The following is a 57,671-nucleotide window of genomic DNA, read 5'->3' on the forward strand; positions in this document are numbered from 1 at the left end:
AGCGGCCCCAGCGGCAGCAATCAGGGCCTGGCATTTGCCGAAGCGGTTGAAGCGTTTGAGCGCAATCTGCTCAACGATGCCTTGCAGCGCAGTGGCGGCAACCTGACTCAGGCGAGTCAGGAACTGGGCATGGCCAAGACCACGCTGTTCGATAAAGTGAAAAAATACGGGCTCAGCCACTGATGGACCTGATGTTCAAAGCACTCCTGGGCGCAGGGGTGGTGTTAATCCTCGCTGCACTGGCCAAGACCAGGAACTATTACATCGCCGGGCTGGTGCCACTGTTTCCGACTTTTGCCTTGATTGCTCACTACATCGTCGGCAAGGGGCGCTCGCTGGAGGACCTGAAGGCCACCATTGTGTTTGGCATGTGGTCGATCATTCCGTACTTCATTTATCTGGCGACGTTGTACGTCATGATTGACCGGCTGCGCCTGGAGACTTCGCTCGCGGTAGCGGCCGTCGCATGGCTGATTGCAGCGACGGCGCTGGTTTCGGTCTGGGTCCGAATCCACGGCTGAGCAAAAATCACCCGTGGATTGTGCGCTTACAGAAGGTTGTGGCCTGGCGCGGGATCAATCTGCGCCCAATGCGAAGTGTCTTCACGATGCGCCTGCAAATATGGCAACACCGCCGCGAGCAGCGGCACTTTGAACGCCTCCTGAAAGCGATGGGCCAGCCCCGGAATCAACTTCAACTGACTGCCGCGAATGTGCGCCGCCAGATGCACGCCGTGCATCACCGGTAGCAAGGGGTCTGCCGTGCCGTGCACTACAAGGGTCGGCACCCGTAACTGATTGAGCAGCGCCACCCTGCTGCGCTCCGCTAGAATCGCCATGATCTGGCGTTTCACACCCTCGGGGTTGAAAGCCCGGTCATACGATTGCGCCGCTTGCTCGAGCAACGCCTGCCGATCATCGCTGATCGTCGGGCTGCCCAATGCCGCGAGCAAATCCGCCTGTTGTTCCAGGGCCACCTCGCGATTCGGCGCACTGCGGCGCGAGAGCAACTGCACCAATGCCGCCGTCGGAGCCGGCAGCCCTTCGGCGCCGGAGGTGGTCATGATCAGCGTCAGGCTCTCGACCCGTTCTGGCGCCATGGCCGCCATGTGCTGGGCGATCATGCCGCCCATGCTCGCGCCCAGCACATGGAATTGCTCGACGTGCAAAGCATCCATCAAACCGAAAGCGTCACCCGCCATGTCAGTCAGCGTGTAAGGCGCGGCCACCGATAAACCCAGTTTGTAACGCAACACTTCGAAGGTCAGATTGGCGTCGACCGGCGTTGTACGCCACGTCGACAGACCGACATCGCGATTGTCGTAACGGATCACCCGGAAGCCTTGCTGACACAGCGCCACCACCACCTCGTCCGGCCAGTGAATCAACTGTCCGCCCAAGCCCATCACCAGCAACAGCGCCGGGTCCGATGCACGGCCTATGCTCTGGTACGCCAGGCTCACCTGCGCAAGGTCGACCCGTTCGGTGGGAACATCGACATCACATCGCGAAGCCGCAAAAGACGGCAAGCCGAATAACAACGCGGCCACAAATATGGCCCGTGATAAAAACAAAGCACGCATGAAAAAACACCGAAACGCAGAACCCCAATAGAGCGCGAGTCTGATGAAATTTGTTCAAGTGCGCTGCCACAGTTCCGTGACAGTTTGATGAAGAGCGCTGAACGGTCGGTGCGGTAATTATGTAGTGACTACGCCCCGCTGGACTTCCATTAAATGGCCCGCACCGGGGGTGGATCTGCCGCTCCCTCTGAACGAGCCACATCGTCATGCCCGACAGACTCATTTTCGACCTCCCCTCCCCGGTGCAAATCGCCGCCCCCTTCTTGTCGGCGTTGCCGCCCCAATTCGACGAAAGTCTGTTTCTGAGCGCTAGCGCACGCTGGCGAGAGAGCAGCGACGGCCTGCACGGGCTGATGGGTGCTTGCCCGGGAATTCGCGAAACACTCGAGCAACTGCTCAAACAGGAACTGAACCTGGATGGACAACAAGCCGGGTTGCTCTTCACCCGCACGGCGGAACACCCCGAACGCTTCGTCAGCCTCACCGCCGCCTGTGCCTACGTTATGCAGCATCCGACCCTGGAGACGACACTTGATCAGCAATGTCGAGTGACGGGGCTGAATCACGCCCATGCGTTGTCGCAACTCACGCCGTTGCAATGGCTCGAACGGCTCAAGGAGCTTGACCCGGAACGCTCGCACGGCGAGCGCTGGCGAACCTTCTGGGAGGCGCGTGCCCCGGGTACTCCGGTATCGCGACAGACTTACGTCATCCAGCAATACCGCAGCCATTTTGAAGCAGCCGCTCAAATCGCATTCGCGCAGAGAACCCTCACGGCAGAACAGCTCAAACGCTTGCAGTTGATCATCGATGCGCCCAGCGGGGGGCTGGCGGCGAGTGACGAGCGCATTCATACCGAGCAACTGACCCTGGTGCTGAGCAACAAAAGCAGAATCAAACCTACAGGCGCCTGGGTCATCACCACGGCCGGCCTGTCCAGCGACGGCCATTTGCTTTATTTGCCCAGCCGATCGGTCGCCATCCAGCGATTCGATCAGCGCAGCGATATGCAAGCCTGGCTGTCGCGGCAGGCACTTGTCCCGAGCGGTTTACCCGACAGCCCCCTTCAATTTGAATATACCGCCAGAACCGATCCCTTGACCGTGGGGGCAAGCGATCTGTTTGCGGCTTACCAGCAAGCGCAGATAACGGCGTTAAGGCATGGTTCCCATGGCAAAGCAGGCATGGCAAACCATGGCGCACATTCGCTCGCACAGGCCGACCAAGTGGATCTGCAACTGCGCAAGGCGACCGTAATCGCCTCGCCGCCCAGGCTGCAAGCTGCGCATGAAGAGTCCCTGCCGGACGAACCCTCACTCTTCGGCAGCCTGTACGCCGACATCCCGTGGGACCTGCGCCAGGCCGCGCTGAAAAAACAGCGCGATGCACTCCAGGCACTGATTGAAGAAGTGGGCAGCGGCGATGGCCTGCAGCCTTTCAAGGATTCTTTGAAAACATTGGGGACCGCCGAAGACAACGCTGACAACGCGGCGTCCGCCCTGCTTAACCGGTCACGCACGCTCGACGTTGTCACGTTCCAGCGCGAGTTTGCTCATCTGCACAGCGCTCATAAATCAGCATTGCTGGCAGAGGCTCAGCTGCAATTGAGGCTCAAACAACTCAGTGTCGATGAGCACAAGCTGATCACGACGTTGCTGGACACTTCAGACGAGTCGAAACCGGATGCGGTAGCTGCCAGCCTTACCTTGTCGATGAGCGAACAAAACGGCGACAAAACCACGGTCCATGCCCAGGAAATCAAAGGGGCATTCGTAGTGACACAAGCGCACGTGCTGACCGACGCCGACTCGCCGCACAGCGTGATTCTATACTGGCCCGGCAGCGGCGGCGGCCTGCAGCGATTCAGCAACCGTCGTGAGCTTGAGCGGCAGGTCTTCAAAGTCGACGGGCAAGAAAACGGCGCAGCGCTGGCGTTGAAAAAAATCAGCGGCGACGCGCTGCAATACAGTCTGAACGGGCTTAATACCGACTTCGAAGAACAGGCCGGCAGCTTCCGCCAGCGCCACGCTGATGCCGCCGAAGCCGGGCAACTTGCCGAACAACTGGAAATGTTGCGCCAAAAAGCGCGTTCCGCTTTCCAGGTTCCGGTACACGCTGCCAGAACTCTGTCCTTTGCGCATGTGTTGGAGCAGAACGACAGTGGCGTCCTCTCCGCCAATCTCGCGGGCTGGCTCACCCGTCTGACCGAGGTCGAGCGTATCGGGCTTAAAAATCTGATTGAGGCGTACATTCTCGCGATGCGCAAAAGCCACGCGCTCATGACCATTGCCCTGGAGCCCCGTGATGATTTCACTCGCAAGCACCTACACGCCCGGCTGACAAAAGACTTTTCAATCGAAGGGCATTTCGCTGTGCAAGTGGAACTGCCCGACTCGACCACCACCCAGACAGTGCCGCAATCCGGCCCAGGCGGAATCCGCAAGACGACAGTCATTGTTCCCGGCAACCGGCGCAGCAAAATGTCACTTGAGGACCTTGCGCAGCTCAATGTCGATAACGTTCATTCGGTGCTGGAGGACGCGGTGTCAAAGCGTCTGATCTTCATGCGGCTGGAAGTCACCGCAGCCCGGCAACAGGATCGCTTTCGCTTGTTGAACGGCATCAACCTGCCCTACCTGCGCAAAGTCTTGCCGGAACTGGACCTGCCCAAGGCCTATGAACAAAAGATTCTCGACACGTTCCTGGGAGGAGCCGACGAGCCCGTCTTCGTCAGACAGCATCGTCGGGAAAGTCTTGTCGAGCCCTGGCGCCTGATGCTGAAAATCCAGGGTGAATGCGCACGGCTGCAACATCACATCAACAGTGATGAACTGCAGGTGTTGAACATTGCCATCGACGCCAACACACCCCAGGCGTGGCTCGCCAAAGGCAAGCGAGTGGTCTTGCTGCCAGTGTCGCTTGGCGTGGGCGGCAAGGACACCCGCGACGAGGGCCCTGTCACCCTGTCGGGCGTTAATTTCATCGAAGAACAGCTCAGCGCCATCACCCTGCTGTACCTGCCGGACAGCCCCGACGGGCAATTCCTGCGCCGCTACGACAACCTTGAAGCAGCGCGCAAAGGCCTTTACACCCTGTGCGGGGATGACAAATGGGTCAGTTATCTGGCTGGCAAAACCTTGCACGGTAATGTCAGGGCGCATGTAAACCGGATCAATCAGGCCGTGGACAAACACTTTGATGCCGTGATCGCCGTCGGGGTTCGCTGGCCGCAGACCACCTCGCTGGCCGCTCACCTGCTGGATGCCCACATGGGGCGCCTGATCGAAGCCCATCGCGGCTCCTCCCGTTCCAACGATGACCTGTTCTTGGAGCGCTACGCGTTGACCGGCCCGCGCGCCTTCAATTACATGAAAATGGCCATGGGGATGGTGCCCTTTGTTGGCAGTGCGCTGGCTCTCTACGATGCCTGGACCGCTGCGAACCAGGCTGTGGCGGCGTTTTTACGCGGGGAAGTGGGTGACGGCGTGGCGCAAATCGAGTCGATGCTGTTGTCGTTGATCGACGCGTTCATGGACCTGCTGCCGGGCGAAGCGCTGACCGCGGCAGCTTCACGCACGGCACGCTCGCTTACGCAGAGTCGCCAGCTTCATCGGCTGGCCAGGAACGTCGCTGCGGTCCATGGAGCCTCCCGGCGTCAGGCCCGGCATGTGGCGAAACGCTTCAACGGCTACGATTATGAACAACCCATTTCCCTTGCCGATTTGCAGCCCGGCAAGCACGGTCTCTACCGAGGCATTTACCGGCATGCGGACGGTAACTTCATCGAACGCCAAGGACGCCTTTTCCAGGTCGAACTTGACAGGGATTCGCAGAGCTGGCGTTTGCTCGGCAACTCGCAAAAAACCTACAAGCAACCCATTGCAATGAATGAAGCCGGTGATTGGGACACCTGGTATGGCGTCTACGGCAGCACGCAGAAAGGAGGCGGACTGGGCGGCGGACAAGCGCTCGGACACCTGGCCGATGCGATTGACCCGCTATGGCCGCTGGCGATTCGCCACCGGTTGCCGCGTTGGTGGGCAGACAGGACGTTTCGCCGTCATCACCAGTTGACCGAGACGATCGACGACCTTGCACCCCAGCTGAATACCCGCGTCAAGAAAACCAGTGAAACGCTCAACCGATACCACGATGCAACGCCGGAAAATCGCCCGGCATTGATGCCGGCCGCCGATGCCGAGTGTGTCGGAGATATCGAATTCGCCACCAGGCAATACAATATGCTGGCTGAACTGAAACCCCTGACCAGCGGGCGAAAACAGCGCTCCGTGATCGAAATGCAAAGCAGCGCCGCCTGGCTGCTGACTGATCGTTACCGCCAACGCGCGATTTTCCTCTCACAAAGCAGTCGTCCGCTGACGGATCAGATCCTGAAAATGTCCAGGGACCTCGATAATTTGCCAGCCAACGCCCTCAGCGCGCGCCTGATCCTGCTGGAGGACATCCGCAAGCTGCGCGTCGAGTTCGTGAACAAGCTGGATGAGTTGGAGACGTTAAAGGGCGACGTCAATCGCTGGTTTGATCGCATCGGGCTGAAAAAGGACAAGGACCAGATCAAACATCAGGTCGACGCCTTGAACACGACGCTCAGCGACGCCAATCTGACCTACCTGAGGGCCGCGCACCGGCTGGAAATCGTCAAGCATTACGGCACCGTCGACGAAGTTTCCTGGTTGTACCTGCAAGGACAGGCCCAGAAGCTTCGCGCCAGGGTCGATCGCGCTTTGTATATGCAAGACAGCCTCCCTGAAGTCAGCGTAACAAGGGAGCAACGTAATCAAATCCTCCAGAACTGCATCACGCTGTACACGCAGTTCCGACGCGAAATGAAAGTCTGGACCACTAGCTACCCGCAGCATTTCCACATGGATGCCGTTGAACCGCTGCTGAACGGGATCGACAAGATGAGCGAGCGGGCGCGCAAGGCAATTGATCATCCTGCCCTGTCGGCACCGGCCGGAGAGATCCGCAAGAAAGTCTTTTCCAGCGAAGACGGCGAGTGGCTGATAGGAGTCGAGAAGTGGGATCCGAAAAAGAAGACGCGGCACTATCAGATAAATGACGGAGAAGTCTGGGCGCAGACCAGTGACGGCAAGTTTCGTCTCCAGGCCCCGTCGACAGTCGCACCGGCACCGGCACCGGCTCAAACGATCACGGCGCTGGTCGAAGAAGCCGGCAAACGCCTGGATTTCCAGCCGACTTACCTGGCCAAGGTAAAAACCTATGCCGACCAGGACATGCTCCCTGTCGACCTGGAACACATGATGGTCAGCGAAGCCGCCGAACTGACCCGCCGCGCTGATCGCATCCAGAAGCTGGATGCGCAGAACCCGCTGATTCAAAAACTGCGCGACGAGGCCGGAGCACTCAAGATCACCGGCCGGGAAATGCGTACGCGCCAGGCGCTGACGACTAAAAAGCCCACGGGCGGAATGCTCGCAGATCTGCTCGAGCAGGACGCAGTGGAAATTCGCAAAACCAGCCCGCTGAAAAACCTGGGAAAACGCAAAGAAGGACGAATCGATTACTTGCAGGAATACGAAATCTGGGACAAGACGCTCACACCTTCCGAGTTGCTGTGGTACGCCCACTTCCACTACGCCAGTGCAAAACCGGTGATGCGACAATTCGAAAAAGCCCACTTGAAGCTGCCTGAACACCGATTCCTGACACACGCTGACGACGCCAACCTGCCCTATGCGGACATTGGTAAGCGATCAACGGTCGTTGATCACTTCGAACGCTTTTGAATGCGAAATGCAAGCGGGTCGCCCCTCGTGAGGGGCGACCCCAAGGCCAGCTGACCAGGCGGCGATTTCGCCATACTTGTGCGCGGCAAAGGCCATCCAGCTTTTCAGGTGCGGGTCGAGCTTGTCTTCGCATGCGCGGTCCACCGGGCTGTGCAACAGCGAACAGACACTGCTGACCCACAGGTTGTCGCCGAAACGTTCCTGCGCCGGTTGCAGTTGCGCTAGTGCTTGCTCCAGTTCGCAGCGCCAAATGTCATGACCGTTGTCCAGGCCCACCGACAGAATTTTGTAAGTGGGCAGCCGGTCCAGCACTTGGCCGAGCTGATCCGGTGCGCGCACCGCGTCGATGTGCAAGCCATGCACCGGCAGGCTGACCGCCAGACCGAGGTTGTCTGTCAGCCCGCTGAAGCCGGTGGCCACGAGTTTTTTCAGCGGCGAATATTGAAGGATGTGGTAAGCGCGCTCGAAGGCGTTTTTCCAGGCCTGCGGCAAGTCGAGTGTCAAAATCGGTTCGTCGATCTGCACCCATTCCACCCCTTGGTCAGCGAGGCGCACGAGTATGTCGTTGTAGACCGGCAGCAATCGCTCCAGCAGATCGAGATAGTCGAAATCCCTGCCTTTGGCCTTACCCAGCCAGAGGTACGTCAGCGGGCCGATGATCACCGGTTTGACGGTGTGACCGAGAGCACGAGTTTCGACTTCCTCGAACAGCCAGTCGAAGTTGCCGACGGGCAGCCAATCGATGCCGATGCGCGGGAAACCAAGTGTGTGTGCCAGGACCATGATCAAATTGCTCTCTATAAAAGGTGCGGTAAACCATGGCGCCATTGTCGACAGCCCGAGCAGCATGAGACAAACTCAACCTTTTCGTGTTGATCACAAGTTTTCCTCATGGAGCCGCCGGTGCTTGAAATCCGTCACCTGAAAACCCTGCACGCGTTGCGCGAAGCCGACAGCCTGGTCGATGCAGCCGATCGGCTGCACTTGACCCAGTCGGCGCTGTCGCACCAGTTCAAGGAACTTGAAGAGCGCATGGGCATGGCGCTGTTCGTACGCAAAACCAAACCCGTGCGATTTACCAGCGCCGGTTTGCGCTTGCTGCAGTTGGCCGATGCGACCCTGCCATTGCTGCGTGGCGCCGAGCGCGACATTGCGCGCCTGGCTGGCGGGACCGCAGGGCGATTGCACATGGCGATCGAGTGCCACAGCTGTTTTCAGTGGCTGATGCCGACCATCGACCAGTTCCGCGATGCCTGGCCGGAAGTCGAACTGGACCTGGCTTCGGGTTTTTCTTTCGCACCGCTGCCGGCCCTGGCCCGAGGCGATCTGGATTTAGTGGTGACGTCCGATCCCCTGGAACTGGCCGGCATCACCTACGTGCCGCTGTTCACTTATGAAGCGATGCTTGCGGTGGCTAATCAGCACCGCTTGGCCAGCAAGGCCTGCATCGTCCCGGAAGACCTGCTCAGCGAAACCCTCATCACCTACCCGGTGGAACGTGATCGGCTGGACATCTTCACCCGTTTCCTCGAACCCGCCGACATCGAACCGGCGCAGGTACGCACCTCGGAACTGACGGTGATGATGATGCAACTGGTCGCCAGCGGACGCGGCGTGTGCGGCATGCCGCACTGGGCGTTGCACGAGTACAGCTCACGGGGCTACGTGAAAGCCAAGCGGCTGGGTGAGAAAGGTCTGTTTGCGACGCTGTATGCCGGGATTCGCGCGGACATGCTGGATGCGCCGTACATGCGTGACTTCCTGCTGACGGCGAAGGACACCTCGTTCTCGACGCTCGACGGGGTCAGCGCGGTTAAATAAAACGACACACATTCTGTGGCAGCGCATGGGTCTCAGAGCTCGCGCCTTGCTGCTCAACGCATGGCTGACATCCAGTCGCTCGATCCACATCTTCAAGCCGTCCTGCGTTGCTCGAGCATCAGCCGTACCGCGAGCGCCGCCAGCACAAACCCCATGAAGTAGCGCTGCACTGCCAGCCAGGTAGGGTTACTGACGAACCATGAGGCAATCCCTGCCGCAAACAGCGCGATCAACAGGTTGACGCTGAAACTGACGCTAATCTGGGTCAGGCCCAGCACGATGCTCTGAGCGAACACCGAACCGTGCTCCGGTGAGATGAATTGCGGAAACACCGAGAGGTAGAACACCGCGATCTTCGGGTTCAACGCACTGGTGAGGAACCCCATGGTGATCAGTTTTCGCGAAGAGTCAGGCGGCAACTGTTGAGCTTCAAACGGTGAGCGGGCGCCCGGCTTGACTGCCTGCCAGGCCAGCCACAACAAGTACAGTGCGCCAGCCCACTTGAGCACTTCGTAGGCCATCGGCACCGCCACAAACACTGCGGTCAAACCGGCGGCTGCCGCAAACAGATGCACAAGAAAACCAGCGACCACGCCCAGCAGCGACGTCACCCCGGCCTTGCGTCCCTGACAGATCGAACGCGAGATCAGGTAAATCATGTTCGGCCCCGGCGTGAGCACCATGATCAGCGCGGCGGCAGCAAAAATCAGCACATCGTGTAGCGGAATCATGGCGAGTCCCTTTGGCATGAATGGGCAATTGATCGTGCCCGGCGAACCACGATCAAACGGCAGGATGAAGTTCGTGTCAATGGCGCCAGCATGACATCACCGCGGCAAACGCCAGGCGATTCCCGCGTCCAGGAAATGATTCGTCTCAGTCAGTTGCGCGAAGTTGAAGCCGGGCGTCTATGCTCCATTGACCCGGATCCATAATCTCCGCTTCGGTCAGGTAATCAGGGAAAGGATGCCCCGCATGAACGCTTCATACCCAATCGCTGCCGGTGCAGGCAGATGCCGATGAGCAGACTGCTCGCCCGGACCAATCGGCGCATCCTGATCGTCGACGACGCGCCCTCCATCCACCAGGATTTTCGCAAAATCCTCGATCCTGTAGCCGACGGCGAGCAATCGCTGGCGGACACCGAAGCAGCACTGTTCGGTACACTGTCGCCAGAGCGGCCGTCGTTTGAGCTCGACTCGGCCTATCAGGGTCAGGAAGCCCTGCAACTGGTGCAACGGGCGCTGGCCGAAGGACGCCCGTATTCGCTGGTGTTTACCGACATGCGCATGCCTCCGGGCTGGGACGGTCTGGAGACAATCGAGCAGTTGTGGAAAGTCGATCCACAGCTACAAATCGCCCTGTGCACAGCGTATTCCGACTACAGCTGGGAGGCCATTGCCGACAGACTGGAGTTCGGCGACCAGTTGCTGGTGTTGAAAAAACCTTTCGACAGCCTGGAAATCCGCCAGATGGCCAGCGCCCTCACCTGGAAATGGCAGATGGCCCAGGACGCGGCGATGAAGATGCTCAGCCTGGAGCAAACCATTGAAGCCAGGGTTCACGAGCTGCTCAAGGTTTCCCATCTGCTGCAATACGACGTTCTCACCGGGTTGCCCAACAGCACTTTGCTCGGCGACCGCCTCAATCAATCGCTGGCCCTTTCGCGCCGGCATGACAAGCAACTGGCCGTGATGTTCCTCGGCCTCGACCGCTTCAAACGCATCAACAATGCCCTCGGCCATCCGGCCGGTGATGAAATGCTTAAACGCGTCGGGCAAAACCTGGTAGCCACCGTGCGCGAGTCCGACTCGGTGTTTCGTTACGGCTCGGACGAATTCGTATTGATCTTCGCCGATATCCACCATCCGCAACAAACCAAAGGCATTGCCGAAAAACTGTTGAAATCCATCCGCCGTCCACAACACATCGCCGGCCACGATTTAAGCGTCACCGCTTGCCTGGGCATCAGCATTTACCCGGACGATGGTCTGGACGCCATCGATCTGATCAAGAAAGCCGAAACCGCGATGCGCAACGTCAAGGAAAGCGGTCCGAACGATTTCAGCTTCTTCATTGAAGAGATGAACCAGCGTGCCCGGGACCAGCAGAGCATCGAGACCGGCATTCGACTGGCGCTGGAGCGCAACGAATTTGTCCTGCATTACCAACCGAAACTGGACCTGGGCAGCGGCCTGGTGGTGGGTGCCGAGGCCTTGATCCGCTGGCAGAAACCTGGACAGGGTCATGTATACCCTTCGGATTTCATCGGGGTTGCCGAAGACAGCGGGCTGATCGTTCCGCTCAGCCGTTGGGTGCTGGCCCAGGCGTGTCGGCAAACCTGTGCCTGGCTTGCGGCCGGGCTGCCGAAGATCTGCGTGTCGGTGAACGTCTCCGCGATCGACTTCCGCCAGCGCGATTTCGTTGAAGGTATCGAACAGATCCTCCGGCAAACCGGTATGAATCCGACCTGTCTGGAGCTTGAAATCACTGAAGGCGTACTGATGCAAAACGTCGAAGCCACGGTCAATTCATTGAACCGGATCAAAGCACTGGGCGTTCGCCTGGCCATCGACGATTTCGGCACCGGCTACTCGAGTCTCAGCTACCTGCGACGCTTCCCGGTCGATGTGTTGAAAATCGATCAGTCATTCATCCGTGGCTTGAGCAGCGACAGCAATGACGCCGCGCTCGTCAGCGCGATCATCAGTCTGGGTCGCAGCCTCAACCTGACCATCATTGCCGAAGGGGTGGAAACCCTCGAACAACTGGAATTCCTCAAGGCCCGCCAATGTGATGAAGTACAGGGTTACTACTTCAGCAAACCGGTGGCGCCGGACGTCTTCGTGCAGTATCTGCAGTCGGTGAAGGCCGCCTCTGCCCCACTGTGAACGATGCACAACGGCATGCGTACGTTCAACAGGGGATCACATGATGTCGCCGTCACTGCTGTGCCTGATTCTGATGCTCCTGTGCGGGATCAGCCTGAACGCCCGGGCGGTGCTCGACGAACCCATCAAACCGTTGCCTGCCGTGCCGCAACTCAATCCATTGCAGGTCGAACTGGGGCGTCAGCTGTTCAATGAAACGCGGTTATCAGCCAACAACACGCTCTCTTGCGCCCATTGTCATCAATTGCACAAAGGAGGGGCTGATTCGGTCGCATTTTCCGTGGGTGTTCTGGGCCTTCCGGTGTCGGTGAACACCCCCAGTATTTTCAACGCAGCGCTGAACTTCAGCCACTTCTGGGACGGGCGCAGCATGACCCTGCAAGCCCAGGTGCACGAAGCGGTGCAAAGCCCCGGCGAGATGGGCGGCGACTGGAGGGACGCGGTACAAATGTTGGCCGCCGATGCCGCCTACCGGGCGTCATTCGAGAAGGCGTACCCGGACGGCGTAACCGAAACCAACGTAAAAAATGCCCTCGCCACCTACGAGCGCACGCTAATCAGCAGCAACTCGCGTTTCGATCAATACCTGCAAGGCGATACCGGGATCCTCAGCCAGGAAGAAAAATATGGCTACCAGCGTTTCAAAAGCAGCGGCTGCATTGCCTGCCATCAGGGCGTAAACATCGGCGGCAACATGCTGCAGAAATTCGGCGTGATGGGCGATTATTTCAAGGCCCGCGGCAATCCCACGCCGATTGACCTGGGACGTTTTCGAATCACGCGGGACGACATGGACCGCAACGTATTCAAGGTGCCTAGCCTGCGCAACGTCGCCGTGACCGCACCGTACTTTCATGACGGCTCGGCCCAATCCCTCGAAGAAGCGGTAGAGGTCATGTTCAAGTATCAGCTGGGGCGCATTCCGTCTGCCGAGGACAAAACGCTGATCATCAAGTTTCTCAAGACCCTGACCGGTGAATGGGAGGGCAAACCGTTATGAACATGTCCCGCGGGCGCAGCCTGATACTGCTCAGCGTCGTCGCTGTTCTACTGGCCTCCACCCTGCTGTTTTTGTACCTCAAATCGAACTCGAAACAGACATCGACCTACGCCGAGTCCCGAGACGTGATCGGCCGCATCAAACAGCTGAATGCGCAATGGGAGTTACAGATCCTCAAAGCCAGGATCGCTACCGATCCCAATTACGATCGTCTGGTGATGCCATTGGCCGAGATGACCGAGTTGTGGGAGCGCTTCGACGCCATGGAATCGAATCACGGCCGCAACGTCGCGCCGGTCTGGCGCGCCAGTCACGCAGCCTACAGCGATGCACTCGCGGAAAAAATCCGTCTGGTAGAGCAGTTCAAATCCCACAACGCCCTGCTGCGCAACTCACTGGCTTTTCTGCCGGCCGCCGAAGACGACATCCAGGGGCAACTCGCTCAACTCGTCGATGGCGACAAACTGCAACTGCAAAACATCGCCACCGACACTTACGATTTGCTACTGAGCAGCCTCGAGTTCGCGCAGGTCACTTCCGACGAAAAAGCCGCCGACATTTTGCTGGGTTTGAACAAACTGGCAGTAAACAAACTGCGCTTGCCCGGGCAGTTTCATAGCCCGATCGACATTCTCAGCAACCACATCGCGCTGATCCTGCGCGAGCAACCGGTGGTCAACGATCTGCTCGAACGCATCGAAGCGATCCCTGTTGCCGAACGTCTGGACGAAATCATCCGCTTGCTGAATTCGGATCAGCAGCAGGCTGACGCGATCGACCAGCGCTACCACTTCCTCATGCTGTTGTTTTCGGTACTGCTGGTGTTGTTGCTGGTGTACCTGGCGATTCACCTGATGCGCAGTTTCACAGTCATTCACCGGGTCAACAAAGACCTGCAAACCGCCAATGACGAGCTGGAATTGCGGGTCGAAGAACGCACGCGCGAACTCAAGGACACCCAAAGCGAACTGCTCGCCACCGCGCGCCTGGCCGGCATGGCAGAGATCGCCACCAATGTGTTGCATAACGTTGGCAACGTGCTCAATAGCATCAACATTTCGGCTGATCTGGTCAGTCGCAAACTGCGCGGCAGCAAAGCATTGGGCCTGGGTAAAGCCATGCAACTGATCAATGAACACCCCGATGACCTCGGGGCTTTTCTAAGCCGCGACGAGAAAGGCCAGTTAGTGATCAGTTACCTCAACCAACTGGTGGACGCCATTGCCGTTGAGCAACGCGACATGGCTCAAGAGCTTGCCCAGTTGAGCAAAAGCGTCGATCACATCAAGGACATCGTCTCCACTCAGCAATCCTACGCCGGCGCCAACAGCCTCATGGAACCGCTGAACATCAGCGAATTACTGGAGGACGCCCTGCGCATGAATGCCGGCGCGCTGACCCGGCATCAGGTCGTCGTGGTCAAGGATTACAACGAAGTGCCGCCGGTAATGGGCGACAAACACCGTTTGCTGCTGATTTTGATCAATCTGATCAGCAACGCCAAATACGCCATGTCGGACCTCAGCAAACGTCCCCGACACATGACGCTGGGTGTCAGGATCGTCGACGGTACGACCCTGCAGATCAGCGTCAAGGACGACGGCGAAGGCATCGCTGCGCAGAACATGACGCGCATCTTTGCTCATGGGTTCACCACCCGCAAGGAAGGCCATGGTTTCGGTTTACACAGCTGCGCCCTGGCCGCGATCGAAATGAACGGGCACCTCAGCGCCCATAGTGACGGCCCGGGCAAGGGTGCCTGCTTCACCCTGCAGATTCCTCTGACCCCAGTGCCGGTGGAGGCGTGACGGGAGCGGATACCAAGTGACTACCTGAAAATCCTGCTTCGCCTGAGCCCAACTCGCAGGTCGTGGTCGAGACATTCAGTAATAGCGGTGTTTTGCAATTCTCCGCAATTCGCGCCACCCTGCGCGCCGCCGATGTGTGGCGCACTACCTTTGGCGCCGGCAACGGCTCATTACTCAATACCCGTTCACGAGCCCGCCGCCATGACATCTGACCGCGATCACCGCATCGACTTTTTTCGAGGCCTTGCGCTGATCTTCATCTTCTGGGATCACGTGCCGCACAATCCGCTGGGGCAAATCACCCCGCGTAATTTCGGCTTCAGCGATGCAGCCGAGATCTTTGTCTTTCTCGCCGGTTATGCGGCCGTTCTGGCGTACGGAAAAATCCTCCAGCGCGACGGTTATCTGATCGCCTGCGTGAAAATCCTGCGCCGCGCCTGGGTGCTCTATGTCGTGCACATTTTCCTGTTGGCGATGTTGATGGGCATTGTGTTTTTCGCCAACAGCCACGTGGAAACCCGCGACCTGGTCGAGGAAATGGGCCTGCAACATTTCATCACCAACCCTCAACAGGCTCTGACGGACGAGTTGCTGCTGCGATTCAAACCGAACCTGATGGACCCGCTGCCGCTGTATATCGTGCTGCTGGCGGGCCTGTCGCTGGTCTTGCCGCTGATGATGCGCAATGCCTGGGCAGTCGTCGCGGCATCCCTGACGGTGTATTTGCTCGCGCCTGGGTTTGGCTGGAACCTTGCGGCGATCAAGGACGGCGTCTGGTACTTCAATCCTGTGACGTGGCAGTTGCTGTTTGTGCTGGGCGGATTCGCCGCGATTCAGGGTCAGCGGTCGCGCTTGGCGCAGACTCGCCCGGTGTGGTGTCAGCCGATGTTCGTGGCGGCGGCGTTGTACGCGTTGATGGCCGGGATCATTACGCTGCTATGGCGCTGGCCGGACGTTCATGATGTGTTGATGCCGGCGAGTTTGAGTCATTGGTTGTACCCGATCAGCAAGACCGATCTGTCGCCGGTGCGGTTGCTGCACTTTCTGGCGATCGCTTATGTCACTGCGAAGCTTTTGCCGGGCAGTGGCTGGACGCAGAACTGGATGGCGCAGCAGAGTTGTCGCATGGGGCGTTATTCGCTGGAAATTTTTTGCCTGGGCGTGCTGCTGGCGCCGTTGGCGGACATGGTCAATGCGATGGCCAATGATGCGGTCCTCATGCGGGTGCTCACGGCGTTGGTGGGTGTCGGATTAATGGCGTTGCTGGGAGCCTGGCTGGATTTCAACAAGCGCTTGAATCGCTCGCTTGGCGCGGTGGCGGCGTGAGTGAGCGCGGTGATGAAGGCTCGCGGTCATCCATCCCTATAGGAGCGAAGCTTGCTCGCGAAGGCTTTCCGTCAGGCGACTTTGGATTTGTGGGTGTATATCCGTTGTTGGGGATGAGCATGGGGTCCATCTGAGAAACCGCACAGGCTGGTTTACGCCTGCCACGCCCGATCGCAACCCGAGTCTGACGCAGGCTGCGCCAGCTGCTATAAGGGTTTTGTGTTGCTGCGCAGATTTGGCGCAACTCCCACGAGCCAGGTCGGCTATCAGGCCGCCTCGGCGCGCCACCGGAGGTCAGGGGCAAGAGCACCTGGTTACTTGGTGCTTCTCCAAGTGACTCGCTGTAAAAGCGAAACCAATATCAGTAGCAACCTCAGCAACGGATATGTACACCAGCAAAAACCACTCAGACCGAGGCCCCTCGCAGAAACACCTCAACTCAATCCCGCAAATCCGACTCATGAATCGGCTGATCCCGATGCGTTGCTCGCTGATACTGCGCCGGCCAAATCGCATTGCGCCCGCCCAAATCATCATCTGCGTGTAACGCCCAGTAGGGATCGCGCAGCAACTCACGCGCCAGGAAAATAATGTCCGCCTGACAGGTGCGCAAAATATGCTCAGCCTGCGCGGGCTCGGTAATCATTCCCACCGTGCCGGTTGCAATGCCCGACTCTTTGCGCACGCGCTCGGCAAAACGCGTCTGATAGCCAGGCCCGGTCGGAATCTCCGCGTTGGCCGCGGTCCCCCCCGAAGACACATCAATCAAATCCACGCCCAAGTCCTTCAGCCGCCGCGCCAGCTCAACGGTTTCATCCGGATTCCAGCCATCCTCGACCCAATCGGTAGCCGACACCCGCACGAACAGCGGCAACTCTTCGGGCCACACCGCACGTACCGCTTCAGTCACCCGCAGCACCAGACGAATACGGTTTTCAAACGAACCGCCATATTGATCGCGTCGCTGATTGCTCAGCGGTGAAAGAAATTGATGCAGCAGATAACCATGCGCCGCATGAATTTCCACCACCTTGAAACCTGCCGTCAGTGCCCGCTTCGCCGAGTAGACAAAAGCCTGGATAACCTCGGCAATCGCCCCGTCGTCGAGTTGCCGGGGCTGAGTATGCTGCGGGTCAAACGCGATCGGTGAAGGGCCGACCGGGGTCCAGCCACCGTCATCCGGTTTGACGCTGCCATGCTTGCCCAGCCACGGCCGAAAAGTGCTGGCCTTGCGCCCGGCGTGCGCCAATTGAATGCCGGCTACCGCCCCTTGAGCGCAGATGAAACGGGTAATGCGTTGCAGGGGTTCGATCTGTTCGTCATTCCACAGACCCAGGTCTTCGGCCGTGATGCGACCGTCGGCAGTGACCGCTGTGGCCTCGGTGAAAACCAGACCGGCACCGCCGACAGCGCGACTGCCGAGGTGGACAAGGTGCCAGTCATTGGCCAGGCCATCGACGCTGGAATACTGGCACATCGGCGACACCGCGATGCGGTTGAGCAGCGTCAATTGGCGAAGTGTGTAAGGTTCAAGCAGCAGACTCATGGGGCACCTCTCGAATCAGTGGGCAGGCTCCAGGGTTCTGTTTGAAAAGTCGCCGAGTGACAGGAAAGAAGGCACAGCACCCGCCCCCGCGGGCAAAAAATCGACAAGACGTCACAAGGATTTCAAGCAGTGCCTAGAGCCTAGTCGACATCGGGGGATGAGCGAGGTTTCATAGAGCTTCGGTGTGAGGGAAATTGCTTTCGCGGGCAAGCCCAGGGCAAGCCCGCTCCCACAATGGATATGCGTCGAGCACAAAACCAATGTGTGGAGCGGGCTTGGTCGAGAAGGCCTTAACGCGGTTCGATGTGGGCAATCATCAACTGCACAGTTTCATTCCCGCGAAATTCGTTGAGGTCCAGCTTGTACGCCAACTCCACCCATTTGATGGTCGGATTCGGCCACACCTCGCGGTCGATGCCGAAAGCGATGCCGTCCAGTTTCACCGCACCGCACTCGCTTTTGAGCACCACTTTCAGGTGCCGCTCGCCAACCACCCGCTGCTCAACCAATTGAAACACCCCATGAAACAGAGGCTCGGGAAAATGCTGGCCCCAAGGCCCGGCCTGCCGCAGGGCACGGGCCAATTCCAAGTGGAATTCTTCGACCGCCAGTGTACCGTCCGACAGCATTCTCCCGGTCAGGTCTTCTTCGCGCAGTTGCCGACGCACTTCTGCATCAAACGCTTCGGCGAACAGCGAAAAATTGGCTTGCGGCAAGGTCAGACCGGCCGCCATGGCGTGACCGCCATATTTGCTGATCAGGTTGGGATGCTGCGCCGCCACCACGCTCAGAGCGTCGCGAATGTGAAAGCCTTGAACCGAACGCCCTGACCCTTTGAGCAAGCCGTCTCCCGCATCGGCGAAAGCAAAAGTCGGACGGAAATAGCGCTCTTTCATACGCGACGCGAGGATTCCGATGACACCCTGGTGCCACTCCGGATCGAACAGACACAAACCGAACGGCATGGAATCGACCGGCAAATCCTTGAGCTGTGCCAGCGCTTCACGCTGCATGCCCTGTTCGATGGATTTGCGATCCTGATTCATGCCATCGAGTTGCACCGCCATTTCCCGCGCGAGCGCTGCGCTGTCGGTCAGCAAACATTCGATGCCCAGACTCATGTCATCCAGCCTGCCTGCGGCATTCAGACGCGGGCCAAGGATAAAGCCCAGGTCGGTGGACGTGATGCGCGCGTGATCCCGCTTGGCCACTTCGAGGATTGCCTTGATGCCCGGCCGAGCACGCCCGGCGCGGATCCGTTCCAGCCCCTGATGCACCAGAATGCGGTTATTGGCGTCCAGTGGCACCACGTCGGCAACACTTCCCAATGCCACCAGATCAAGCAGTTCACCGATGTTCGGCTGCGGCTTGTTGTCGTACCAGCCGAGACTGCGCAATCGCGCACGCAAGGCCATCAGCACATAGAAAATCACCCCGACGCCGGCCAGCGCTTTGCTCGGGAATTCGCACCCTGGCTGATTCGGATTGACGATGGCATCGGCCAACGGCAACTCATCGCCGGGCAAATGGTGGTCAGTGACCAGCACTTGAAGGCCAGCCAGTTTCGCCGCGGCCACACCTTCGACACTGGAGATGCCATTGTCCACCGTGATCAGCAACTGCGGCGTACGCGTGAGCGCCACTTCGACGATTTCCGGGGTCAGACCGTAGCCATACTCGAAGCGGTTCGGCACCAGATAATCGACATGAGCCGCGCCCAGCAATCGCAAGCCAAGTACGCCCACGGTGCTGGCTGTGGCGCCATCGGCATCAAAGTCGCCGACGATCAGAATCCGCTGCCGCTGCTCCAGTGCGGTCACCAGCAAATCCACTGCGGCATCGATACCTTTGAGGCGCTGGAACGGGATCAACCGTGCCAGGCTCTTGTCCAGCTCGGCTTCGGACTGCACGCCCCGCGCCGCGTACAGACGGGTCAGCAGCGGCGGCAAATCACCGAGGAATGGCAGGGTGTCGGGCAACAGGCGAGGTTCGATGCGCATGGGGTGACAGGAGCTTCTCTTCAATACGTAGGATAAAACCGGATGAGGTGGCGAAAATTCAGCCGCGTTCGCCGCTCAGCCACTGCAACTGGACTTCGTGTTGGCCGCGATCGTCGGTGACGAAAATCGTCCCTTCGCTGATCATGACGTCCCACTTGATAACGCGGGGCATGTCTTTGGCCAGGGTTTCCAGGACTTCCTGGGGCACGGCCGCGATGTGCACGTTCTTCAGGTTCTTGATCGCCGGGATCACCTTGGTTTCCCAGACGCGCAGGCTGCCGTACGCCAGCAGACTGGTGCGCTCGGTGCGGCGCGAGCACCAGGTCAGACGATCGGCGTCAGGCTGGCCGACTTCGATCCAGTGCAGAACGCGATCATCCAGGCTCTTTTCCCACAGCGCGGGTTCGTCCACGTCTGACAGACCGCGGCCAAACGACAGTTGTTCGTTGTACCAATAGGCGTAGGCCAGCAGCCGCACGGTCATGCGTTCTTCGGTTTCCGAAGGGTGACGGGCGATGGTCTGCTTCACGCTCTCGTAGACGCTGCGGTCGAGGTCGGTGAGGTTCAGTTCGAACTTGTAGGTGGTGGACGGCTGGGCCATGAACGGGCTTCTTGATACGTGGAAAGGCGGCAAGTCTAACCGATGCAGCCGGTAATCATCGAATAGAAGGCGATCAACCCCAAGCGACTGACGACGGGCTGTGCTAAAACGCTCTACCCGCCAACCAAAGTCTTACAGGATCCAGCATGCCGTTCGCCGCCAAACCGCTCACAGGCCTGAAAGTCATCGAATTGGGCACCTTGATCGCCGGACCGTTTGCCTCGCGCATTTGCGGCGAGTTCGGTGCCGACGTGATCAAGGTCGAGTCGCCCGACGGCGGTGATCCCTTGCGTAAATGGCGCAAGTTGTATGAAGGCACGTCCTTGTGGTGGTTCGTTCAGGCGCGCAACAAGAAGTCCCTGACGCTGAACCTGAAGCACCCGCAAGGTTTGGCGATCCTCAAGAAGTTGCTCAGCGAAGCCGACATTCTGATCGAGAATTTTCGCCCCGGCGTGCTGGAGAAACTCGGTCTGGGCTGGGACGTTCTGCACGCTCTCAACCCCAAACTGGTGATGGTGCGGCTCTCGGGCTTTGGCCAGACCGGGCCGATGAAAGACCAGCCAGGCTTCGGTGCGGTCGGCGAATCCATGGGCGGCCTGCGCTACATCACCGGTTTCGAAGACCGACCGCCAGTCCGCACCGGCATTTCCATCGGCGATTCGATTGCCGCGCTGTGGGGTGTGATTGGCGCGCTGATGGCGCTGCGTCATCGCGAAGTTAACGGCGGTCTCGGCCAAGTGGTCGACGTGGCGCTGTATGAAGCGATTTTCGCCATGATGGAAAGCATGGTCCCGGAGTTCGACGTGTTTGGCTTCATCCGCGAACGCACTGGCAACATCATGCCCGGCATCACGCCCTCTTCGATCCACACCAGCGCCGATGGCAAACATGTGCAGATCGGCGCCAATGGCGATGCGATTTTCAAGCGCTTCATGCTGCTCATCGGCCGCGAAGACCTCGCCAACGATCCGCTGCTGGCCAGTAATGACGGACGCGATAGCCGGCGCGACGAGCTCTACGGCGTGATTGATCGCTGGGTCAATTCGTTGCCGCTGGACAGCATTATCGAGCAACTGAATCAGGCCGACGTGCCGGCCAGCCGTATCTTCAGCGCTGAAGACATGTTCAGCGATCCGCAATACCTGGCGCGCGAGATGTTCCTCAAAGCGAAGCTGCCGGATGGCAAAGATTTCAAGATGCCGGGCATTGTGCCGAAACTGTCCGAGACACCCGGCAGTTCGCAATGGGTCGGACCGCAGTTGGGCGAGCATAATGCGCAGGTACTCAACGACCTTGGCTACGACTTGCAGCAGATCGCGAAGCTTCGCGCAGACGGAGCCATTTAAGCTGAAACGCCTGCTTGCCTGCGCGGCACTCAGCCATCGCACGCTGGCAGTTTTGATGCTGCTCGCCACGCCAGCCTCGTCAACGATCGCGCAACCCAAGGAGACGCTCGTCTGGTTGCTGCGCGATCTGCCGCCGCTGATGATTTTCGAAGGGCCGCAGAAGGGTCGGGGCGTCATCGATCGATTACTGCCGCTGTTGATTGCGCGGATGCCGCAATACCAACACACCCTGATGCGGGTGAATCGCGCGCGTGGTTTGCAAATGCTTCGGGAGCCCACACTCACCTGCGATGCGGCGCTGAACCGAAGCAAGGAACGCGAGCAGTGGATCGCGTTCACGGCGCCGGTTTTTCGAGCGATGAGTAACGGCCTGGTGGTGCGGCGCAACGATCAGGCATTTCTCAAACCCTTCATCAAGGAGGGCGAAGTCGACGTGGCGGCAGTGCTGGCCAAAGGTAGCGAGACTCTCGGCATCATTGCCGGGCGCAATTATGGCGAACACCTCGACGCGCTGATCGAACAGGCCCCGCCCACCTCGCTGACGCTGCACTACGGCAACGATGCCCTCGGCAGTCTGTTGCAGATGCAGCGTCTGGGGCGTTTGCGAATGCTCTTGGGTTACCGTCCCGAGATTCGCTACCAGGCCCGACAACAGGGAATTGCCGAAGATGAATTGCAGTTTTTTCCGATTCGCGGCACGGGCAAATACCTCTCCGGCTACATCGGCTGCAGCGCCACAGCGCAGGGTCGCCAGGCAGTCCGGGAGATCGATCAACTGCTGCGCACCTTGCCTCGCGCTCCAGTGAGCGAGGCCTACGCCGCTTGGCTGGACCCGGAAAGTCGCCAAGATTATCTGGAAGACAGCCGGTTGTTTTTTATCGAGCGGGACGGGCGGTGACAAATCGCAGGCAAAAGAAACCCCGAGAAGTGGGGAGACGACTCGGGGTTAAACGTGGCCTACAAAAGACCAGTAACAACAGGCTCCAGGCACCGGAGCACAATGCTTGATCCCGTTGTTACATGCTCTGACTAACGCGAGCGCGGGAAGTTTCCTACAAAAAACAAATCAATTACGGCCAGCCAGCACCTTGTCCTGGGCGGCATTTCGCAACGCTGCAATCACGCAGGGTTCCAGGCGTCCTTCAGCGATCATCAGATCACGACGCAAACCGTCGACCACGTCCGTGAGCAGGCGTTTGTCGCTCAGTTGTACCTGGTTGAATTCGCGTTCGACCACGATTGCGCCTGTTGCGCTCTTGAGAGTCACAAGGCATTCGCCCTGTGCGCCCGACGGCGTCAACGAAACCTGATACGGGCTCAGAGCCTCACCGAGCAATAGACTGATACTTTCCATCTCGATCACCACTCAATAGTCCGAAAACAATGTGCCAGGGGCGTGTCCACAGTAAATGACCACCGGCCCGGGAGGAAAGTTCTGGATTCCCGCTGCGAGCGCTTCGGCGTCTCTGCTTGGTTGAGCATGCACGGTGAAGATGACAGGGAAAAAACAGCGACAGCGCGGTTTGGCATACACGTGTGTGGAGCGAGCCTGCTCGCGATGGCTTTGTGGGCGACGTGGATTTTTGAGGGTGTACAGATCCGTTGCTACGGTTGGGGCCTGCGTACGCAAAACCTGTAAGAGCCGAGCTTGCTCGCGATGGCGGTGTGTCGGGCGACGTTTGTTTTGAAGGTGGGCAGATCCGATATTTTGGTGATGGCTGGTATTGGTTTCGCCCTGACGGCGAGTCACTTTGGAAAAGCCTACGCGGCCCGGCGCAAAGTAACCAAAACGCTTCGCCTGCCGCGCAGGACTCCAACTCGACACATCACCTGCAGCTGGCGCAGCCTGCGTCGGGAGGCTGAGTGGAGGTTCTGCGCAGTGAGAAACTCGGCATGGATGCCGGGTTAGCTGCCCCCGGCCATGGATGGCCGATGGCAGCGGGCCCACGGAGCAGGACCGGAGCGAAGGCATGGCGAGCCTACCCGAGCCACCGGACGTCAGGGGCAAGAGCGCTTGGTTACTTGGGGCCGGGCCGCGCAGGCTTCTCCAAGTGACTCGCTGTAAAAGCGCAACCATTTCAGCAGCAACCGCAGCAACGGATATGTCTACCGACAAAACTTAAGCGCCCATGCATAGCCGCGCCGGCAGGCAGCTCCCACGGTGGACCGAGTACAGACAGAGCTTCACAAGCGCCGGCTAAAACCAGTCAGTCAAACGTACAAGTCAAAGCGGCTTCCCACGATTCCCATGCTGGCCAACAAACGCCTGCACTGCCTTCAAATCATTTGGCAACACCGTGCAGCGCTCATTTCGTTCAAACAGATCCGTGAGATGCACCGGCAACTCCAGCGCTTTCCCCACGCCTGCTTTCAACACAGCGTCCGGGAATTTGACCGGATGCGCCGTGCCCAGGATCACCATCGGAATATCCAGACTGCGACGGCATTCGCGCGCCGCTTTCACGCCGATGGCGGTGTGCGGATCCAGCAGCTCACCGGTCTGCGCGTAGACTTCTGCAATGGTCTCGCAGGTCTGAGCGTCATCGACGGCCAGCGAATCAAACAGCTTGCGAGCCTCGGTCCAGCGCTCCTGTTCAACGCTGAAACCACCACCCTGGCGGAAGCTGTCCATCAAACCGGCAATCGCCGCGCCGTTGCGACCGTGCAGGTCAAACAGCAGACGCTCAAAGTTCGACGAAACCATGATGTCCATCGACGGCGACAGCGTGGCGTGCAGGGTTTCCTTGACGTACTGATTGCCGCTCATGAAGCGGTGCAGAATGTCATTGCGGTTGGTGGCGACGATCAACTGATTGATCGGCAGGCCCATGTTGCGCGCCAGGTAGCCGGCGAAGATGTCACCAAAGTTGCCGGTGGGCACCGAGAACGACACCGAACGAGCCGGACCGCCCAACTGCAGGGACGCGTGGAAGTAATAAACGATCTGGGCCATGATCCGCGCCCAGTTGATCGAATTCACCGCGACCAGGCGGGTGCCCTTGAGGAAGCTCTGGTCGGCGAAGCTCGCCTTGACCATTTCCTGGCAGTCATCGAAGTTGCCTTCAATGGCGATGTTGTGGATGTTCTCGCCGAAGATCGTGGTCATCTGCCGACGCTGCACCTCGGACACACGGTTGTGCGGGTGCAGGATGAAAATGTCGACGTTCTCGCAGTGCTTGCAGCCTTCGATGGCCGCCGACCCGGTATCGCCCGAGGTGGCACCCACGATCACCACGCGCTCGCCGCGTTTCTCCAGCACGTAGTCGAGCAATCGACCGAGCAGTTGCAGAGCGAAATCCTTGAACGCCAACGTCGGACCGTGGAACAACTCCAGCACCCATTCGTTACCGTTCAGCTGACGCAGCGGTGCAACGGCGCTGTGCGAAAACACGCCGTAGGTTTCTTCGAGAATTTTTTTGAAATCGGCATCGGGAATGCTGCCGGTCACGAACGGGCGCATCACCCGGAAAGCCAGTTCGTGATACGGCAGACCGGCCCAGGAAGCGATCTCTTCGTGGGTAAAACGTGGCAGATTTTCCGGGACGTACAGACCACCGTCGGTGGCAAGACCGGTCAGCAGGACATCTTCGAAATTAAGGGCCGGTGCCTGGCCGCGAGTACTTATATAGCGCATAAGAGCAAACCTTCGGTTTTGCTTCAAGCCGCAAGCTACAAGCTACAAGTGAAAAACGGCTTTGCTCTCACTTGCAGCTTGCAGCTTGAAACTTGCAGCTGCTGTTAATTCAGATGTTCGACACGAATCCGCACAACCGGCCCGACTACGTCCGCCAACGCTTCAAGAGCGGCGATCGCGTCGTTGATGTGCTGCTCAAGCACGCGGTGCGTGATCAGAATCATCGGCACCAGGCCGTCGTGTTCTTCGACTTCCTTCTGCATGATCGACTCGATGTTGATGCCGCCCTCCGAGAGAATGCTCGCAACTTGCGCCAGCACACCCGGATGATCCTTGGCCTGAATGCGCAGGTAGTAAGCGCTTTCGCAGGCCTCGATCGGCAGGATCGGGTGCGCCGACAGCGAATCCGGTTGAAAGGCCAGGTGCGGCACGCGGTTTTCGGGGTCGCAGGTCATGGCGCGTACTACATCGACCAGATCGGCGATCACTGATGAAGCGGTTGGCTCCATACCCGCGCCGGCACCGTAGAACAGGGTCGAACCGGCGGCATCACCATTGACCATCACCGCGTTCATCACACCGTTGACGTTGGCGATCAGGCGATCGGCCGGGATCAGCGTCGGATGCACGCGCAGTTCAATGCCGCAAGCAGTGCTGCGCGCCACACCCAAGTGTTTAATGCGGTAGCCCAGCGCTTCGGCGTAGTTGACGTCGGCGGTAGTGAGCCGGGTGATGCCTTCGGTGTAAGCCTTGTCGAACTGCAGCGGTATGCCGAACGCGATGGAGGCGAGAATCGTCAGCTTGTGAGCCGCATCGATACCCTCTACGTCGAAGGTCGGATCAGCTTCTGCATAACCGAGCGCCTGCGCTTCGACGAGGACGTCCTCAAACGTACGACCTTTCTCACGCATTTCAGTGAGGATAAAGTTGCCGGTGCCATTGATGATGCCGGCCACCCAGTTGATGCGGTTGGCGGACAGACCTTCACGGATCGCCTTGATCACCGGAATGCCACCGGCCACGGCCGCTTCGAACGCCACGATCACGCCTTTCTCGCGAGCCCTGGCGAAAATTTCATTGCCGTGAACGGCGATCAGCGCCTTGTTCGCGGTGACTACATGTTTTCCGTTCTCGATCGCTTTGAGTACCAGCTCGCGGGCAACGGTGTAGCCGCCCATCAGCTCTATGACGATGTCGATCTCAGGGTTCGTGGCCACATCGAAGACATCGTTGGTAATCGCAATACCGGTCGTCTGGAACTGAGGCTTTGGCGTGCGCATGGCAATTTGTGCCACTTCGATTTCACGCCCGGCACGACGAGCAATTTCCTCGGCGTTGCGCTGAAGTACGTTGAAGGTTCCGCCACCGACGGTCCCTAACCCACAGATGCCTACTTTGACCGGTTTCACTGTGAACTCCCCATGAAACGGCCGACTCAAGGCCGGCCGTGAAAACAGCCGCATGCTCGCGGCTCTCTATTGATGGCCCGGCAAAACTGCCGCCGGACCATGATCGTCAAGGCTGCCCGTGACGATGCGAATCTACTTCGCGCCCAGTGCCAGTTTGGCGACTTGTGGCGCAGGCTGGTAGCCCGGAATGACCTGACCGTCAGCCAAAACGATGGCCGGTGTGCCGTTCACGCCGATCGATTGGCCGAGGGCAAACTGTTTGGAAACCGGGTTATCGCATTTGGCGGCTTTGATTTCCTTGCCGTCGACCATCTTGTCCATCGCGGCTTTCTTGTCTTTCGAGCACCAGACGGCTTGCAGCTGCTCGTCACCCGGCGAACCCAGGCCCTGACGCGGGAAGGCCACATAACGCACTTCGATGCCGCGCTTGTTCAGCTCGGGCACTTCGGCGTGCAGCTTGTGACAGTACGGGCAGGTGGTGTCGGTGAAGACGGTGATGTGCGATTTGGTCTCGCCAATAGCCGGGTAGACCACGGTTTCCGCGAGGGGGATTGCGTTGACCAGTTTGGAAACGCCCAGGCGCTCGGTTTTCTCGGTCAGGTTGACCGGTTTGCCGTCCTTGAGCTGGAACATGTAGCCCTGAACCACATACTGGCCATCGGCGCTGGCGTAGAGCACCCGGCTGCCTTGCAGCTTGACTTCGTACAGGCCCGGCAACGGGCTGGCGGAGATGCTTTCTACCGGAACTTCGAGCTGGAGGTTTTCCAGGCTTTTACGGATGGCTTTGTCGGCCGCGTCATCGGCGACGGCAAAGGTGCTGACCAACGCAAGGGCTGCGGCGGCGAAAATCTGGGTCAGACGCATGAGAACTCCTGAAGACGGACAGATGGGTCGATCAGAACGCCGGTGCCGAAACACCGGGTCACAACCGCCCACCGTGCAAACCGGCAAAGCCTATCACATAAGGCTGGCGGGGCCGAATGCGGGTGATTAGAGAAATCCCCCCCCGATGTATGACGTTTTGTGTAGCAGCCGGACGCAGGCTTCGCCAGCTGCTACAAGGCCCGCGTTATCCACGCGGATGATGTTTGGCATGCAGGTCCTGCAAGCGTGCGCGGGCGACGTGGGTGTAGATTTGTGTAGTCGACAGATCGCTGTGACCGAGCAGCATTTGCACTACGCGCAAATCGGCGCCATGGTTGAGCAGGTGCGTGGCGAAAGCGTGGCGCAAGGTATGCGGTGAGAGCGACTTGCCGATCCCGGCGACCTTGGCCTGATGCTTGATTCGATGCCAGAACGTCTGGCGAGTCATCTGCTCGCCGCGCAGGCTGGGGAACAGCACGTCGCTGGGACGTCCACTCAGCAGCTCGCCGCGCGCGTCGCGCATGTAGCGCTCGACCCAGACAATCGCCTCTTCGCCCATAGGCACCAGCCGTTCCTTACTGCCCTTGCCCATCACCCGCAGCACACCTTGACGCAGATTGACCTGTTCCAGCGTCAGGCTGATCAGCTCCGTCACTCGCAAGCCACAGGCGTAAAGCACCTCGAGCATGGCACGGTCGCGCTGACCGATGGCCTCGCTCAGATCGGGTGCCTTCAGCAGCGCTTCCACATCCGCCTCCGACAAGGATTTGGGTAACGGCCTGCCGAGCTGAGGCATATCAACGCGTAACGTCGGATCGGCTGCGATCAACTTTTCTCGCAGCAGATAGCGATAGAAGCCACGCACGCCCGAGAGGAATCGCGCGGTGGAACGGGGTTTGTAGTTGTGCTCCAGGCGCCAGGCCAGATGATCGAGGATCAACTCACGACCGGCGTTGATCAGCTCCAGACCCTTGTCCTGCAACCAGCCATTAAATAGCGCCAGGTCGCTGCGATAGGCTTGGCGGGTGTTATCGGACAGACCTTTCTCCAGCCACAGAGCGTCGAGAAACTGGTCTATCAGCGGATGATCAATGGCAGGCATAAGGGCTCAGGCAGGACCGTGTCACGGTCAGGAAGATAAATCGCGGGCAACAAAAAAGCAGCCCGCAGGCTGCTTTTTTCTGCATCGGAAAGCTGGACTTAAGCCAGTTTTTCCTTGATGCGAGCTGCTTTACCGGACAGGTCACGCAGGTAGTACAGCTTGGCTTTACGTACGTCACCGCGACGTTTAACGGCCATGCTGTCGATTTGCGGGCTGTAGGTCTGGAAAGTACGCTCTACGCCAACACCGTTGGAGATTTTACGCACGGTGAAAGCACTGTTTACGCCGCGGTTACGCTTGGCGATCACAACACCTTCGAACGCTTGCAGACGCGAACGGTCGCCTTCCTTCACTTTCACCTGAACGACAATGGTGTCGCCCGGGGCAAAGGTAGGGATTTCTTTGGTCATCTGCTCTGCTTCGAGTGCAAGGATGATTTTGTTAGTCATGCTGTGCTCCTAAGGTAAATCGTCGGATTTACCATCGATACGTTGTTAACTATCGTCCCGCTCGCGGATGTATTCCTCGAGCAGCTTCTTCTCTTCTCCAGAAAGCGAGCGGCTTTCCAGAAGATCGGCGCGTCGTTCAAAGGTCCTACCAAGGGACTGCTGTAAACGCCAACGCCGGATATGCGCGTGATTGCCACTTAGCAATACGTCGGGAACACGCTGATCCGCATACACCTCCGGTCGGGTGTAGTGCGGGCAATCCAGCAAACCATCCGTAAAGGAATCTTCCTCGGCGGAGTCCGCATGCCCTAAAGCTCCAGGCAGCAGTCGTGTAACCGCATCGATCAGGACCATCGCCGGCAGCTCGCCGCCAGACAGTACATAGTCGCCAATCGACCACTCTTCATCGACATGAGCCTCAATAAAACGCTCGTCAATGCCTTCATAACGGCCGGCAATCAGGATCAATGCATCCAGATTCGCCAACTCGCGTACCGCCGACTGAGTCAGTTGACGGCCTTGGGGGGACAGGTAAATCACCTTCGCCGCCTCCCCGGCTGCTGCCTTGGCCTGAACCAGAGCATCTTCCAGGGGTTTGATCTTCATCACCATGCCCGGGCCACCGCCAAATGGGCGATCGTCCACAGTGTGATGCCGATCCGTCGTGTAGTCTCGCGGATTCCAACAGGTGAGCTGCAAGAGCCCCTGTTTCACCGCACGACTGGTGATGCCGTACTCGCTGATGGCGGCGAACATCTCGGGAAACAAACTGATCACTTCTACGCGCAAATTAGCCACGTTTAGAAGTCCGCATCCCATTCCACCTTCATCTCGCCTGCGGCAAGGTCGACAGCCAACACGCATTGCTCGGTATAGGGCAACAGGCGTTCGCGATCATCCAGGCTGCCAGCGCAAGGCTTGACCACCATTACATCATTGGCGCCGGTTTCCAGAAGATGATCGATTTTCCCGAGCAATTGCCCGAGTTGATCAATAACCTTCAGACCTTCCAGCTGGTACCAGTAGTACTCGCCGTCGGTCAATTCAGGGAACAGGTTGCGCGGCACGCAGATCTCATAACCAGCCAGAAGACGGGCTTCTTCACGATCATCAAGACCCTTGAGCTTTGCGACCAGGAACTTGTCGTTCCCACGTCCGCTGACCAGCTCGACCTGTTTCACATTGCCTTCGCGCTTGAGCGTCCAGGTTTTGTACTGCAACAGGTTTTCAGTCGGATCAGTAAAGGAATAAACCTTCACTTCGCCGCGAACGCCATGAACAGAGTAAATCTTGCCGATAACGATCAAATCATCAGCAACAGCCGGCGTTGCGTTCATATTGCTCAGGCCGCAGCCTTGGCAGCGTCCTTCAACAACTGAGCAACACGCTCAGAAGGTTGTGCACCAACGCTCAGCCAGTAGGCTACGCGCTCTTGGTTCACGGACAGACGAACTTCCTGACCACGAGCAACAGGGTTGAAGAAACCAACCTGTTCCTTGTGCGAACCGTCGCGCGGGTTGCGGCTGTCGGTTACGGTCAAGTGGTAAAACGGGCGCTTTTTGGAGCCGCCAAGGGCAAGACGGATTGTTAGCATGTGAACATCGTTCCTGTAGTCGGTGCTGCAAATCTAAAGGCACAGCGGGCATAGGTGCCCGAAAGGCCGCATATTCTAAGGAATATCCGGACTTTTGCAAATGTCTTTTTCCGGCGCTCTACCAGCCGCCATCCAGATTTGCTATAGAGCCGTCGTTGTTAACGGCCAGTCAGCTCCCGCCAAGTGCGGGTTTGCTGTTGATCCCACTTCCGTGTGGGCTGCGCAAAAGCGGACTTTCGCGCGAAATATTTACATTTTCGGCATGCCGCCGCCGGGCAACATACCGCCCATGCCGCGCATCATTTTGGCCATTCCGCCTTTGGCGGAAAATTTCTTCATCATCTTCTGCATCTGCTTGTGCTGCTTGATCAAGCGACCGATGTCCTGCACCTGGGTGCCGGAACCCATGGCAATCCGGCGCTTGCGCGAACCGCTGATCAGCTCAGGGTCGCGGCGCTCGGCCGGGGTCATTGAATTGATGATGGCTTCCATCTGCTTGAATTGTTTCTCTGCCGCGCCCTGGGCGTTGCCCATCTGCGCCAGATTGACACCGCCGATGTTCGGCAGTTTGTCCATGAGGCCACCGAGGCCGCCCATGTTTTTCATCTGTTGCAACTGATCTCGGAAGTCTTCGAGGTCGAAGCCCTTGCCCTTCTTTAATTTCTTCGCAAGCTTGTCGGCCTTGTCCTTGTCGAGGGTCTGCTCAGCCTGTTCGATCAGGCTGAGCACGTCGCCCATGCCAAGAATGCGCGAGGCGATACGCTCAGGGTGGAACGGTTCGAGCGCGTCGCTCTTCTCGCCCATACCGATAAACTTGATCGGTTTACCGGTGATGGCGCGAACCGACAGCGCTGCACCGCCACGGGCATCGCCGTCGACCTTGGTCAGAATCACACCGGTCAGCGGCAGTGCATCACCGAAGGCCTTGGCCGTGTTGGCAGCGTCCTGGCCGGTCATGGCGTCGACCACGAACAGGGTTTCCACCGGGTTGATCGCGGCATGCAACGCCTTGATCTCGCCCATCATCTCTTCGTCGATATGCAGACGACCAGCGGTATCGACGATGACCACATCGATGAATTTCAGCCTGGCTTCTTTAATAGCGGCTTGCGCAATCTCGACCGGCTTTTGGCTCAGGTTGGACGGGAAGAAGGTGACGCCCACCTCACCGGCGAGCATTTCCAGCTGCTTGATCGCCGCCGGACGGTAGATGTCCGCGGACACCACCATGACCGATTTCTTCTTGCGCTCTTTAAGGAAGCGCGCAAGTTTGCCGGCCGTGGTGGTTTTACCCGCGCCCTGCAGACCGGCCATCAAGACGATGGCGGGTGGCACGGCGCTCAGGTTCAAGTCTTCGTTGGCGGCACCCATCAGGCTTTCGAGTTCGGCCTGGACGATCTTCACGAAGGCCTGGCCCGGCGTCAGGCTGCGCGACACTTCGGTGCCGACGGCGCGCTCCTTGACCGAGTTGACGAAGTCCTTGACCACCGGCAACGCAACGTCGGCCTCGAGCAACGCCATGCGCACTTCGCGCAGCGTGTCTTTGATGTTGTCTTCGGTCAGCTTGGCCTTGCCGGTGACATGGCGCAGCGTCTGCGAGAGACGGTCGGTTAAGTTTTCAAACATTGCGCGATCCTTTCAGGCCCTGTGTTGACCGGGATAATGGCGGCCCGGACCGTGATAAACATGAGCTCGGCGAGCCTGCGGCGTGGGCAGGTCGCGGATTATAGCGAAGACTGCGTCTGGCGGACACCTCGCACTTTCGTGGTGTGTGGGTTCTATGCCAAACTCAGCGCCTTTCGGGCTTGCCTAACAGGATTTATGCTCCCCTTGTCACCCAGTTTGCTTACCACCCTCGCCGCCGCCTGTTTATATGCCGCTGCGACTCTCTATCAAGGCACTCGTCTGGCCACCGGCGCCAAGGCGAACAAGCGCCTGCTGGTCACGCTCGGCGTACTGGCGGTGCTGGCCCACAGCGCCAGCCTGCTCACTCACCTGTTGACACCGATCGGCCTGGGCCTGGACTTTTTCAGTGCCGCCAGCCTGATCGCCGCAGCAGTCATTGCCCTGACGCTGCTGGCCTGCTCGCGGATCCCGGTGGAAAACCTGCTTGTATTGCTGTTCCCGCTGGGGGCCGCGACGGTTTTACTGGCGCAGTTCGCGCCCGCTGGCACGGTGCAGATCATCGACGAGGAACCGGGCATTCTTGCCCACATTCTCTTGTCCATCCTCGCGTACGGCATGTTCACCATCGCGGTGTTCCAGGCGTTGTTGCTGCTGGTGCAGGACCATCAACTCAAGCACAAGCACCCTTCCGGACTGATCAGGAATTTCCCGCCGCTGCAAACCATGGAAAGCCTGCTGTTCGGTTTCCTCTGGGCTGGCTGGACACTGCTGTCGATGTCATTGATTTCCGGCTGGCTGTTCGTCGAGAACCTGTTCGCCCAGCACCTGGTGCACAAAACCTTGTTGGCGTGCCTCGCCTGGATTGTTTTCAGCGTGCTGTTATGGGGACGCAATCGACTCGGCTGGCGCGGACACAAGGCCATTCGCTGGACCCTCGCCGGTTTTTGCCTGCTGATGCTGGCGTACTTCGGCAGCAAGCTGGTCCGTGAATACATTCTGCACATCTGACGGGCGGCACTAATGGACGACTTGCCCTTGGGGCCGATGCTCGCAGTGGTGGCGCTGCTGATTTTATGGTCGGGCCTGTTTACCGCAATCGAAGCGGCGCAACAACATGTGCTCGCCCAGCGCACGGCGTCGCGCGCCAACGACAAGCCACTGGCGAAACTGAGTTTTCCGCTTAGCAGCCTTATTCTCTGCAACACGCTATGCCGCGCACTCGTGGTGGTTATCAGCACCTTGCTGGCGATTTTCACCTGGGCCGAAAACGGTCCGTGGGCAGCGTGCCTTGGGGCAGGCGCCGTTTTGCTGGTATTCGCCGACTACCTGCCGCGCACGCTCGCCGTGCGGTATCCCGATGCTGTGCTGGCGCTGGGCAACACCTTGCTGCGCATCCCTCTGAGAATCCTCTACCCCGCTGCCTGGTTGCTGAGCGGCATCAGCCAGTTACTCACCCGACCGTTCGCGCGCAAGGCCAAAGTGGTGCAGCAGAGCGAAGATGAAGCGCCGACGGATCGCCGTGACGATCACGACAGCCCGGTTTGTCGCCCGCACGCGTTACCGGGCATTCACGCGCTGGACAACATTACCGTCAACGACATTCTGGTACCGCGCAGCGAAGTCGACGGAATCAACCTTGACGACTCGATCGAAGAAATCCTCGAACAGCTTCGCGCCAATCGACGCACGCGCCTGCCGGTTTTCCATAGCGACATCAATCAGGTCGAGGCGGTTCTCAACACTCGGCAGGTCCGCCATCTGCTGCCGGGTGGCCAACTGACCCGCGAAGCGTTGCTCGCTGCGTGTCACGATCCCTACTTCGTGCCGGAAAGCACCCCGCTGCAACTGCAGTTGCTGAATTTCCACAAGCAGCAGCGACGCCTGGGCATGGTGGTCGACGAATACGGTGAGGTGCTGGGCATCGTCACGCTGGAAGACATTCTCGAAGAAATCGTCGGCGAGTTCGAAAGCCAGCACAGCCTCGACAACCCGCACATCCATCCGCAAACGGACGGGCGTTTGATGATTGACGGCGCGGCGTCGATTCGCGATGTGAACAAGAGCCTCGGCTGGCACTTGCCGAGCGACGGCCCGAAAACCCTTAACGGGCTGGTTACCGAGGCGCTGGAAACGATTCCGGAAAGCCCGGTGTGCCTGAAAATTGGCCGCTATCGGCTGGAGATTCTCGAGACCGAGGACAATCGCGTCACGCGCGTGTTGATCTGGCATAACAGCTCCGTCCCAGCCGTTGTGCCCCTTCGTTAGACATTAAAGGATCGCAGCCTGCGCCAGCTCCTGCACTCGGAATGTGTTCCGCCGCAGGCTGCGATCTTTTCAGGTTCCACCCTTGTTCAATCGTTAGCCGCCTTCCTATAATCGAATCCGCTTACCCAAGCCCCGCCACACCCCGTGCTACCCGCACCCCGCGTCAAACCCACATCCCTGGGTGTTCCACCATAATAATTCGCTCCACTGGGGCACATGACTGTCAGGGATTAACACATGACGACCAGCACGACTTACAGCGAAACCACGCCTGACCAACCGACCAACTCCGCCACCCGCGTGGCGACCGCGAGTTTTATCGGCACGGCCATCGAGTTTTACGATTTCTACGTCTATGCCACTGCTGCAGCGCTGGTGATCGGGCCGGTGTTCTTTCCGCAAACCTCCGGGACCGCGCAGATGCTCTCTGCCTTCCTCACTTTCGGGATCGCGTTTCTTGCCCGGCCGTTGGGTTCGGCGCTGTTCGGCCACTTCGGCGATCGCATCGGGCGCAAGTCGACGCTGGTCGCCTCGCTGCTATTGATGGGCGTGTGCACCACGCTGATCGGCGTGCTGCCGGGTTATGACAGCATTGGTGCCTGGGCACCGATTCTGCTGTGCGTGTTGCGTTTCGGCCAAGGCTTGGGATTGGGCGGCGAATGGGGCGGCGCGGCCTTGCTGGCGACAGAGAATGCGCCAAAGGGCAAGCGCGCCTGGTTTGGCATGTTTCCCCAACTCGGCCCTTCTATTGGATTCCTGGCGGCCAACGGGCTGTTTCTGACGCTGGCCATGACCCTGGACGACGAACAGTTCCGCTCGTGGGGCTGGAGGATCCCGTTTCTGCTCAGTGCAGCGCTGGTGATGGTGGGCCTGTACGTACGCCTGAAACTGCATGAAACGCCGGTATTCGCCAATGCCATGGCCCGCCAGGAACGGGTAAAAATACCGCTGGTCGAGTTGTTCAGCCAATATTGGGCGCCGATGCTGCTGGGCGCAGGCGCGATGGTGGTGTGTTACGCGCTGTTCTACATCTCGACCGTGTTCTCGCTGAGTTATGGCGTGTCGACGCTGGGCTATACCCGCGAAACCTTCCTCGCGCTGTTGTGCTTCGCCGTGCTGTTCATGGCAGCGGCAACGCCATTGTCAGCGCTGGCTAGCGATCGCTACGGGCGCAAACCGGTGCTGATCATCGGTGGCGTGCTCGCGGTTCTGTCCGGGTTTCTGATGGAGCCGTTGCTCACCCAGGGTTCGACATGGGGCGTGGCGCTGTTCCTGTGCATCGAGTTGTTTTTGATGGGCGTGACGTTTGCGCCGATGGGGGCGTTGCTGCCTGAGCTGTTTCCGACGCATGTGCGGTACACCGGAGCATCGGCGGCCTACAACCTCGGCGGAATCGTCGGTGCCTCGGCGGCGCCGTTCTTTGCACAGAAGCTGGTGGCGATGGGCGGTTTGAGCTACGTCGGCGGGTATGTGTCGGGGGCGGCGGTGCTGAGTCTGATCGCGGTGATGTGTCTGAAAGAGACGCGCGATAACGATTTGAATCGGGTGGCCTGACACCTTTCTGTGGAGCGAGCTTGCTCGCGATGGAGATGAGGGCGCCGCTGGGTATCAGGCAACCACCGTCATCGGTGACGTCCATCGCGAGCAAGCTCGCTCCTACAGATTGACTACAGCTCTACCGCAACAGCCTGAGAAGCACGGGTCGCTTTAGCGCGAGCAGTCTCGATCGACTCATCCCGCGCCAGCGCCACACCCATCCGGCGCTGCCCGTTCACTTCCGGCTTGCCGAACAGACGCAACGCCGTGTCCGGCTCGCTCAGCGCAGCACCGAGGTTGGCGAACGCCGTCTGGGTCGACTGCCCTTCCACCAGAATCACTGCTGACGCTGAAGGCCCGAACTGGCGAATCAATGGAATCGGCAGGCCCAGAATGGCTCGCGCGTGCAAGGCAAACTGCGACAAGTCCTGGGAAATCAGGGTGACCAGACCGGTGTCGTGCGGACGCGGCGAGACTTCGCTGAACCACACCTGGTCGCCCTTGATGAACAACTCGACGCCGAACAGACCACGACCGCCCAAGGCTTCGGTGACCGCTTTGGCGACACGCTCGGATTCTGCCAGGGCCACCGGGCTCATCGCTTGTGGCTGCCAGGATTCCTGATAATCGCCCTTCTCCTGACGATGACCGACCGGCGCACAGAACGTGGTGCCGCCGACGTGGCGCACGGTCAGCAGGGTGATTTCGTAATCGAAGTCGATGAAACCTTCGATGATCACCCGACCTTTACCGGCGCGGCCACCTTCCTGTGCGTATTCCCAGGCGGTTTTTACGTCATCGGCGCTGCGCAGCAGGCTCTGGCCCTTACCCGACGAACTCATCACCGGCTTGACCACGCAAGGGAAACCGAGGTCTTCGACGGCCTTGCTGTAGTCCTCGAAGGTATCGGCGAAGAAGTACGGCGAGGTCGGCAGGCCCAATTCTTCGGCGGCGAGACGACGGATGCCTTCGCGATTCATGGTCAGTTGTGCGGCGCGCGCCGTCGGGATCACGGTGAAGCCTTCGGCTTCCAGCTCGACCAGCGTCGCGGTGGCGATGGCTTCGATTTCCGGCACGATGAAATGCGGCTTCTCGGCTTCGATGACCGCACGCAGGGCCGCGCCGTCGAGCATGTTGATCACGTGGCTGCGATGCGCCACCTGCATGGCCGGTGCATTGGCGTAGCGATCCACGGCAATCACTTCAACGCCCAGGCGTTGCAGCTCGATCACCACTTCCTTGCCCAACTCGCCACAGCCACACATCAATACGCGGGTCGCGGTTGGCGACAATGGAGTTCCGATACGGGTCATCTCAGGTCCTCAAAGAAGCGGAACATCGAGGGATGCGGGAAAGTAGCGTACACGCAACTTGCACGCTCCCCATGGGGAGAAAGCGCGGCATTTTACATGAACCTGAGGGTTTGACTTCAACTGGCGACGGCCTGTTTGCGCAAGCGCCATGCCATGATCAGCCACACGGCCGTGACGCCGGCGAATTTCGAGCCCATGGCAGTCAGGAGCACGGCGGGAGTCAAGGCGTCGATCATGCCGAAGAAGATGAAGGTATCGAGCGGGATGCTCAGCGCCGAACTTATCCACAGCCGGTCGTGCAGTGGGCGCTTGGTGATGGTGAATACCAGCCAGTCAATGCACTCGGAAACGGCGAACGCCGTCGCGCTCGCCAGAGCGATGGAAGGGTCGGAGGTGACGTAGGACAAGACCAGCGCCACCAGCATGGCGATGATCGCGCCATGACCGAAACGGGTTTGCACCATGTCGCGGAGCACGAACACCAGCCCGCCCCACGCCGACCAGATGATGTCCAGGTGCGGCGCGGTGGAAAAGGCGTAGTTGATCAGCACGACGCTGCTGATGTAGGCGATCAGGAAGAGCATGTTGGTGGGTGATACCTGTCAGTTTGGCGCACAGGGTACTTTATCTGGGGTTCACATATAACCTGTGGCGAGGGGGCTTGCCCCCGTCGGGGCGCGAAGCGGCCCTAAATCGGGCGAACGCGGAATGTCAGATTGAACTCTACGGCTTTTTTGCACTGCTTCGCAGCGCAACGGGGGTAAACCCCCTCGCCACAGGAGAGTTTGTCGATCAGAGAGGCTCACAACATTCAGGAATCGGATTTGGCAGGCAGCATCCAGACCAACCCACTCGACTTCGCCCGCTCGTGGCACAAGCCCAATACCGTTCGACGCTCGTCGTTACTCATCCGGCTCCAGCGCGTGATCTCTTCCACCGTGCGCTGACACCCGGTGCAGATGTCTGCCTCGTCCAGCGCACAGATGTTCACGCAAGGCGAGCGGACCGGGCGTTCCGGCGTGGTCATTGTTCCTGCTCAGCCAGATCGCGGGCATAACGCTGCGAGTTGTGCACGTAGTGGGCGGCACTCGCTTCGAGCATGCTCTTCTGCTGCTCGGTCAGCTCCCGCACCACTTTGCCGGGCGAGCCCATGACCAGCGAACCGTCGGGAATCTCCTTGCCCTCACCGATCAGCGAGTTGGCGCCGATGATGCAATGCTTGCCGATCTTCGCGCCGTTGAGGATCACCGCGTTGATCCCGATCAGGCTGTAGTCGCCCACCGTGCAGCCGTGAAGCATCGCGTTGTGACCGATGGTCACGCCGGTGCCGAGGGTGAGCGGGTAGCCCATGTCAGTGTGCATCACCGTGCCGTCCTGCACGTTGCTGTTCCTGCCGACCAGGATCAGCTCGTTGTCGCCACGCAACACCGCGTTGAACCAAACGTTGGCGCCCTCTTCCAGCTTGACCTTGCCCACCAGCACGGCGTTAGGTGCGACCCAACTCTGTGGGTGGCTTTCGACGCGGGCGTCGCCCAGGCGATATTTCATTTTATTGTCCTCAAGGGCCAGGCAGGCTCACGCTACACAGTTCATGCCATACGAACGATGGCTTCAGGTATTGATGAAACTTTTGGGCGGTTGATGCAGGCTGATTTTCGCGTCGTACAGCAGGTTGATCAACTCGACGATCATGATCGCCGTCAAACCCCAAATCTTGTATTCGCCATAGCGATAGCTCGGCACATACCAGCTGCGCCCCTGATAATCGATGCGGTGCGTGTGTTCGCGCGGGTCCTTGCGGAAGAACTCCAGCGGCACACTGAACACGGCGGCGATCTCGGCATCGTTGGGTTGATACTCGACGAAATCCGGAATCACGCCGACGTAGGGCGTGACCTTGATGCCGTGCAGCGAGATCAGCGGGCTCAGCGGGCCAATCACTTCGACCAGGCCTGGAGGCAAGCCGATTTCTTCCTGGGCTTCGCGCAGGGCAGTAAAAATCAGGTCCGGGTCTTCGGGGTCGCGGCGACCGCCGGGGAAGGCCACTTCACCGCCGTGGGTCGAGAGCCCGCTGGCGCGCAGGGTCAGCACCAGCTCCGGCTCTCCGCTGCGGGTGATGGGCACCAGGACGGCGGCCTCGGGGAAACGTTTATCGGTTTCCAGCGTTCGCGGAGTGTGGCTGCTTACACGGTGAAGTAGCTCGTCCAGCATGAGTCTTCTCGATTTATTCGCTACCTTGCATCATGCACCAATCACATCGGCCACCCAACCCCCGAACAGCCTCGTGTCGCGAAACGACAACTTGCCGACTGACACCGCCACACGCCAAGATAGGCGCAGCCTTCAGGAACCCAAGCATGAAATTTTGCAGTCAGTGCGGCAACCCGGTTACCCAGCGCATTCCAGAAGGCGATTCACGCCTGAGATTTGTTTGCGACCGCTGTCATACCGTCCACTATCAGAATCCCAACATCGTTGCCGGTTGCGTACCGACGTGGGGCACCAAGGTGTTGCTGTGTCGCCGTGCGATCGAGCCGCGACTCGGGTATTGGACGCTGCCGGCCGGCTTCATGGAAAATGGCGAAACCATCGAGCAGGCCGCCATCCGGGAGACCGCGGAAGAGGCCTGCGCGCGGGTGCGCAATTTGAACATCTACACGTTGATCGACGTGCCGCACATCAGTCAGGTGCATGTGTTTTTTCGCGCAGAACTGGTGGACATCGCTTTTGCCGCCGGCCCGGAGAGTCTGGAAGTCGCGCTGTTTGAAGAAGCCGACATCCCTTGGTCCGAGCTGGCTTTCCGCACGGTGGGCCGTACCTTAGAATGTTACTTCGCTGACCGGCGCAATGAGGTCTACCCCGTGAGGTCCGAGTCGATCCCGCCGCTGGTGAAATCCGTCCTGACCTGATTCGCAATCTGCGCAGACGTGGAAAGATCGCAGCCTGCGGCAGCTCCTACAAACATCGCAACACTCTTTGGGATATCGTTTTAATGCGCTGGTTGCTTGCCCTGTTCTGCTGGTCGTTCGTTGCAGTGTCCCAGGCTTCTTCGGTGGAAGCGCTGGAGGGCAAAGTCATCGAAAAAGTCCTGGTGCTCAAATCCGCCCATCAATTGCAATTGATCAATGACGGCAAGCCCATCAAGACCTATCGCATCTCGCTGGGCAAAGGAGCCACCAAAGGACCGAAGCTGATCGAAGGCGACAAGCGCACCCCGGAAGGCTTCTACTGGCTGGACTGGCGCAAGACCAGCGAAAAATTCAACCTGTCGATGCACATTTCCTATCCGAACATCAGCGACTCCGCCCGCGCCCGGCGTGAAGGCGTCGAGCCGGGTGGCATGATCATGATCCATGGCACGCCAGACACCGAAGAGAACCCTGAAGACCTGTTCCATACCCTGGACTGGACCGACGGCTGCATCGCCATGCGCAACATGGACATGCGCGAAGTCTGGAACCTGGTGCCGGACGGGACGATGATCGAGATTCGTCCGTAACTCTGAAGTTTGACGCCCGATGGCCCCTCACAGAAAATAAAAAACCCGCTGATCTTCATCAGCGGGTTTTTATTTGAACGACCGGAAAGCTAGAACTCCTCCAGCCGCCACACCTCATAAGCCGGCGTCTCGTACGGATGGCTGAGTTTCAGCGCAGCCACTACGGCCACGATCAACTCGTCTGCCACGACCAGCTCAACCTTCCATTCCTCAACCTGCTCGACCTGCCCCGCTTCGCCAATGAAAGGCTGACTGCCCTCCAGCGGACGAAACTGGCCCTGGCCCAAGACTTGCCAAGCGCAGTGATCATAAGCGCCGAGCCGACCGCCACCGGCGGCGAATACGGCACTCTTGACCCCGTCGACATGACTGTCTGGAACAAAAAAACCGAGCTTGTACATCGTGCTTAGTTCACCCACACACGAGCGTTACGGAACATGCGCATCCATGGCGCGTCTTCGTTCCAGTCTTCCGAACGCCACGAGTTCTGCACAGCACGGAACACACGTTCCGGGTGCGGCATCATGATCGTTACGCGACCGTCGCGGCTGGTCAGACCGGTTATTCCGCGCGGCGAGCCGTTCGGGTTGGCCGGGTAGCTTTCGGTGACCTTGCCATGGTTATCGACGAAACGCATCGCCACGCAACCGGACAGATCGGCTTCGAGCAAGGCTTCTTCGCTGGCGAACTCGGCATGCCCTTCGCCATGCGCGATGGCGATCGGCATGCGCGAACCGGCCATGCCCTGCAGGAAGATCGAGTTCGATTCCTGAACCTGAACCATCGCCACGCGGGCTTCGAACTGCTCGGAACGGTTGCGCACGAAGTGCGGCCAGAACTCGCTGCCCGGGATCAACTCGTGCAGATTGGACATCATCTGGCAACCGTTGCACACGCCGAGGGTGAAGCTGTCGGTGCGTTCGAAGAAGCCCTGAAAAGCATCGCGCGCACGGCTGTTGAACAGTGCCGATTTGGCCCAGCCTTCACCGGCACCCAGTACGTCGCCGTAGGAGAAACCGCCGCAGGCCACCAGGCCTTTGAACTCGTTCAGGTCGACACGGCCGGCCAGAATGTCGCTCATGTGTACGTCGATTGCGTTGAAACCGGCGCGGTCGAACGCGGCCGCCATCTCCACCTGACCGTTGACGCCCTGCTCACGCAGTACGGCAACCTGTGGGCGGATGCCTTTCTTGATGTAAGGCGCAGCGACGTCCTGGTTGACGTCGTAGCTCAGCTTGACGCTCAGGCCCGGATTGTCTTCTTCCAGCAGCACGTCGAACTCTTGCTCGGCGCAGTCGGCGTTATCACGCAGACGCTGAATCTGGTAGCTGGTCTCCGACCATTGACGTTGCAGCAGACGACGCTGACCTTCGAATACGGTGTCACCGTTGAAGGTGATGCTGATCTGGCCGTTGTTCATCGGCTGCCCGATCACCGACACGCAGTCGCCCAGACCGGCAGCGCTGAACTGCGCAAGGATGTCAGGCGTAGCGTCCTGACGAACCTGGATCACGGCGCCCAGTTCTTCGTTGAACAGAATCGCCGCGATGTCGGCCGAGGTTTCTGCCAGACCGTCGAGGTTCAGGCTCAGACCGCAGTGGCCAGCAAAGGCCATTTCCACGGTGCTGGTCAGCAGACCACCGTCGGAACGGTCGTGGTACGCCAGCAAGTGACCATCGGCGTTTAGGCCCTGGATCACCGCGAAGAAGGCTTTGAGGTCTTCGGCATCGTCTACATCCGGCGCTTGCGAGCCGAGCTTGCCGTGAACCTGGGCCAGAATCGAGGCGCCCATGCGGTTCTGGCCACGACCCAGATCGATCAGGATCAGGTCAGTGGTGCCTTTGTCCATGCGCAGTTCCGGGGTCAGGGTCTGACGGATGTCAGCCACTGGCGCGAAACCGGTCACGATCAGCGACATCGGCGAGGTCACGGTTTTGTCGACGCCTTCGTCGTTCCAGCGCGTGGCCATGGACATCGAGTCCTTGCCCACCGGAATGGTGATGCCCAGCTCCGGGCACAACTCCATGCCGACCGCTTTCACGGTGTCGTACAAGCGTGCGTCTTCGCCTGGGTGACCGGCAGCGGACATCCAGTTCGCCGACAGCTTGATGTCGGAGATCTTGTTGATGCGCGAAGCGGCGATGTTGGTGAGTGTTTCGCCGATGGCCATGCGACCCGACGCCGGAGCGTCCAGCAGTGCCAGCGGAGTGCGCTCGCCCATGGCCATGGCTTCACCGGTGTAAACGTCGAAGCTGGTAGCCGTGACGGCAACGTCAGCCACCGGAACCTGCCACGGGCCAACCATCTGGTCCCGGGCAACGAGACCGGTGATGGTGCGGTCGCCGATGGTGATCAGGAAGCTCTTGCTGGCGACGGCCGGGTGATGCAGAACGCGCTCGACGCAATTGGCAATGTCCAGCGTCGACGGATCGAAATCATCGCCCAGTTCGTTTTCACGAACGGCCGAACGGTGCATGCGCGGCGCTTTGCCCAACAGTACTTCGAGCGGCATGTCCACCGGGCTGTTGCCGAAGTGGCTATCGGTGACCGTCAGTTGCGGCTCGGCAGTGGCTTCGCCGACCACGGCAAACGGGCAGCGCTCGCGCTCGCAGATCGCCTGGAAGCGTTCGAAGTCCGCCGGGCCGACCGCCAGAACGTAACGTTCCTGGGATTCGTTGCTCCAGATTTCGTGCGGGGCCATGCCCGGCTCGTCGTTTGGAATGTTGCGCAGTTCGAAACGACCACCACGATTGCCGTCGTTAACCAGTTCCGGAAAGGCGTTGGACAGCCCGCCCGCGCCGACGTCGTGAATGAAGCTGATCGGGTTTTTGTCACCCAGTTGCCAGCAACGATCGATGACTTCCTGGCAGCGACGTTCCATTTCCGGGTTTTCGCGCTGCACCGAAGCGAAGTCCAGGTCGGCCGAACTGGTGCCGGTGGCCATGGAGGAAGCCGCGCCGCCGCCCAGGCCGATCAACATGGCAGGGCCGCCCAGCACGATCAGCTTGGAGCCAACGGTGATCTCGCCTTTCTGCACGTGTTCGGCGCGGATGTTGCCCATGCCGCCGGCCAACATGATCGGCTTGTGGTAACCGCGAACTTCGTCGCCACGCGGAGTGGTGATCGACTGTTCAAAGGTCCGGAAATAACCGGTCAGGGCCGGACGACCGAATTCGTTGTTGAACGCGGCGCCGCCCAGCGGCCCTTCGATCATGATGTCCAGCGCGGTAACGATGCGCTCGGGTTTGCCGTACGGCACTTCCCACGGCTGCTCGAAACCCGGGATCTGCAGGTTCGACACGGTGAAACCGGTGAGACCCGCCTTTGGCTTGGCACCGCGACCGGTCGCGCCTTCATCGCGAATCTCGCCGCCACTGCCGGTCGATGCGCCCGGGAACGGGGCAATCGCGGTCGGGTGGTTGTGGGTTTCAACCTTCATCAGGATATGCACCGGCTCCTGCACCGCACCGTACTGACGGGTTTCCGGGTCCGGGAAGAAACGGCCGGCGACGTTACCGACGATCACCGAAGCGTTGTCCTTATAAGCCGACAGAACGCCTTCGCTGTGCATCTGGTAGGTATTCTTGATCATGCCGAACAGGCTTTTTTCCTGGCTCTGGCCGTCGATGTCCCAACTGGCGTTGAAGATCTTGTGACGGCAGTGCTCGGAGTTGGCCTGGGCGAACATCATCAATTCGATGTCGTGCGGGTTGCGCTTCAAGCCGTTGAAGGCGTTGACCAGGTAGTCGATTTCGTCCTCAGCCAGGGCCAGGCCCAGCTCGGTGTTGGCTTTTTCCAGCGCGGCACGGCCGCCACCCAACACGTCGATCGCGGTCAGCGGCTTCGGTTCGGCGTGGCTGAACAGGCCGGCGGCCTGCTCGAGGTTGCCAAGAACGAGCTGGGTCATGCGATCGTGCAAGACATCGGAGATAGGGTGTGCGTCGGCGTCGCTGAACGGGCCGGCCACGTAAAACGCGATGCCGCGCTCCAATCGCTGGATCTTGCTCAGGCCGCAGTTGCGTGCGATGTCACTGGCTTTGCTGGACCAAGGCGAGATGGTGCCGAAACGCGGCAACACCAGGAACAGACGACCGGTCGGTTCTTGCACCGGGACACTTGGGCCGTACTTCAGAAGGCGCGCGAGCACCTGCTGTTCGTCGCCGGTCAGCACGCCGGTAACTTCGGCGAAGTGAGCGAATTCGGCATACAGGCCGCTGACGGCCGGAACCTTCTGGCTCAGTTGCTCAAGGAGTTTGCTGTGGCGAAAGGCAGAAAGGGCAGGAGCGCCGCGCAGGATCAACATCTTCGGGACAGCCTCGGGAAGGGGTGTGCTTTGAGGCCGTGCATTCTAGCCTAATCCGCCCGCGACATCACCCGAAACGCTACGCACGGCAATCCCCGGACGTCGGCCAGGCCAATGGACCTGTGAAGAGGCTTCTCGATCAGCTTAATTTTCCTGTGACAAAATGTCCCCAGAGCCTGTTCCTACGGGCTGCGGGTAACTTTCTTGCGCTCTAGCAGACAACCCCGTCGCTGTCGAGATATGGCGCTCGTGGTCCTTTGCGTATACTGCGCAGATGTTTTCCCCAACGGCTTTGCGTCCGCGGTACGCCAAATGGCTGATCGCAACCGGACTCTTCCTGGTGCTCGGTGGCTGTGTTGATAAACCCAACACGCTTGAGCGCGTTAAGGAGGATGGCGTGCTGCGGGTGGTTACCCGAAACAGCCCCGCCACCTACTTTCAGGATCGCAACGGTGAAACCGGCTTCGAATACGAGCTGGTGAAGCGCTTCGCCGACGATCTGGGGGTCGAACTGAAGATCGAAACCGCAGATAACCTGGACGACCTGTTCAACCAGGTCGGCAAGCCCAACGGCCCGGTGCTGGCGGCTGCCGGGCTGGTCAGCAGCGAAGCACGCAAGAAGCAGGTGCGGTTTTCCCACTCTTACCTGGAAGTCACCCCGCAGATCATCTATCGCAACGGCCAGTCGCGGCCGACCGATGCGAAAGATCTGGTGGGCAAGAAGATCATGGTGCTCAAGGGCAGCACTCACGCCGGGCAACTGGCAGCGCTGAAACAGACATTTCCTGGCATCGAATACGAAGAGTCCGACGCGGTCGAGGTGGTTGACCTGCTGCGAATGGTGGATGAGGGCCAGATTGACCTGACCCTGGTCGACTCCAACGAAGTGGCGATGAACCAGGTCTATTTCCCGAACGTGCGCGTGGCTTTCGACCTCGGCGATGCGAGCAATCAAAGCTGGGCCGTGGCCCCCGGCGATGACAACAGCCTGCTCAACCAGATCAACGACTACCTTGACAAGGTGAAGAAAAACGGCACCCTTCAGCGCCTGAAAGACCGTTACTACGGCCACGTCGATATGCTCGGCTACGTCGGCGCCACCACGTTCGCACAGCATCTGCAACAACGGCTGCCCAAGTACGAACAGCACTTCAAGAACTACGCGAAGAAAGAAAAAGTCGATTGGCGCCTGTTGGCCGCAGTGGGTTATCAGGAATCGCTGTGGCAGGCAGCGGTGACGTCGAAAACCGGCGTGCGCGGCCTGATGATGCTGACCCAGAACACCGCGCAGGCCATGGGCGTGTCCAATCGTCTGGACCCCAAACAAAGCATCATGGGCGGCGCCAAGTACCTGGCTTACATGAAAGATCAGCTCGATTCGTCGATTCAGGAACCGGATCGTACGTGGTTTGCGCTGGCAGCCTACAACGTCGGCAGCGGCCATCTGGATGACGCGCGCAAATTGGCGGCGAAAGAAGGGCTGAACCCGGACAAATGGCTGGACGTGAAGAAGATACTGCCGCGGCTGTCCGAGAAAAAATGGTACAGCAAGACCCGATACGGTTACGCCCGGGGCGGCGAGCCTGTGCATTTCGTCGCGAACATCCGCCGTTACTACGACATCCTGACGTGGGTCACGCAACCGCAGCTTGAGGGCGATCAAGTCGCCGAGGGCAACTTGCACGTGCCGGGGATCGACAAGTCCAAGCCAAATCAGGAAACCCCGCAGCTCTGACATCCGGCACAAAAACAAATGTCGGAGCGAGCTCGCTCGCGATAGCGGTATCCACTCAACATTTTCGTTGAATGTTGCGACGCCATCGCGAGCACGCTCGCTCCCACAAGGTTGTGAAGTGGGTCTTTAAGCTTTTGCAGCAGCCAGAATCAACGCTTTCATCTCCGACACCGCTGATTTGAACCCGACAAACAGCGCATGCGCGACCAGCGCATGGCCGATGTTCAGCTCGTTGATGCCCTTGATCGCGGCGACCGCCTCAACGTTGTGATAGTGCAAGCCGTGGCCGGCATTGACGATCAAACCTTGCGCCAGGCCGAACGCCACGCCATCGGCGACACGCTTGAGTTCTTCGGCGACGTCCGTCGGTGTTTCGGCGTCAGCATAACGGCCGGTGTGCAATTCGATGGCAGGCGCCCCTACGCGATGCGACGCCTCGATCTGACGCTCGTCCGCATCAATGAACAGCGATACTTCGCAGCCGATCTTTGCCAGTCGTTCCACCGCCGCCTTGATCCGAGCTTCCTGCCCCGCCACGTCCAGGCCGCCTTCGGTGGTCAGTTCCTGGCGGGTTTCCGGCACCAGGCAAATGTGCGCCGGGCGGATGCGCTCGGCAAACGCCATCATTTCTTCGGTGACGCCCATCTCGAAGTTCATGCGGGTCTGCAGCACGTCATTGAGCAGCAGCACATCGCGCTCCTGAATGTGCCGACGGTCTTCTCGCAGGTGCACGGTGATGCCGTCAGCGCCCGCCTCCTCCGCGTCCAGTGCCGCTTTGACCGGATCGGGATAACGCGTGCCCCGGGCCTGCCGCAGAGTAGCAACGTGGTCGATATTCACGCCGAGAAGAATGCGATTGCTGGTGGTCACGGAAGCGCTCCTGAAGAGGGGAAAGTTCGGTGCACAGCATACACAAGGAATTTACGGCTTTCGAAACAACTCGCGGGAAACCAGCGGACGACCGCCCAAATGAACAGCCAGCGCCTGGCGCATGAGTCGTTTCGCTGCAGACAGTGCGCCAGGCGCCGCCCAGTCAGCCTCGGCCATGGCCAGCAGTTCGGTGCCGTTGAACAGCCCGGGTTGCAGCAGATAGACCTGCTCCAGACCGGCGTCCACCTGCAAACGGTACAGCCCGTCGGGCGCGATCGGCTCGCCGTGGATGTCGGTGGTCAGCGCAAAGCCGTAGCCCAGATCGTCCAGCAGCCGCCATTCGAATGAACGCAACAGCGGTTCCAGCGCACGACCTTCGGCAAGCGCAAGTAGCGTCGCCGCATAGTGATCGAACACGCCGGGGTGCGGATCTTCCGCAGGCAACAGGCGAATCAGCAGTTCGTTGAGGTAGAGGCCGCTGAACAGCGCCTCTCCATTGAGCCAGGTTGAAACGCCGGCGGCCTCCATGCGGCCGACGTTTTTCAGCTCGCCGCGGCCGCGAAACTCGACTTCCAGCGGCACGAACGGACGGGCCAATGTACCCGCCTTGCCCCGCGCACTGCGCAACACCGCTCGCAGCCGACCTTGTGGCGTGAGGAAGTCCACCAGTGCGCTGGTTTCACGGTAGGCGCGGGAGTGGAGGACGTAGGCGGGTTGTGCGATCGGCTGGGACATGAGTTCTCAATGAAGAAACGCGATCTTGTAAACACCAGAAACCAATGTGGGAGCGAGCCTGTTCGCGATTGCGGTCTGCCAGTCAACAATGATGTTGAATTTCAGGCCCTCATCGCGAGCAGGCTCGCTCCCACAGGGGTTCATCGGTGTAGCAGAAATCCGGGTTTTACAGGTCGCCATAACCCAACGAGCGTAAAGCGCGCTCGTCATCGGACCAGCCGCCCTTCACCTTGACCCACAGGTTGAGCATGATCTTGGAGTCGAACAGCAGCTCCATGTCTTTGCGCGCCTCGGTCCCGATGCGCTTGATGCGCTCGCCCTTGTCGCCAATGATGATCTTCTTCTGGCCGTCACGTTCGACGAGAATCAAGGCGTGGATGTGCAAGGTTTTGCCCTGCTGTTTGAACTCTTCGATTTCCACGGTGATCTGGTACGGCAGCTCGGCGCCCATCTGGCGCATGATTTTCTCGCGCACCAATTCCGCGGCGAGGAAACGGCTACTGCGGTCGGTGATCTGATCTTCCGGGAAGAAGTGATCGTTCTCCGGCAAATAACCGGCGATCACCCGCTCCAACGCTTCGAGGTTGTGCCCGTGCTGGGCAGAGATCGGCATGATCTGCGCATTCGGCAGCTGCTCTTGCAGCCAGGACAGGTGCGGCATCAGCTCGGCCTTGTCTTCGATGCGGTCAGTCTTGTTCAGCGCCACGATCAGCGGGCCGGTCACGTACTGGACGCGCTCGAGGACCATCTGGTCTTCGTCGGTCCACTTGGTACGGTCAACCACAAAGATCACCACATCGACGTCTTTCAACGCCGCCGAAGCGGTCTTGTTCATGTAGCGGTTGAGGGCTTTCTCGCCACCCTTGTGCATGCCCGGGGTATCGACATAGATCGCCTGGACATCGCCTTCGGTCTTGATGCCGAGCATGTTGTGGCGAGTGGTCTGCGGCTTGCGCGAAGTGATTGCCAGCTTCTGGCCGAGGATGTGATTGAGCAACGTGGACTTGCCCACGTTCGGACGGCCGACGATGGCAACATAGCCACAGCGTGTTGCGTTTGTATCAGTCATTGCCATTCTCCACACCCAGGGCAATCAGTGCTGCGGCGGCCGCTACCTGTTCGGCAATACGACGACTCACACCCTGACCTCGGCTTTTTTCATTCAGTAAGGTGATTTCACATTCGACGAAAAACGTCCGGCAATGCGGCTCACCCTGGATATCCACCACTTCGTAACGCGGCAGTTCGCAACCACGGGACTGCAGGTATTCCTGCAGACGGGTTTTTGGATCTTTGTTGGTATCGACCAGCGTCAGGCCTTCAAACTCGCCAGCCAGCCAGGCCAGCACGCGCTCGCGGGCGACGTCCATGCCGGCGTCCAGGTAGATGGCGCCGATCAGCGCTTCAAGGGCATCGGCCAGAATCGATTCGCGACGGAAACCGCCACTTTTCAATTCGCCGGACCCCAGACGCAAGTACTCGCCCAGATCAAAACCGCGGGCCAGTACGGCCAGGGTTTCACCTTTGACCAACCTGGCGCGCAAACGTGACAGCTGACCTTCGCGGGCCAGCGGGAAGCGGTCGAACAGCGCCTCGCCGGCAACAAAGTTGAGGATGGCATCACCGAGGAATTCGAGGCGCTCGTTGTTGCGCCCGGCAAAACTGCGGTGAGTCAGGGCCAGGACCATCAGTTCCTGATCTTTGAAAGTGTAGCCGAGCTGACGCTCCAGGCGGCTCAAGGAAACGCTCACGGTTTACCCACGCTGAGTTCGTGGCTGGATTCCACCGTCATGGGCAACAGACGGCGCAGACTTGGGACAAATAACGCTGTGTTCAAAAATACGTCCTGACTATCAGTGTTTTCATGCATTCGGGGGCCACTCGAAGAGGCTCCAGAAATGCATTCGGCGCTGTGTTCAACAGCGCCGTTGTGATTACTTGATCAGGCCAACCCGCGAGAAATTCGGCAGGTGACTGAGTTTGGGTTCCGGCCAGCTCATCCAGACCGCGAAGGCCTTGCCGACGATATTCTTGTCGGGAACCATGCCCAGCAGATCCTTGGGAATGTTCGGATCATCCCAGTAGCGACTGTCGTTAGAGTTGTCACGGTTATCGCCCATCATGAAATAGTGCCCGGCGGGCACGGTCCATGAACGATCCGGCGGAGCGCGGAAACGACTCATTTCCTTGCGGATCTGGTGCTCAGCAGCGCCCAGTTTCTCTTTGTAGAGTTCGGCGCTGCCCAGCGTACCCGGCTCGGAACCGACCCGTTGCTCGGCCACCGATTCACCGTTGACGAACAGACGCTTGTCGGCGGTGTAACGGATCTGGTCACCCGGCAGGCCAACAACACGCTTGATGTAGTTGACGCTCGGATCGCTCGGGAAGCGGAATACCATCACGTCGCCGCGCTGCGGATCACCGACTTCGATGATTTTCTTGTCGAGCACCGGCAAGCGGATCCCGTAAGAAAACTTGTTCACCAGAATGAAATCGCCAACATCCAGGGTGGGTTTCATCGAGCCCGATGGGATCTGGAACGGCTCCACCAGGAAAGAACGCAGTACGAGCACAATGAACAGCACCGGAAAAAACGACTTGCCGTATTCAACCAGCAGCGGCTCTTTGTTCAGTTTCTCGACCACCACCCCGTCAGGCTGACTGACGCTGCCTTGATAGGAGGCAATGGCGGCACGCCGACGTGGCGCCAGAAAAACCAGATCGAGCAACGCCAACAAGCCGCAGACGAAAACAGCGATGACCAGCAACAGCGGGAAATTTAGCGACATAGGACCTAACTATCCAACCTGAGCACTGCAAGGAAGGCTTCCTGTGGAATTTCCACATTGCCAACCTGCTTCATGCGTTTTTTACCGGCCTTCTGCTTTTCCAACAGCTTGCGCTTGCGGCTGACGTCACCGCCGTAGCATTTGGCCAATACGTTCTTTCTGAGTGCCTTGACGGAGGTTCGCGCAATGATCTGCCCGCCAATGGCGGCCTGGATCGCAACGTCGAACATCTGACGCGGAATCAGCTCTTTCATCTTCTCGGTCAACTGGCGACCTTTGTAGTGCGCGTTATCCTTGTGCACGATCAGCGCCAGGGCGTCGACCTTGTCACCGTTGATCAGCACATCCAGTTTCACCAGATTAGCCGACTGATAACGATCGAAATGGTAATCCAGCGAAGCATAGCCACGGCTGGTGGATTTGAGACGATCGAAGAAGTCCAGGACCACTTCGTTCATCGGCAAATCGTAAGTCACCTGGACCTGAGTACCGAGAAACAGCATGTCGTGCTGCACGCCACGCTTTTCGATGCACAGGGTGATGACGTTACCCAGGTGTTCTTGCGGCACAAGGATATTGGCCCGCACGATCGGTTCACGCATGTCCTCGATCGAGGACAGGTCTGGCAGCTTCGACGGGTTGTCGACGTAAATCGTTTCACCGGTTTTCAGCAGGAGTTCGAAAATCACCGTCGGCGCCGTGGTGATCAGGTCCAGGTCGTACTCGCGCTCGAGACGCTCCTGGATGATCTCCATGTGCAGCATGCCGAGGAATCCGCAACGAAAGCCGAAGCCCAGCGCGTCGGAACTTTCCGGGGTGTACTGCAGGGACGAATCGTTGAGCGTGAGCTTCTGCAAGGCTTCACGGAAATCTTCGAAATCGTCGGAGCTGACCGGGAACAGGCCGGCGTAGACCTGCGGTTGTATGCGTTTGAAGCCGGGCAACACGTCGACGTCCGGCGTGGAGCTCAGGGTCAGGGTGTCACCGACCGGCGCACCGTGAATGTCCTTGATACCGGCGATGATGAAGCCTACTTCACCGGCCTTGAGGTCAGTGGTGGCGGTGTGTTTCGGGTTGAACACGCCGACGCTGTCCACGAGATGGATCTTGCCGGTGGACTTGACCAGAATCTTGTCGCCCTTCTTTACGCGACCGTGGCGCACGCGAACCAGCGAGACAACGCCCAGGTAATTGTCGAACCAGGAATCGATGATCAACGCTTGCAGCGGATCTTCGTAGTTGCCGGTCGGCGCGGGAATGGTGTGCACCAGACGCTCGAGCACTTCGTCAACGCCCAGGCCGGTTTTGGCACTGCACTCGACCGCATCAGTGGCATCGATACCGATGATTTTTTCGATTTCTTCTTTGACGCGATCCGGATCGGCCTGCGGCAGGTCGATCTTGTTCAGGACCGGCATCACTTCCAGGCCCTGCTCGATTGCCGTGTAGCAGTTGGCAACCGACTGCGCTTCGACGCCCTGGCCGGCATCGACCACCAGCAATGCGCCTTCACAGGCCGCCAATGACCGGCTGACTTCATAGGTGAAGTCAACGTGGCCCGGGGTGTCAATGAAGTTCAGCTGATACTTGATGCCATCGCGTGCGGTGTAATACAGAGTGACGCTGTGGGCCTTGATGGTGATCCCGCGTTCACGCTCCAGGTCCATGGAGTCCAGGACCTGGGCTTCCATTTCACGCTCGGCCAGGCCGCCGCACATCTGGATGAAACGATCGGCCAGCGTCGACTTGCCATGGTCAATGTGGGCGATGATGGAGAAATTGCGGATATGACTCAAATCACTCACGTATCAACACTCAAAAAGGCTGCAGGCATAGCCCGCCGAAAAATAGCCGGGAATTGTACCTGATCCTCGGCGCAAGCGTCACGTTCACAGGTCAGACGGCAGTTACAAAAACGCCCCGGCTCGTGCGACCAGGGCGATTTTTCGAGACCGGCCAGCCCGGGAAATACCCGGTATCAACCCGCCCGGCGCAACAACCAGAGCCCGGCCACAGCACAAACACTTGCCGGAACCAGCACCGCGAACAGCGGCGAGAAACCGAACACCAGACTCGAGGGCCCCAGCAGATCCTGGACGATACGGAAGGTAAAACCCACCAGCACACCGGTAAAAACGCGCTGACCCAGCGTTACCGAGCGCAACGGACCGAAGATGAAGGAGATGGCCATCAGCACCAGTGCGGCGGTCACCAGCGGTTGCAACACCTTGACCCAAAACGCCAGCCAGTAACGACCATTCGCCAGGCCCTGATCGGCCAGGTAATGGATATAACCCCACAAACCGGTAATCGACAGCGAATCAGGCGACATCACCACAGTGCTGAGCAGTTGCGGGCTGAGGGCCACGTCCCAGCGCTCGACCGGAGCGTTCACTACCTCGGTGCTTTTCTCGTGAAAAATCGTGGTTGCGACCTCGGTCAACTGCCAGTGATCCTTGTCGAATTCCGCGCGTTTGGCAAAGCTCGACGACAGCATGTGGCGTTGATCGTCGAAACGGTAACGCGTCACGCCATACAGCACACCGTTGGGCTGCACCGAGTTGACGTGAATGAACTCCTCACCTTGACGATGCCACAGGCCATGCCGGGCGCTTTGCGCATCGCCGCTGCCCTGAGCGAGTGAACGGTTGGCCTGAGCGGCGCTTTCGGTTGCCGGCGCCACGTACTCGCCAATCAACAGACCCGCAACCATCAGCACCAGCATGGGCTTCATGACCGCCCAGACAATACGGCCGACCGAAACCCCCGCCGCCCGCATGATGGTCAGTTCGCTGTGACTGGCCAGGGTGCCGAGGCCAATCAGGCAGCCGATCAGCGCCGCCATCGGCAACATGTCGTAGAGCCGGCGCGGTGCAGTCAACAGGACGTAACTCAAGACATCCAGCAAGGTGTAGGTATCGCTGACGTCGCCCATCTCGTCGATGAAGGCAAACAGGGTGGCCAGACCAAGAATAATCCCCAGTACAGCAAGGATCGCAATAAAGACGGTGCTGCCGATGTAGCGATCGAGTTTAACCACGAGTCACCTCCAGCGCACTGCGGCGACTCGCCATTTTCAGGCGTAACGGCTCCCAATAGAGCAAACCCAGACCTATCGCCAGGAAGATGCCATGCACCCACCACAAGCCCAGCGCTGGCGGGATTTTGCCCTTTTCGAGGGCGCCGCGAGCGGCAATCAGAATGCTCAGGTAAGCCATATAAAGAAGAATCGCCGGCAGCAACTTGAGGAAGCGGCCCTGACGCGGATTGACCCGCGACAGCGGCACCGCCATCAAGGTCACGATGAACACCAGCAACGGCAGAGAAAGACGCCATTGCAGCTCGGTGCGGGAACGGATGTCGTCACTGCCGAACAGCGAGCGGGTGGTCATCGCATCACGATCGGTGACTTCGTCACTGACGTCGGGTTTGGGCAGTAGAACGCCATACTCCTGATACTTGATCGCGCGGTAGTCGGCCTGCCCCGGATTACCGTCATAGCGATAGCCATTGTCGAGAATCAGATAGCGATTGCCGTCCGGACGGATTTCCTGCCGCCCCTTCTCGGCCACCAGCACGGAAATCCCGCGGTCTTTCTTGTCGGAAGAGATGTTCTTCTGCGAAATGAAAACGCCGCCGAGATTGATGCGGTCGTCCGATAGCGTTTCGGTGTAAGTCACCCGGGTGCCATCGCGCAGTGCCTGAAAGCGACCCGGCTCGAGGGTATCGAACTCGGTCAGGGCATCCTGCTTGTTCAGCAACAGCTGAAACTGGTTGGCCCCTTGCGGCGCCAGGCTGAGGCTCAGCCACGCCACCACCAACGCGACCAGGGTCGCTGGAAACAGGGTCATGGCGAACAGGCGCTGCTGGCTCATGCCCGTGGCCGACAACACGGTCATTTCGCTTTCCAGGTACAAGCGGCCGTACGCCAGCAGGATCCCCAGAAACAGGCCGAGCGGCAGAATCAACTGCAGAAAGCCCGGCAGGCGAAAGCCCATGATCAGGAACAGCGACCCCGGATCCAGCAGGCCTGCCGCCGCCTGGGCGAGGTATTTGATGAAGCGTCCGCTCATGATGATGACCAGCAGCACGGCACTGACGGCGCTCAGGGTCAACAGGACTTCGCGGGATAGGTAACGGAAGACGATCAAACCAGACACTCCAGGGTTGTCAGGCTAAGGCGGCCAAACAAGCAAACGTATCAGGCAGCCCGCAAGCCAGGGCCGCCGAAAAAAAGTTGGCGCATTATCCTGTGATTGGGTCCGCCTGTCACTGCGCACAGTTGCGCAGGCGGTCAATGGGTCGAAGATCGTACAAACCGAGGGTTGTCAGGCGCCGGTAGCGAGGTTCAAACTGCGGCCTTTGTCGCAGGCCGTGTCCTGCGTCTTTTCTGTTTATAAGCAAGTTCAGATACTTGCGTATCGACCATTAATTCAGGGACCCGGACATGGAACTGGTTGTAAAAAGCGTTAGCCCAGAAACGTTGAAGACCGCCACGCTGGTCGTCGCCGTTGGCGAAGGCCGCAAACTCGGCGCCGTTGCCAGACAACTCGACGATTTGAGCGGCGGCGCGATCAGCTCTGTGCTCAAGCGCGGCGACCTGGCGGGCAAAGTCGGCCAGAGCCTGATGTTGCACAACCTGCCGAATCTCAAGGCCGAGCGCGTCTTGCTGGTTGGCATCGGCAAGGACGAAGAACTGACCGACCGCCCGTTCCGCAAAATCGTCGCCGGCCTCCTCGGCACCCTCAAAGGTCTGGGCGGCAGCGACGCCGTACTGGCGCTGGACGAAGTGGTGGTCAAGGGGCGCGACAGTTACGGCAAAACCCGTTTGCTGGCCGAAACCCTGGTCGATGGACAATACACATTCGATCAATTCAAGAGCCAGAAAGCCGAGCCCCGCGCGCTGAAGAAAATCACCCTGGTGACCATCAAGGCAGCCCAGGCCGAAGTAGAGCGCGCCGTGGCCCACGCCACCGCGATTGCCAATGGCATGGCGTTCACCCGCGACCTGGGCAACCTGCCGCCGAACATCTGCCACCCGACGTTCCTCGGCGAACAGGCGAAGAACCTCGGCAAGGAATTCAAAAGCCTGAAAGTCGAAGTGCTCGACGAGAAGAAGATCAAGGACCTTGGCATGGGCTCGTTCTATGCCGTCGGCCAGGGCAGCGCCCAGCCGCCGCGCCTGATCGTCATGCAATACAACGGCGGCAAGAAATCCGAGAAGCCGTATGCGCTGGTCGGCAAAGGCATCACGTTCGACACCGGCGGCATCAGCCTGAAACCGGGCGCCGGCATGGACGAAATGAAGTACGACATGGGCGGCGCCGCGAGCGTCTTCGGCACCCTGCGCGCCGTGCTCGAACTGAAACTGCCGATCAACCTGGTGTGCATCCTCGCCTGCGCCGAGAACATGCCGAGTGGCAACGCTTCGCGCCCGGGCGACATCGTCACCACCATGAGCGGCCAGACCGTGGAAATCCTCAACACCGACGCCGAAGGCCGTCTGGTGCTGTGCGATGCACTGACCTACTCCGAACGTTTCAAGCCGCAAGCGGTGATCGACATAGCCACTCTGACCGGCGCTTGCGTCGTGGCACTGGGCGCACACACCTCCGGTTTGCTGGGCAACAACGACGAGCTGATCGGTCAACTGCTGAGCGCCGGCCAGGTGGCCGACGACCGCGCGTGGCAACTGCCATTGTTCGATGAGTACCAGGAACAGCTGGACAGTCCGTTTGCCGACATTGCCAACATCGGCGGGCCGAAAGCCGGGACCATCACTGCCGCATGCTTCCTTTCGCGCTTCACCAAGAACCTCAACTGGGCGCACCTGGACATCGCTGGCACTGCATGGACCAGCGGCGGCAAGGACAAAGGCGCAACCGGCCGCCCCGTCCCCCTGTTGACCCAATACTTGCTGGATCGCGCCAAAGCCTGATCATCGCTCGCTGCCCACTGCAGGAGCGAGCTTGCTCGCAAAAAACTCAAGATCGGCGCGGTTAACCTGGTTTCCCGCGTCATCGTTGACGACCTTCGCGAGCAAGCTCGCTCCAACAGATTCCGCACAAGCTGTATAACCGTTCCGGATTCCAGCAACCGCCATGACCCAAGTCGACTTTTATATCCTGCCCAGCGCCGATCCCTCGGCGCGGCTGGATTTTGCCTGCAAACTCACCGAAAAAGCCTGGCGCATGGGCCATCGCATTTACCTGCATTGCAGCGATGCTGCCCAGCGCGACGATCTCGACGCGCGCCT

At 59.4% G+C, this 57,671-nt stretch carries 48 protein-coding genes and 1 pseudogene (2 of these 49 only partly in view); 18 read left to right on the forward strand and 31 right to left on the reverse strand.

What is annotated here, in order from left to right; all coding sequences use genetic code 11:
* Positions 1-183: the final stretch of a two-component response regulator AauR gene (gene aauR, locus ACYZT1_RS19980; protein ID WP_462016366.1), read on the forward strand. The gene continues 1,146 nt to the left of window position 1, outside the view; 183 of the gene's 1,329 nt are visible here — the last part of the coding sequence; the start codon falls outside the window, past its left edge; it ends in the stop codon at positions 181-183.
* An 8-nt stretch (positions 184-191) separates the two neighbouring features.
* The gene (locus ACYZT1_RS19985; protein ID WP_462016367.1) at positions 192-521 is read left to right on the forward strand and encodes a GlpM family protein; all 330 of its coding nucleotides are present in this window, start codon (positions 192-194) and stop codon (positions 519-521) included.
* A gap of 26 nt (positions 522-547) precedes the next feature.
* Here ACYZT1_RS19985 and ACYZT1_RS19990 read toward each other — a convergent pair whose 3' ends face one another.
* Positions 548-1,582 carry an alpha/beta fold hydrolase gene (locus ACYZT1_RS19990; RefSeq protein WP_462016368.1) on the reverse strand — a complete coding sequence of 345 codons (1,035 nt, stop codon included), beginning with the start codon at positions 1,580-1,582 and terminating at the stop codon, positions 548-550.
* 206 nt (positions 1,583-1,788) lie between these two features.
* Between ACYZT1_RS19990 and ACYZT1_RS19995 the strand changes: the two genes are divergently transcribed.
* Positions 1,789-7,353, forward strand: a complete 5,565-nt coding sequence (locus tag ACYZT1_RS19995) for a dermonecrotic toxin domain-containing protein (protein WP_462016369.1) — start codon at positions 1,789-1,791, stop codon at positions 7,351-7,353.
* 56 nt (positions 7,354-7,409) lie between these two features.
* Here the strand turns inward: ACYZT1_RS19995 and ACYZT1_RS20000 are convergent.
* Positions 7,410-8,064, reverse strand: a pseudogene (locus tag ACYZT1_RS20000) (5-methyltetrahydropteroyltriglutamate--homocysteine S-methyltransferase); the annotation flags it as partial.
* 192 nt (positions 8,065-8,256) lie between these two features.
* On the opposite strand from ACYZT1_RS20000, the gene metR reads away from it, so the two are divergent.
* On the forward strand, positions 8,257-9,174 hold the full coding sequence (gene metR / locus ACYZT1_RS20005) for a transcriptional regulator MetR (protein WP_462016370.1): 918 nt from the start codon (positions 8,257-8,259) through the stop codon (positions 9,172-9,174).
* Between the two features lie 92 nt (positions 9,175-9,266).
* Here metR and ACYZT1_RS20010 read toward each other — a convergent pair whose 3' ends face one another.
* The gene (locus ACYZT1_RS20010; protein WP_462016371.1) at positions 9,267-9,905 is read right to left on the reverse strand and encodes a LysE family translocator; all 639 of its coding nucleotides are present in this window, start codon (positions 9,903-9,905) and stop codon (positions 9,267-9,269) included.
* 288 nt (positions 9,906-10,193) lie between these two features.
* On the opposite strand from ACYZT1_RS20010, the gene ACYZT1_RS20015 reads away from it, so the two are divergent.
* The 4 genes from ACYZT1_RS20015 (at position 10,194) to ACYZT1_RS20030 (ending at position 16,199) form a co-directional block, all read left to right on the forward strand.
* Positions 10,194-12,065: a putative bifunctional diguanylate cyclase/phosphodiesterase gene (locus tag ACYZT1_RS20015; RefSeq protein ID WP_462016372.1), complete on the forward strand. Its 1,872-nt coding sequence runs from the start codon at positions 10,194-10,196 to the stop codon at positions 12,063-12,065.
* A gap of 43 nt (positions 12,066-12,108) precedes the next feature.
* A complete protein-coding gene (locus tag ACYZT1_RS20020) occupies positions 12,109-13,065 on the forward strand; it encodes a cytochrome-c peroxidase (RefSeq protein ID WP_462019291.1) in 957 nt (318 codons plus the stop codon).
* The gene (locus ACYZT1_RS20025) at positions 13,062-14,873 is read left to right on the forward strand and encodes a DAHL domain-containing protein (RefSeq protein WP_462016373.1); all 1,812 of its coding nucleotides are present in this window, start codon (positions 13,062-13,064) and stop codon (positions 14,871-14,873) included. Before ACYZT1_RS20020 ends, ACYZT1_RS20025 begins: the two co-directional genes overlap by 4 nt.
* Before the next feature lie 201 nt (positions 14,874-15,074).
* Complete coding sequence (locus ACYZT1_RS20030) at positions 15,075-16,199, forward strand: OpgC family protein (protein WP_462016374.1); 1,125 nt, start codon at positions 15,075-15,077, stop codon at positions 16,197-16,199.
* Between the two features lie 439 nt (positions 16,200-16,638).
* Here the strand turns inward: ACYZT1_RS20030 and ACYZT1_RS20035 are convergent, their stop codons facing one another.
* The 3 genes from ACYZT1_RS20035 to ACYZT1_RS20045 all read right to left on the reverse strand — a co-directional run bounded on the left by ACYZT1_RS20035 (position 16,639) and on the right by ACYZT1_RS20045 (position 20,346).
* Positions 16,639-17,745 (reverse strand): NADH:flavin oxidoreductase/NADH oxidase, encoded by a 1,107-nt coding sequence (locus ACYZT1_RS20035; RefSeq protein WP_462016375.1) that lies wholly within the window; start codon positions 17,743-17,745, stop codon positions 16,639-16,641.
* A 290-nt stretch (positions 17,746-18,035) separates the two neighbouring features.
* The gene (gene recJ / locus ACYZT1_RS20040) at positions 18,036-19,745 is read right to left on the reverse strand and encodes a single-stranded-DNA-specific exonuclease RecJ (RefSeq protein WP_462016376.1); all 1,710 of its coding nucleotides are present in this window, start codon (positions 19,743-19,745) and stop codon (positions 18,036-18,038) included.
* A 58-nt stretch (positions 19,746-19,803) separates the two neighbouring features.
* Positions 19,804-20,346, reverse strand: coding sequence for a YaeQ family protein (locus tag ACYZT1_RS20045; RefSeq protein ID WP_462016377.1), 543 nt, complete (start codon positions 20,344-20,346; stop codon positions 19,804-19,806).
* Positions 20,347-20,492: 146 nt separating this feature from the next.
* On the opposite strand from ACYZT1_RS20045, the gene ACYZT1_RS20050 reads away from it, so the two are divergent.
* The gene (locus ACYZT1_RS20050) at positions 20,493-21,692 is read left to right on the forward strand and encodes a CaiB/BaiF CoA transferase family protein (protein WP_462016378.1); all 1,200 of its coding nucleotides are present in this window, start codon (positions 20,493-20,495) and stop codon (positions 21,690-21,692) included.
* Positions 21,619-22,590 (forward strand): TIGR02285 family protein, encoded by a 972-nt coding sequence (locus tag ACYZT1_RS20055; RefSeq protein ID WP_462016379.1) that lies wholly within the window; start codon positions 21,619-21,621, stop codon positions 22,588-22,590. Before ACYZT1_RS20050 ends, ACYZT1_RS20055 begins: the two co-directional genes overlap by 74 nt.
* Positions 22,591-22,758: 168 nt before the next feature.
* On the opposite strand, the gene ACYZT1_RS20060 is transcribed toward ACYZT1_RS20055, so the two are convergent.
* The 10 genes from ACYZT1_RS20060 to ffh all read right to left on the reverse strand — a co-directional run bounded on the left by ACYZT1_RS20060 (position 22,759) and on the right by ffh (position 32,370).
* Positions 22,759-23,046: a DUF3509 domain-containing protein gene (locus tag ACYZT1_RS20060; protein WP_462016380.1), complete on the reverse strand. Its 288-nt coding sequence runs from the start codon at positions 23,044-23,046 to the stop codon at positions 22,759-22,761.
* A gap of 870 nt (positions 23,047-23,916) precedes the next feature.
* On the reverse strand, positions 23,917-25,326 hold the full coding sequence (gene thrC / locus ACYZT1_RS20065; RefSeq protein WP_462016381.1) for a threonine synthase: 1,410 nt from the start codon (positions 25,324-25,326) through the stop codon (positions 23,917-23,919).
* 104 nt (positions 25,327-25,430) lie between these two features.
* Positions 25,431-26,735: a homoserine dehydrogenase gene (locus ACYZT1_RS20070; RefSeq protein WP_462016382.1), complete on the reverse strand. Its 1,305-nt coding sequence runs from the start codon at positions 26,733-26,735 to the stop codon at positions 25,431-25,433.
* Positions 26,736-26,867: 132 nt separating this feature from the next.
* Positions 26,868-27,599, reverse strand: coding sequence for a bifunctional protein-disulfide isomerase/oxidoreductase DsbC (gene dsbC, locus ACYZT1_RS20075; RefSeq protein ID WP_462016383.1), 732 nt, complete (start codon positions 27,597-27,599; stop codon positions 26,868-26,870).
* A 205-nt stretch (positions 27,600-27,804) separates the two neighbouring features.
* Positions 27,805-28,701 (reverse strand): site-specific tyrosine recombinase XerD, encoded by an 897-nt coding sequence (gene xerD, locus ACYZT1_RS20080; RefSeq protein WP_462016384.1) that lies wholly within the window; start codon positions 28,699-28,701, stop codon positions 27,805-27,807.
* Between the two features lie 98 nt (positions 28,702-28,799).
* Positions 28,800-29,150 carry a 50S ribosomal protein L19 gene (rplS, locus tag ACYZT1_RS20085; protein ID WP_003175895.1) on the reverse strand — a complete coding sequence of 117 codons (351 nt, stop codon included), beginning with the start codon at positions 29,148-29,150 and terminating at the stop codon, positions 28,800-28,802.
* 45 nt (positions 29,151-29,195) lie between these two features.
* Complete coding sequence (gene trmD / locus ACYZT1_RS20090; protein WP_462016385.1) at positions 29,196-29,969, reverse strand: tRNA (guanosine(37)-N1)-methyltransferase TrmD; 774 nt, start codon at positions 29,967-29,969, stop codon at positions 29,196-29,198.
* On the reverse strand, positions 29,951-30,487 hold the full coding sequence (gene rimM, locus ACYZT1_RS20095) for a ribosome maturation factor RimM (protein ID WP_008014731.1): 537 nt from the start codon (positions 30,485-30,487) through the stop codon (positions 29,951-29,953). Before rimM ends, trmD begins: the two co-directional genes overlap by 19 nt.
* A gap of 5 nt (positions 30,488-30,492) precedes the next feature.
* Complete coding sequence (gene rpsP, locus ACYZT1_RS20100; protein WP_007944872.1) at positions 30,493-30,744, reverse strand: 30S ribosomal protein S16; 252 nt, start codon at positions 30,742-30,744, stop codon at positions 30,493-30,495.
* Positions 30,745-30,993: 249 nt separating this feature from the next.
* Complete coding sequence (gene ffh, locus ACYZT1_RS20105; protein ID WP_462016386.1) at positions 30,994-32,370, reverse strand: signal recognition particle protein; 1,377 nt, start codon at positions 32,368-32,370, stop codon at positions 30,994-30,996.
* A gap of 195 nt (positions 32,371-32,565) precedes the next feature.
* On the opposite strand from ffh, the gene ACYZT1_RS20110 reads away from it, so the two are divergent.
* The 3 genes from ACYZT1_RS20110 to ACYZT1_RS20120 all read left to right on the forward strand — a co-directional run bounded on the left by ACYZT1_RS20110 (position 32,566) and on the right by ACYZT1_RS20120 (position 36,189).
* Complete coding sequence (locus tag ACYZT1_RS20110) at positions 32,566-33,378, forward strand: cytochrome C assembly family protein (protein WP_462016387.1); 813 nt, start codon at positions 32,566-32,568, stop codon at positions 33,376-33,378.
* Positions 33,379-33,390: 12 nt separating this feature from the next.
* Complete coding sequence (locus tag ACYZT1_RS20115) at positions 33,391-34,635, forward strand: HlyC/CorC family transporter (RefSeq protein ID WP_462016388.1); 1,245 nt, start codon at positions 33,391-33,393, stop codon at positions 34,633-34,635.
* Between the two features lie 237 nt (positions 34,636-34,872).
* Entirely contained in the window at positions 34,873-36,189 is a 1,317-nt protein-coding gene (locus ACYZT1_RS20120) for an MFS transporter (RefSeq protein ID WP_462016389.1), read from the forward strand.
* A 113-nt stretch (positions 36,190-36,302) separates the two neighbouring features.
* Here the strand turns inward: ACYZT1_RS20120 and purT are convergent, their stop codons facing one another.
* The 5 genes from purT to ACYZT1_RS20145 form a co-directional block, all read right to left on the reverse strand.
* Complete coding sequence (gene purT / locus ACYZT1_RS20125) at positions 36,303-37,484, reverse strand: formate-dependent phosphoribosylglycinamide formyltransferase (RefSeq protein ID WP_462016390.1); 1,182 nt, start codon at positions 37,482-37,484, stop codon at positions 36,303-36,305.
* Positions 37,485-37,600: 116 nt separating this feature from the next.
* On the reverse strand, positions 37,601-38,068 hold the full coding sequence (locus ACYZT1_RS20130; RefSeq protein WP_462016391.1) for a preQ0 transporter: 468 nt from the start codon (positions 38,066-38,068) through the stop codon (positions 37,601-37,603).
* 227 nt (positions 38,069-38,295) lie between these two features.
* Positions 38,296-38,511, reverse strand: a complete 216-nt coding sequence (locus ACYZT1_RS20135; protein WP_462016392.1) for a DUF1289 domain-containing protein — start codon at positions 38,509-38,511, stop codon at positions 38,296-38,298.
* On the reverse strand, positions 38,508-39,032 hold the full coding sequence (locus tag ACYZT1_RS20140; RefSeq protein ID WP_462016393.1) for a gamma carbonic anhydrase family protein: 525 nt from the start codon (positions 39,030-39,032) through the stop codon (positions 38,508-38,510). Before ACYZT1_RS20140 ends, ACYZT1_RS20135 begins: the two co-directional genes overlap by 4 nt.
* A gap of 63 nt (positions 39,033-39,095) precedes the next feature.
* Positions 39,096-39,695 carry a CoA pyrophosphatase gene (locus ACYZT1_RS20145; protein ID WP_462016394.1) on the reverse strand — a complete coding sequence of 200 codons (600 nt, stop codon included), beginning with the start codon at positions 39,693-39,695 and terminating at the stop codon, positions 39,096-39,098.
* A gap of 146 nt (positions 39,696-39,841) precedes the next feature.
* Here ACYZT1_RS20145 and ACYZT1_RS20150 point away from each other — a divergent pair, with 146 nt between their 5' ends.
* The gene (locus ACYZT1_RS20150; protein WP_462016395.1) at positions 39,842-40,393 is read left to right on the forward strand and encodes an NUDIX hydrolase; all 552 of its coding nucleotides are present in this window, start codon (positions 39,842-39,844) and stop codon (positions 40,391-40,393) included.
* 83 nt (positions 40,394-40,476) lie between these two features.
* Positions 40,477-40,983 (forward strand): L,D-transpeptidase family protein, encoded by a 507-nt coding sequence (locus ACYZT1_RS20155; protein WP_462016396.1) that lies wholly within the window; start codon positions 40,477-40,479, stop codon positions 40,981-40,983.
* An 89-nt stretch (positions 40,984-41,072) separates the two neighbouring features.
* On the opposite strand, the gene ACYZT1_RS20160 is transcribed toward ACYZT1_RS20155, so the two are convergent.
* Positions 41,073-41,384 (reverse strand): NGG1p interacting factor NIF3, encoded by a 312-nt coding sequence (locus ACYZT1_RS20160; protein ID WP_462016397.1) that lies wholly within the window; start codon positions 41,382-41,384, stop codon positions 41,073-41,075.
* Positions 41,385-41,389: 5 nt separating this feature from the next.
* Positions 41,390-45,286: a phosphoribosylformylglycinamidine synthase gene (gene purL, locus ACYZT1_RS20165; RefSeq protein ID WP_462016398.1), complete on the reverse strand. Its 3,897-nt coding sequence runs from the start codon at positions 45,284-45,286 to the stop codon at positions 41,390-41,392.
* 274 nt (positions 45,287-45,560) lie between these two features.
* On the opposite strand from purL, the gene mltF reads away from it, so the two are divergent.
* Positions 45,561-47,021, forward strand: a complete 1,461-nt coding sequence (gene mltF / locus ACYZT1_RS20170; RefSeq protein WP_462016399.1) for a membrane-bound lytic murein transglycosylase MltF — start codon at positions 45,561-45,563, stop codon at positions 47,019-47,021.
* Positions 47,022-47,147: 126 nt separating this feature from the next.
* On the opposite strand, the gene pdxJ is transcribed toward mltF, so the two are convergent.
* The 8 genes from pdxJ to lptF form a co-directional block, all read right to left on the reverse strand.
* A complete protein-coding gene (pdxJ, locus tag ACYZT1_RS20175; RefSeq protein ID WP_462016400.1) occupies positions 47,148-47,891 on the reverse strand; it encodes a pyridoxine 5'-phosphate synthase in 744 nt (247 codons plus the stop codon).
* Between the two features lie 51 nt (positions 47,892-47,942).
* Entirely contained in the window at positions 47,943-48,626 is a 684-nt protein-coding gene (gene recO, locus ACYZT1_RS20180) for a DNA repair protein RecO (RefSeq protein WP_028623896.1), read from the reverse strand.
* Between the two features lie 166 nt (positions 48,627-48,792).
* Positions 48,793-49,695 carry a GTPase Era gene (gene era / locus ACYZT1_RS20185; protein ID WP_462016401.1) on the reverse strand — a complete coding sequence of 301 codons (903 nt, stop codon included), beginning with the start codon at positions 49,693-49,695 and terminating at the stop codon, positions 48,793-48,795.
* Complete coding sequence (gene rnc, locus ACYZT1_RS20190) at positions 49,688-50,377, reverse strand: ribonuclease III (protein ID WP_462016402.1); 690 nt, start codon at positions 50,375-50,377, stop codon at positions 49,688-49,690. The genes era and rnc overlap by 8 nt, the downstream gene beginning before the upstream one ends.
* A 183-nt stretch (positions 50,378-50,560) precedes the next feature.
* Entirely contained in the window at positions 50,561-51,415 is an 855-nt protein-coding gene (gene lepB / locus ACYZT1_RS20195) for a signal peptidase I (protein ID WP_462016403.1), read from the reverse strand.
* Between the two features lie 5 nt (positions 51,416-51,420).
* Positions 51,421-53,220, reverse strand: coding sequence for a translation elongation factor 4 (lepA, locus tag ACYZT1_RS20200; RefSeq protein WP_028624229.1), 1,800 nt, complete (start codon positions 53,218-53,220; stop codon positions 51,421-51,423).
* 173 nt (positions 53,221-53,393) lie between these two features.
* Positions 53,394-54,455 (reverse strand): LPS export ABC transporter permease LptG, encoded by a 1,062-nt coding sequence (gene lptG, locus ACYZT1_RS20205; protein WP_462016404.1) that lies wholly within the window; start codon positions 54,453-54,455, stop codon positions 53,394-53,396.
* Positions 54,448-55,566: an LPS export ABC transporter permease LptF gene (gene lptF / locus ACYZT1_RS20210; RefSeq protein ID WP_462016405.1), complete on the reverse strand. Its 1,119-nt coding sequence runs from the start codon at positions 55,564-55,566 to the stop codon at positions 54,448-54,450. Before lptF ends, lptG begins: the two co-directional genes overlap by 8 nt.
* A gap of 296 nt (positions 55,567-55,862) precedes the next feature.
* Here lptF and ACYZT1_RS20215 point away from each other — a divergent pair, with 296 nt between their 5' ends.
* On the forward strand, positions 55,863-57,353 hold the full coding sequence (locus ACYZT1_RS20215) for a leucyl aminopeptidase (protein ID WP_462016406.1): 1,491 nt from the start codon (positions 55,863-55,865) through the stop codon (positions 57,351-57,353).
* Positions 57,354-57,516: 163 nt separating this feature from the next.
* Positions 57,517-57,671, forward strand: the 5' end (the start) of a protein-coding gene (locus ACYZT1_RS20220; protein WP_462016407.1) for a DNA polymerase III subunit chi. It continues 274 nt past the right edge of the window; only the first 155 of its 429 coding nucleotides appear in the window; it begins with the start codon at positions 57,517-57,519; its stop codon lies beyond the right edge, outside the window.

This window comes from Pseudomonas sp. PB3P13, assembly GCF_054897735.1.

Coding starts and splice junctions, on each gene's coding strand:
- ACYZT1_RS20140 (WP_462016393.1), bottom strand. CDS start 39,032: ATGAAATATCGCCTGGGCGACGCCCGCGTCGAAAGCCACCCACAGAGT.
- dsbC (WP_462016383.1), bottom strand. CDS start 27,599: ATGCGTCTGACCCAGATTTTCGCCGCCGCAGCCCTTGCGTTGGTCAGC.
- ACYZT1_RS20110 (WP_462016387.1), top strand. CDS start 32,566: ATGCTCCCCTTGTCACCCAGTTTGCTTACCACCCTCGCCGCCGCCTGT.
- thrC (WP_462016381.1), bottom strand. CDS start 25,326: ATGCGCTATATAAGTACTCGCGGCCAGGCACCGGCCCTTAATTTCGAA.
- ACYZT1_RS20130 (WP_462016391.1), bottom strand. CDS start 38,068: ATGCTCTTCCTGATCGCCTACATCAGCAGCGTCGTGCTGATCAACTAC.
- recO (WP_028623896.1), bottom strand. CDS start 48,626: ATGTCCCAGCCGATCGCACAACCCGCCTACGTCCTCCACTCCCGCGCC.
- trmD (WP_462016385.1), bottom strand. CDS start 29,969: ATGGGATGCGGACTTCTAAACGTGGCTAATTTGCGCGTAGAAGTGATC.
- lepB (WP_462016403.1), bottom strand. CDS start 51,415: ATGTCGCTAAATTTCCCGCTGTTGCTGGTCATCGCTGTTTTCGTCTGC.
- ACYZT1_RS20115 (WP_462016388.1), top strand. CDS start 33,391: ATGGACGACTTGCCCTTGGGGCCGATGCTCGCAGTGGTGGCGCTGCTG.
- recJ (WP_462016376.1), bottom strand. CDS start 19,745: ATGCGCATCGAACCTCGCCTGTTGCCCGACACCCTGCCATTCCTCGGT.
- ffh (WP_462016386.1), bottom strand. CDS start 32,370: ATGTTTGAAAACTTAACCGACCGTCTCTCGCAGACGCTGCGCCATGTC.
- mltF (WP_462016399.1), top strand. CDS start 45,561: ATGTTTTCCCCAACGGCTTTGCGTCCGCGGTACGCCAAATGGCTGATC.
- ACYZT1_RS19990 (WP_462016368.1), bottom strand. CDS start 1,582: ATGCGTGCTTTGTTTTTATCACGGGCCATATTTGTGGCCGCGTTGTTA.
- era (WP_462016401.1), bottom strand. CDS start 49,695: ATGACTGATACAAACGCAACACGCTGTGGCTATGTTGCCATCGTCGGC.
- ACYZT1_RS20135 (WP_462016392.1), bottom strand. CDS start 38,511: ATGACCACGCCGGAACGCCCGGTCCGCTCGCCTTGCGTGAACATCTGT.
- ACYZT1_RS20055 (WP_462016379.1), top strand. CDS start 21,619: ATGCGCAGGTACTCAACGACCTTGGCTACGACTTGCAGCAGATCGCGA.
- ACYZT1_RS20120 (WP_462016389.1), top strand. CDS start 34,873: ATGACGACCAGCACGACTTACAGCGAAACCACGCCTGACCAACCGACC.
- ACYZT1_RS20025 (WP_462016373.1), top strand. CDS start 13,062: ATGAACATGTCCCGCGGGCGCAGCCTGATACTGCTCAGCGTCGTCGCT.
- rimM (WP_008014731.1), bottom strand. CDS start 30,487: ATGAACGCAACGCCGGCTGTTGCTGATGATTTGATCGTTATCGGCAAG.
- ACYZT1_RS19985 (WP_462016367.1), top strand. CDS start 192: ATGTTCAAAGCACTCCTGGGCGCAGGGGTGGTGTTAATCCTCGCTGCA.
- ACYZT1_RS20215 (WP_462016406.1), top strand. CDS start 55,863: ATGGAACTGGTTGTAAAAAGCGTTAGCCCAGAAACGTTGAAGACCGCC.
- purT (WP_462016390.1), bottom strand. CDS start 37,484: ATGACCCGTATCGGAACTCCATTGTCGCCAACCGCGACCCGCGTATTG.
- ACYZT1_RS20145 (WP_462016394.1), bottom strand. CDS start 39,695: ATGCTGGACGAGCTACTTCACCGTGTAAGCAGCCACACTCCGCGAACG.
- purL (WP_462016398.1), bottom strand. CDS start 45,286: ATGTTGATCCTGCGCGGCGCTCCTGCCCTTTCTGCCTTTCGCCACAGC.
- ACYZT1_RS20045 (WP_462016377.1), bottom strand. CDS start 20,346: ATGGCCCAGCCGTCCACCACCTACAAGTTCGAACTGAACCTCACCGAC.
- ACYZT1_RS20150 (WP_462016395.1), top strand. CDS start 39,842: ATGAAATTTTGCAGTCAGTGCGGCAACCCGGTTACCCAGCGCATTCCA.
- ACYZT1_RS20020 (WP_462019291.1), top strand. CDS start 12,109: ATGTCGCCGTCACTGCTGTGCCTGATTCTGATGCTCCTGTGCGGGATC.
- rpsP (WP_007944872.1), bottom strand. CDS start 30,744: ATGCTAACAATCCGTCTTGCCCTTGGCGGCTCCAAAAAGCGCCCGTTT.
- ACYZT1_RS20050 (WP_462016378.1), top strand. CDS start 20,493: ATGCCGTTCGCCGCCAAACCGCTCACAGGCCTGAAAGTCATCGAATTG.
- xerD (WP_462016384.1), bottom strand. CDS start 28,701: ATGCCTGCCATTGATCATCCGCTGATAGACCAGTTTCTCGACGCTCTG.
- ACYZT1_RS20060 (WP_462016380.1), bottom strand. CDS start 23,046: ATGGAAAGTATCAGTCTATTGCTCGGTGAGGCTCTGAGCCCGTATCAG.
- ACYZT1_RS20155 (WP_462016396.1), top strand. CDS start 40,477: ATGCGCTGGTTGCTTGCCCTGTTCTGCTGGTCGTTCGTTGCAGTGTCC.
- ACYZT1_RS20015 (WP_462016372.1), top strand. CDS start 10,194: ATGAGCAGACTGCTCGCCCGGACCAATCGGCGCATCCTGATCGTCGAC.
- rplS (WP_003175895.1), bottom strand. CDS start 29,150: ATGACTAACAAAATCATCCTTGCACTCGAAGCAGAGCAGATGACCAAA.
- ACYZT1_RS19995 (WP_462016369.1), top strand. CDS start 1,789: ATGCCCGACAGACTCATTTTCGACCTCCCCTCCCCGGTGCAAATCGCC.
- ACYZT1_RS20035 (WP_462016375.1), bottom strand. CDS start 17,745: ATGAGTCTGCTGCTTGAACCTTACACACTTCGCCAATTGACGCTGCTC.
- ACYZT1_RS20030 (WP_462016374.1), top strand. CDS start 15,075: ATGACATCTGACCGCGATCACCGCATCGACTTTTTTCGAGGCCTTGCG.
- ACYZT1_RS20160 (WP_462016397.1), bottom strand. CDS start 41,384: ATGTACAAGCTCGGTTTTTTTGTTCCAGACAGTCATGTCGACGGGGTC.
- ACYZT1_RS20010 (WP_462016371.1), bottom strand. CDS start 9,905: ATGATTCCGCTACACGATGTGCTGATTTTTGCTGCCGCCGCGCTGATC.